This is a genomic window from Streptococcus sp. FSL W7-1342 (genome assembly GCF_037966635.1).
GTDB classification, from domain to species: domain Bacteria; phylum Bacillota; class Bacilli; order Lactobacillales; family Streptococcaceae; genus Streptococcus; species Streptococcus salivarius_D.
The window spans coordinates 402650-460320 of sequence record NZ_CP150200.1; the positions used below are offsets into that span (position 1 = coordinate 402650).

51 protein-coding genes and 2 pseudogenes (1 of these 53 cut by a window edge) are annotated in these 57671 nt (G+C 37.9%); 45 read left to right on the top strand and 8 right to left on the bottom strand.

Annotated elements, in window-relative coordinates:
• The 16 genes from NSQ79_RS02120 to NSQ79_RS02195 form a co-directional block, all read left to right on the top strand.
• A protein-coding gene (locus NSQ79_RS02120; protein ID WP_002886697.1) for a GNAT family N-acetyltransferase crosses the window boundary here: on the top strand, positions 1-222 show its final stretch. Its footprint begins 402 nt before the window's first position; the window shows 222 of its 624 coding nt (coding positions 403-624); its start codon lies off the left edge, out of view; the stop codon is at positions 220-222.
• Between the two features lie 147 nt (positions 223-369).
• Positions 370-993, top strand: coding sequence for a GTP pyrophosphokinase family protein (locus NSQ79_RS02125; protein WP_049529160.1), 624 nt, complete (start codon positions 370-372; stop codon positions 991-993).
• 1 nt (position 994) lies between these two features.
• Positions 995-1672, top strand: coding sequence for a response regulator transcription factor (locus NSQ79_RS02130; protein ID WP_084871162.1), 678 nt, complete (start codon positions 995-997; stop codon positions 1670-1672).
• Positions 1673-1685: 13 nt separating this feature from the next.
• A complete protein-coding gene (locus NSQ79_RS02135) occupies positions 1686-2909 on the top strand; it encodes a HAMP domain-containing sensor histidine kinase (protein WP_049529158.1) in 1224 nt (407 codons plus the stop codon).
• A 237-nt stretch (positions 2910-3146) separates the two neighbouring features.
• Positions 3147-3884 (top strand): UMP kinase, encoded by a 738-nt coding sequence (pyrH, locus tag NSQ79_RS02140; protein ID WP_002885551.1) that lies wholly within the window; start codon positions 3147-3149, stop codon positions 3882-3884.
• Between the two features lie 14 nt (positions 3885-3898).
• Positions 3899-4456 carry a ribosome recycling factor gene (gene frr / locus NSQ79_RS02145; RefSeq protein ID WP_002885567.1) on the top strand — a complete coding sequence of 186 codons (558 nt, stop codon included), beginning with the start codon at positions 3899-3901 and terminating at the stop codon, positions 4454-4456.
• Positions 4457-4545: 89 nt separating this feature from the next.
• Complete coding sequence (gene cvfB, locus NSQ79_RS02150; RefSeq protein WP_339313776.1) at positions 4546-5403, top strand: RNA-binding virulence regulatory protein CvfB; 858 nt, start codon at positions 4546-4548, stop codon at positions 5401-5403.
• A gap of 8 nt (positions 5404-5411) precedes the next feature.
• Positions 5412-5627 carry a YozE family protein gene (locus NSQ79_RS02155; RefSeq protein WP_002885591.1) on the top strand — a complete coding sequence of 72 codons (216 nt, stop codon included), beginning with the start codon at positions 5412-5414 and terminating at the stop codon, positions 5625-5627.
• A gap of 239 nt (positions 5628-5866) precedes the next feature.
• Positions 5867-7126: a LysM domain-containing protein gene (locus tag NSQ79_RS02160; protein ID WP_049529156.1), complete on the top strand. Its 1260-nt coding sequence runs from the start codon at positions 5867-5869 to the stop codon at positions 7124-7126.
• 79 nt (positions 7127-7205) lie between these two features.
• Positions 7206-8270 (top strand): PhoH family protein, encoded by a 1065-nt coding sequence (locus tag NSQ79_RS02165; protein ID WP_002886712.1) that lies wholly within the window; start codon positions 7206-7208, stop codon positions 8268-8270.
• A gap of 124 nt (positions 8271-8394) precedes the next feature.
• Positions 8395-8526: a hypothetical protein gene (locus NSQ79_RS02170; RefSeq protein ID WP_002886713.1), complete on the top strand. Its 132-nt coding sequence runs from the start codon at positions 8395-8397 to the stop codon at positions 8524-8526.
• Positions 8527-8634: 108 nt separating this feature from the next.
• Positions 8635-9093: a hypothetical protein gene (locus tag NSQ79_RS02175; protein WP_014633531.1), complete on the top strand. Its 459-nt coding sequence runs from the start codon at positions 8635-8637 to the stop codon at positions 9091-9093.
• Positions 9094-9245: 152 nt separating this feature from the next.
• Positions 9246-10328, top strand: coding sequence for a hypothetical protein (locus NSQ79_RS02180; RefSeq protein WP_002886715.1), 1083 nt, complete (start codon positions 9246-9248; stop codon positions 10326-10328).
• Between the two features lie 130 nt (positions 10329-10458).
• Entirely contained in the window at positions 10459-11337 is an 879-nt protein-coding gene (locus tag NSQ79_RS02185) for a hypothetical protein (protein WP_014633530.1), read from the top strand.
• A 109-nt stretch (positions 11338-11446) separates the two neighbouring features.
• A complete protein-coding gene (gene metG / locus NSQ79_RS02190; protein ID WP_049529154.1) occupies positions 11447-13450 on the top strand; it encodes a methionine--tRNA ligase in 2004 nt (667 codons plus the stop codon).
• 299 nt (positions 13451-13749) lie between these two features.
• Positions 13750-15237 carry an IS1182 family transposase gene (locus tag NSQ79_RS02195; protein ID WP_339313778.1) on the top strand — a complete coding sequence of 496 codons (1488 nt, stop codon included), beginning with the start codon at positions 13750-13752 and terminating at the stop codon, positions 15235-15237.
• On the opposite strand, the gene NSQ79_RS02200 is transcribed toward NSQ79_RS02195, so the two are convergent.
• The 3 genes from NSQ79_RS02200 to NSQ79_RS02210 all read right to left on the bottom strand — a co-directional run bounded on the left by NSQ79_RS02200 (position 15217) and on the right by NSQ79_RS02210 (position 17949).
• Positions 15217-16062, bottom strand: coding sequence for an aldo/keto reductase (locus NSQ79_RS02200; RefSeq protein WP_002886720.1), 846 nt, complete (start codon positions 16060-16062; stop codon positions 15217-15219). The two genes, NSQ79_RS02195 and NSQ79_RS02200, sit on opposite strands and share 21 nt — an antisense overlap.
• A gap of 10 nt (positions 16063-16072) precedes the next feature.
• Positions 16073-16969, bottom strand: coding sequence for a LysR family transcriptional regulator (locus NSQ79_RS02205; protein ID WP_002885507.1), 897 nt, complete (start codon positions 16967-16969; stop codon positions 16073-16075).
• 239 nt (positions 16970-17208) lie between these two features.
• Positions 17209-17949, bottom strand: coding sequence for a CPBP family intramembrane glutamic endopeptidase (locus tag NSQ79_RS02210; protein WP_002886723.1), 741 nt, complete (start codon positions 17947-17949; stop codon positions 17209-17211).
• Positions 17950-18357: 408 nt separating this feature from the next.
• Between NSQ79_RS02210 and NSQ79_RS02215 the strand changes: the two genes are divergently transcribed.
• Positions 18358-20316, top strand: a complete 1959-nt coding sequence (locus tag NSQ79_RS02215; protein ID WP_049529149.1) for a GbpC/Spa domain-containing protein — start codon at positions 18358-18360, stop codon at positions 20314-20316.
• Between the two features lie 228 nt (positions 20317-20544).
• Positions 20545-21384, top strand: a complete 840-nt coding sequence (locus tag NSQ79_RS02220) for a CHAP domain-containing protein (protein WP_002886729.1) — start codon at positions 20545-20547, stop codon at positions 21382-21384.
• 326 nt (positions 21385-21710) lie between these two features.
• Here NSQ79_RS02220 and NSQ79_RS02225 read toward each other — a convergent pair.
• Positions 21711-22692, bottom strand: a pseudogene (locus tag NSQ79_RS02225) (IS3 family transposase); the annotation flags it as partial.
• A gap of 1323 nt (positions 22693-24015) precedes the next feature.
• On the opposite strand from NSQ79_RS02225, the gene NSQ79_RS02230 reads away from it, so the two are divergent.
• The 8 genes from NSQ79_RS02230 to NSQ79_RS02265 all read left to right on the top strand — a co-directional run bounded on the left by NSQ79_RS02230 (position 24016) and on the right by NSQ79_RS02265 (position 35901).
• Positions 24016-24975 (top strand): competence protein CoiA family protein, encoded by a 960-nt coding sequence (locus NSQ79_RS02230; protein WP_049529144.1) that lies wholly within the window; start codon positions 24016-24018, stop codon positions 24973-24975.
• 10 nt (positions 24976-24985) lie between these two features.
• The gene (gene pepF / locus NSQ79_RS02235; protein WP_014633523.1) at positions 24986-26791 is read left to right on the top strand and encodes an oligoendopeptidase F; all 1806 of its coding nucleotides are present in this window, start codon (positions 24986-24988) and stop codon (positions 26789-26791) included.
• A 212-nt stretch (positions 26792-27003) separates the two neighbouring features.
• The gene (locus tag NSQ79_RS02240; RefSeq protein WP_049529141.1) at positions 27004-28224 is read left to right on the top strand and encodes an OFA family MFS transporter; all 1221 of its coding nucleotides are present in this window, start codon (positions 27004-27006) and stop codon (positions 28222-28224) included.
• Positions 28225-28295: 71 nt separating this feature from the next.
• Positions 28296-29003, top strand: a complete 708-nt coding sequence (locus tag NSQ79_RS02245) for an O-methyltransferase (RefSeq protein WP_014633986.1) — start codon at positions 28296-28298, stop codon at positions 29001-29003.
• 61 nt (positions 29004-29064) lie between these two features.
• Positions 29065-30207: a peptidyl-prolyl cis-trans isomerase gene (locus tag NSQ79_RS02250; protein ID WP_002886735.1), complete on the top strand. Its 1143-nt coding sequence runs from the start codon at positions 29065-29067 to the stop codon at positions 30205-30207.
• 379 nt (positions 30208-30586) lie between these two features.
• Positions 30587-33205 carry an alanine--tRNA ligase gene (gene alaS / locus NSQ79_RS02255; protein WP_049529139.1) on the top strand — a complete coding sequence of 873 codons (2619 nt, stop codon included), beginning with the start codon at positions 30587-30589 and terminating at the stop codon, positions 33203-33205.
• Between the two features lie 81 nt (positions 33206-33286).
• Positions 33287-34966 (top strand): hypothetical protein, encoded by a 1680-nt coding sequence (locus tag NSQ79_RS02260; RefSeq protein WP_164332257.1) that lies wholly within the window; start codon positions 33287-33289, stop codon positions 34964-34966.
• Positions 34967-35178: 212 nt separating this feature from the next.
• Positions 35179-35901: a hypothetical protein gene (locus NSQ79_RS02265; RefSeq protein ID WP_241003672.1), complete on the top strand. Its 723-nt coding sequence runs from the start codon at positions 35179-35181 to the stop codon at positions 35899-35901.
• A 38-nt stretch (positions 35902-35939) separates the two neighbouring features.
• Here the strand turns inward: NSQ79_RS02265 and NSQ79_RS02270 are convergent, their stop codons facing one another.
• The gene (locus NSQ79_RS02270) at positions 35940-36227 is read right to left on the bottom strand and encodes a hypothetical protein (RefSeq protein WP_164332258.1); all 288 of its coding nucleotides are present in this window, start codon (positions 36225-36227) and stop codon (positions 35940-35942) included.
• Positions 36228-36767: 540 nt separating this feature from the next.
• Between NSQ79_RS02270 and NSQ79_RS02275 the strand changes: the two genes are divergently transcribed.
• From NSQ79_RS02275 to NSQ79_RS02305, 7 genes are all read left to right on the top strand, one after another.
• On the top strand, positions 36768-38027 hold the full coding sequence (locus tag NSQ79_RS02275) for a replication-relaxation family protein (protein WP_225901276.1): 1260 nt from the start codon (positions 36768-36770) through the stop codon (positions 38025-38027).
• 17 nt (positions 38028-38044) lie between these two features.
• Positions 38045-38407: a hypothetical protein gene (locus tag NSQ79_RS02280; RefSeq protein ID WP_049529136.1), complete on the top strand. Its 363-nt coding sequence runs from the start codon at positions 38045-38047 to the stop codon at positions 38405-38407.
• A gap of 245 nt (positions 38408-38652) precedes the next feature.
• Entirely contained in the window at positions 38653-39345 is a 693-nt protein-coding gene (locus NSQ79_RS02285; protein ID WP_339313784.1) for a thioredoxin family protein, read from the top strand.
• Positions 39345-39878 (top strand): hypothetical protein, encoded by a 534-nt coding sequence (locus tag NSQ79_RS02290; RefSeq protein ID WP_014633515.1) that lies wholly within the window; start codon positions 39345-39347, stop codon positions 39876-39878. Before NSQ79_RS02285 ends, NSQ79_RS02290 begins: the two co-directional genes overlap by 1 nt.
• Positions 39879-39970: 92 nt before the next feature.
• Entirely contained in the window at positions 39971-40663 is a 693-nt protein-coding gene (locus NSQ79_RS02295) for a hypothetical protein (RefSeq protein WP_002886745.1), read from the top strand.
• A gap of 318 nt (positions 40664-40981) precedes the next feature.
• Positions 40982-41641 carry an ABC transporter ATP-binding protein gene (locus NSQ79_RS02300; RefSeq protein WP_002886746.1) on the top strand — a complete coding sequence of 220 codons (660 nt, stop codon included), beginning with the start codon at positions 40982-40984 and terminating at the stop codon, positions 41639-41641.
• A 14-nt stretch (positions 41642-41655) separates the two neighbouring features.
• Positions 41656-42372 (top strand): hypothetical protein, encoded by a 717-nt coding sequence (locus tag NSQ79_RS02305; RefSeq protein ID WP_049529172.1) that lies wholly within the window; start codon positions 41656-41658, stop codon positions 42370-42372.
• Between the two features lie 584 nt (positions 42373-42956).
• Here NSQ79_RS02305 and NSQ79_RS02310 read toward each other — a convergent pair.
• On the bottom strand, positions 42957-44264 hold the full coding sequence (locus NSQ79_RS02310; protein ID WP_339313787.1) for a GHKL domain-containing protein: 1308 nt from the start codon (positions 44262-44264) through the stop codon (positions 42957-42959).
• Between the two features lie 9 nt (positions 44265-44273).
• The gene (locus NSQ79_RS02315; protein ID WP_339313789.1) at positions 44274-45017 is read right to left on the bottom strand and encodes a response regulator transcription factor; all 744 of its coding nucleotides are present in this window, start codon (positions 45015-45017) and stop codon (positions 44274-44276) included.
• Positions 45018-45518: 501 nt separating this feature from the next.
• Between NSQ79_RS02315 and NSQ79_RS02320 the strand changes: the two genes are divergently transcribed.
• From NSQ79_RS02320 to NSQ79_RS02350, 7 genes are all read left to right on the top strand, one after another.
• A complete protein-coding gene (locus tag NSQ79_RS02320; RefSeq protein WP_049529128.1) occupies positions 45519-45872 on the top strand; it encodes a hypothetical protein in 354 nt (117 codons plus the stop codon).
• Positions 45873-46053: 181 nt separating this feature from the next.
• The gene (tnpA, locus tag NSQ79_RS02325; protein ID WP_013990678.1) at positions 46054-46527 is read left to right on the top strand and encodes an IS200/IS605 family transposase; all 474 of its coding nucleotides are present in this window, start codon (positions 46054-46056) and stop codon (positions 46525-46527) included.
• A gap of 260 nt (positions 46528-46787) precedes the next feature.
• On the top strand, positions 46788-47174 hold the full coding sequence (locus NSQ79_RS02330; RefSeq protein WP_002886754.1) for a helix-turn-helix transcriptional regulator: 387 nt from the start codon (positions 46788-46790) through the stop codon (positions 47172-47174).
• A gap of 133 nt (positions 47175-47307) precedes the next feature.
• The gene (locus NSQ79_RS02335) at positions 47308-48000 is read left to right on the top strand and encodes a DUF6287 domain-containing protein (RefSeq protein ID WP_002886755.1); all 693 of its coding nucleotides are present in this window, start codon (positions 47308-47310) and stop codon (positions 47998-48000) included.
• Between the two features lie 64 nt (positions 48001-48064).
• Positions 48065-48355, top strand: a complete 291-nt coding sequence (locus tag NSQ79_RS02340) for a hypothetical protein (protein WP_002885564.1) — start codon at positions 48065-48067, stop codon at positions 48353-48355.
• Positions 48356-48641: 286 nt separating this feature from the next.
• Positions 48642-51758, top strand: coding sequence for an SH3 domain-containing protein (locus tag NSQ79_RS02345; protein ID WP_002886757.1), 3117 nt, complete (start codon positions 48642-48644; stop codon positions 51756-51758).
• 202 nt (positions 51759-51960) lie between these two features.
• Positions 51961-52320: a hypothetical protein gene (locus NSQ79_RS02350; protein ID WP_225901310.1), complete on the top strand. Its 360-nt coding sequence runs from the start codon at positions 51961-51963 to the stop codon at positions 52318-52320.
• A gap of 50 nt (positions 52321-52370) precedes the next feature.
• On the opposite strand, the gene NSQ79_RS02355 is transcribed toward NSQ79_RS02350, so the two are convergent.
• Positions 52371-53390: an IS30-like element IS1139 family transposase gene (locus NSQ79_RS02355; protein ID WP_171021848.1), complete on the bottom strand. Its 1020-nt coding sequence runs from the start codon at positions 53388-53390 to the stop codon at positions 52371-52373.
• Between the two features lie 87 nt (positions 53391-53477).
• Here NSQ79_RS02355 and NSQ79_RS02360 point away from each other — a divergent pair.
• The 5 genes and pseudogenes from NSQ79_RS02360 to NSQ79_RS02380 all read left to right on the top strand — a co-directional run.
• Positions 53478-53888, top strand: a pseudogene (locus NSQ79_RS02360) (LytTR family DNA-binding domain-containing protein); the annotation flags it as partial.
• A 134-nt stretch (positions 53889-54022) separates the two neighbouring features.
• The gene (locus NSQ79_RS02365) at positions 54023-54688 is read left to right on the top strand and encodes a DUF6287 domain-containing protein (RefSeq protein WP_002886760.1); all 666 of its coding nucleotides are present in this window, start codon (positions 54023-54025) and stop codon (positions 54686-54688) included.
• Between the two features lie 247 nt (positions 54689-54935).
• Positions 54936-55670 carry a response regulator transcription factor gene (locus NSQ79_RS02370; RefSeq protein ID WP_002886762.1) on the top strand — a complete coding sequence of 245 codons (735 nt, stop codon included), beginning with the start codon at positions 54936-54938 and terminating at the stop codon, positions 55668-55670.
• Positions 55667-56986 (top strand): GHKL domain-containing protein, encoded by a 1320-nt coding sequence (locus tag NSQ79_RS02375; RefSeq protein WP_049528314.1) that lies wholly within the window; start codon positions 55667-55669, stop codon positions 56984-56986. Before NSQ79_RS02370 ends, NSQ79_RS02375 begins: the two co-directional genes overlap by 4 nt.
• Positions 56987-57083: 97 nt before the next feature.
• A complete protein-coding gene (locus NSQ79_RS02380) occupies positions 57084-57650 on the top strand; it encodes a transcriptional regulator (protein ID WP_002886764.1) in 567 nt (188 codons plus the stop codon).
• Positions 57651-57671 lie beyond the last annotated feature (21 nt).

The following is a 57671-nucleotide window of genomic DNA, read 5'->3' on the forward strand; positions in this document are numbered from 1 at the left end:
CCAGATTATCAAAGAAAAGGGATAGGAAGTCTCTTTTTGCTTGAAGGGGTTGAACCCTTTGTACGTAGTACAGGAGGTCACAGCCTTGGCTTGATTACCAATCGTGATTACAATGTACCTTTCTACGAAAAAAATGGCTACAAACAATGTGGTTATAAGGTTTTGACCTACGAAACACACAAACTAGGCAACTGGCCTTTTGTCAAATCACTTGATGCATAGCCTTGTGCTATTTAACTTAGATAAGCAAAATGAATCTGGCTTCGGCTGGATTTTTTTCTTAGCTTTAGAGTCCTTCTTGTCTGGCTCATTCCTTATTTTTAAGTCTAACTATGCTATAATTAGGAAACGCTATTAGAGGAGGTTTATATGTCAACTCCAAGTATTTATGGGGAATATGCTCAGTATCTCCCCAAGATTTTACAAGAAATAACAGACCCGATTATTGCGGCTAATATTACTAGCAAAAAAGAAACAGGCTTTAAACTCTATGAACATTTTATTTCACGAATCAAAGAAAGCGATTCTATGCGTGAAAAGTGTCTTAGGAAAAATTTGCCTGAAACCAGCCAATCTGCTCTCAAAGAAATTCGTGACAGTATTGGAATTCGAATCGTTTGTGGCTTTGTTGATGATATTTATAAAACTATCGATGTCATCAAGACTATCCCTGGCGTTTCTATCTATAACGAGAAAGATTACATTTTAAATGCTAAGCCCAATGGCTATCGTTCTTACCACCTCATTTTGGAAATCGAAACCGAGTTTCCAGATGTCTTAGGAAATGAGAAAGGAACCTATTTTGTTGAGGTTCAGCTTCGAACCATCGCTCAGGATTCTTGGGCCAGTTTGGAGCATCAGATGAAGTACAAGCACGACATCAAAAATCCAGAAATGATTACCCGTGAGCTTAAGCGCTGTGCGGATGAATTAGCTTCATGCGATTTGACCATGCAGACCATCCGTAACTTAATTCAAGAAGGAGGGGACTAGAATGGCTTTGAAAATTCTACTAGCTGAGGATGAAGAGGCTCTTTCTCGAGTTTACAAGGCAGCCCTAGAGCATCAGGGTTATGAGGTGGATCAAGCATTCAATGGGCAAGAGGCTGTTGATTTAGCTGCACAAAATGCCTATCAAGTGATGATCATGGATATTATGATGCCCATTAAAACAGGTATCGAGGCCCTGAAAGAGATTCGCTCTTCTGGGGACAGGACACATGTCATTATGTTGACAGCTATGGCTGAAATTGATGATCGCGTGACCGGGCTTGATGCTGGGGCAGACGATTACTTGACCAAGCCAATCTCCCTTAAGGAACTTTTGGCTCGTCTGCGCTCATTAGAACGTCGTGTGAGTGAGAGCTTCACTGCCAAAATTTTGACTCTTGGTTCTGTTCGTTTGGACCAAGAAGAGCAGGAGTTGGTAGCTGGGAACGCTATTCGACTTTCAAGCAGAGAGACAAAGTTAATGGCCCACTTCATGCTTAATCCTGCTAAGAAATTAACGACTGAGCACCTTTTTAAGACCATCTGGGAGGATGAGGGAGATGTGGACGAGTCGATTGTCTGGGTCTATATTTCCTATCTGCGTCAGAAATTGCAAGCCATCCAGGCTGACATCAGCATTCTTGGTGAAAAAGGTGGCGACTTTTGCCTTCTCGCCAATTAGAGAGGAGTAGCTCATGTTTAGACGTTTACGACTTCAATTTATTACGATTGCTTCCTTGGCTATCCTCTTTATCTTGGTCTTTACGGTGGGAATCATCAATACTGTGAGGTCCTTTCAGACGGAGCAGGAAATTAGTAAGGTTCTCAATACACTCACAGAAAATAATGGTAGTTTTGGAAAAACGAAAAAAATTGAGATCAATCAAGGGCGTGAAATTCCATCAGATAGTTTTCGTTTTTTCAGCGCGACCTTGTCTGGTGATGAAGTGGTCAGTCAGGATACCAGTCATACTTCCTTGATAAATGATGAAGAGGCCGCTACTTATGCCCGTGCAGCTAGCCGAATGACGAGTACTCTTGGAACCATTAGAGAAAAAAATATTAATCTCAGTTATCAGGTTAGTAAAGTCAGCAAAAATAAGATCCTTGTGGTCTTTCTGGACACAACCTCTTATTATAATTCTTCCCAAGCCTTGTTAAGTCTTTCTATCCTTTTATCAATGTTTGGCTTTATCTTTTTTGTCATCATTGTCAGTGCCCTATCAGGAATTGTCATTCGTCCCTTCATTCGAAACTACGAAAAGCAGCGACGTTTTATTACCAATGCTGGTCATGAATTAAAGACACCATTGGCCATTATTTCTGCTAATACGGAGCTACAAGAACTCATGACTGGAGAGAATGAGTGGACCAAGTCGACGAATGACCAGGTGGCACGTTTGACCACTTTAATCAATTCTCTGGTAGCCCTATCTCGTCTGGAGGAGCAGCCGGATATCGTTCTTCAAGATGTAGATTTTTCCTATATTACTGAGGATGCAGCAGAGGACTTTAAGGGGCCTGTCGTTCGAGATGGTAAATCTTTCGTTATGGACATCACACCGGATATTCATGTGAAAGCAGAGGAGAAGTCTCTCTTTGAACTTGTAACCCTCCTTGTGGATAATGCTAACAAGTATTGTGATCCAGAAGGGACTGTAACCGTAAGGCTCCGTCAGATTGGAAGGACACGAAAACGGGCTCGTCTAGAAGTGTCAAACACCTATAAAGATGGTAAGGATGTTGACTATAGTAAGTTTTTTGAGCGTTTTTATCGTATCGAAGAATCCCATAATAACAGAGAACACAAGGGGTTTGGTATTGGCCTCTCCATGGCTCAAAGCATGGTCAAATTATTTAAGGGGCGTATCTTTGCCTCTTATAAAAATGACACCATCACCTTTACGGTTATCTTGTAAGGATATTTTTTAAATATTTGACTAGGTGAAAACCCTAATTTATGATAAAATAGTAAGGATGAAGATTTAGTGTTTTCTTTGCAAAAAAGAAACCATTTTCCTATCCTAATCATAAAAAGGAGATGCTCGAATGGGTCCCCCTTAACCACCTTAAAAGGCTGGTAATGGACGACTTAGGAAAGATAAATCTCAGCTAAGAATCAAATCATAAAACAAAATAGTTAATAGGGAGAAATCATGGCAGAACCAAAATACAAACGTGTCCTCATTAAGCTTTCAGGTGAAGCTCTAGCTGGTGAACGAGGTGTTGGGATTGATCTTCCAACTGTCCAAGCTATGGCTAAAGAAATTGCTGAGGTAGCGGATTCAGGTATTCAAATTGCTCTAGTTATCGGTGGTGGTAACCTTTGGCGTGGAGAACCTGCAGCTGAAGCAGGAATGGATCGTGTTCAAGCGGACTATACTGGAATGCTTGGAACAACTATGAATGCCCTTGTTATGGCAGATAGTTTGAAACAACTTGGTGTTGATACGCGTGTTCAAACAGCGATTGATATGAAATCTGTGGCAGAGCCTTATATTCGTGGTCGTGCCCTTCGTCACCTTGAAAAAGGTCGTATTGTTATCTTTGCAGCAGGTATTGGTTCACCATACTTCTCAACAGATACAACAGCGGCTCTTCGTGCAGCTGAAATCGAAGCTGATGCTATTCTTATGGCTAAAAACGGCGTTGATGGTGTCTACAATGACGACCCTCGTAAAAACGCTGATGCTGTTAAATTTGACGAGTTGACACATGTGGAAGTTATCAAACGTGGTTTGAAAATTATGGATGCCACAGCTTCTACCCTTTCAATGGATAATGACATTGACCTTGTTGTCTTCAATATGAACGAACCAGGAAACATCAAACGTGTTATCTTTGGTGAACAAATTGGAACAACTGTATCTAACAAAGCAGAATCACACAAATAAGAAAGAGAGAATTTATGACAAACGCAATTATTGAAAAAGCAAAAGAACGTTTCGCCCACTCACACGAGTCATTGGCCCGTGAATTTGGATCTATCCGTGCAGGTCGTGCCAATGCATCACTTCTTGACCGTATCACTGTAGAATACTATGGTGCCCCAACACCACTTAACCAATTGGCTTCAATCACTGTTCCTGAAGCACGTGTCCTTTTGATTTCACCATTTGATAAAGGCTCAATCGCTGATATTGAACGTGCAATCAACGAATCTGATCTTGGTATTAACCCAGCTAACGATGGTTCTGTTGTGCGCTTGGTTATCCCAGCACTTACAGAAGAAACACGTAAAGAGTTGGCTAAAGAAGTGAAAAAAGTCGGTGAAAATGCTAAGATTGCTATCCGTAACATCCGCCGTGATGCTATGGATGAAGCTAAGAAGCAAGAAAAAGACAAAGAAATCACAGAAGATCAATTGAAAGCTTTGGAAAAAGATATCCAAAAAGCAACTGATGACGCTGTTAAGAAGATTGACAGCATGACAGCAGAAAAGGAAAAAGAACTCCTTACTGTTTAATCAATAGAAAAATAAGGAGAGTGGGACAGAAGCAAAAGAGCATGGACTATGTTAGCTTCCTTGTCCGACTCTCTTTTTAGAGGAAAAAGATGAATACATTACTTGGAACAATTATTACTGCCCTAGTAACAGATGAAAATGACAAATTTTATTTTGTTCAAAAGGACGGTGTGACCTTTGCCTTGTTTAAAGAAGAAGGGGAACACGCCATTGGTGACATGGTGACAGGTTTCGCCTATACAGATAGCAAGCAAAAATCACGTCTGACTCAAAAGGAAATCAAAGCAACTCGTGATTCTTATGATTGGGGAGAGGTCACTGAAGTTCGTAAGGATTTGGGTGTCTTTGTAGATGTGGGAATTCCAGATAAGGAGATTGTTGTCTCTCTTGATGTTTTACCGGAACTCAAAGAGCTTTGGCCTAAGAAAGGTGACAAGCTCTATATCAAACTCGATGTGGATAAAAAAGACCGTATTTGGGGGCTTCCTGCTGAACCTGAGGTCTTTCAACGTATGGCTGGTCCCGCTTACGATAATATGCAAAACCAAAAATGGCCAGCCATTGCCTACCGTCTCAAACTCTCAGGAACCTTTGTTTATCTACCAGAGAATAACATGCTTGGTTTCATCCATCCCTCAGAACGTTATGCTGAGCCACGCTTAGGTCAGATCCTTGAAGCGCGTGTGATTGGGTTCAGAGAAGTTGACCGTACCCTCAATCTTTCTCTTAAACCACGTTCTTTTGAAATGCTTGAAAATGATGCTCAGATGATTTTGACTTATTTAGAGAGCAATGGTGGCTTTATGACGCTTAATGACAAGTCATCACCAGCAGATATCAAGGCAACCTTCGGTATTTCTAAGGGACAATTTAAGAAAGCCCTAGGTGGTCTGATGAAGGCTAAAAAAATCAAACAAGATCAGTTTGGAACAGAGTTAATCGGTTAGGAGAAAGTATGAGAAAATCCTTTTATACTTGGTTGATGGCCCAGCGTAATCCAAAGTCCAATGAACCAGTAGCAATCTTGGCTGACTTGGCTTTTGAAGATTCAACCTTCCCGAAGCATACTGATGACTTCGAAGAAGTTAGTCGTTACTTGGAAGATCAAGCTAGTTTTTCCTTTAATTTGGGGCAGTTTGACCAGATTTGGGAAGATTATCTGGCTCATTAATAGCGACTAAGTCTACGATAAGCATAATGGCTTTTAGCATTTTCTTTAAAAAGTAATTACCATTTGAATTGGTATGAATTGTTACAATTTTTTACAAATATCTCAGCTTTTTTTCAATAAATTAGGCTTGTTACAACTAGTTAGTAATTGCTTTAAAGTGCAGTAAATCACCCCTCTTTTGACAAAAAGTGTGGTATTATTGTATATGTTAAAATTGTTAAAAAAGGAATGAATTATACATGTTATCAAAATCTAAAACAACAAAGGCACTTCTTTACTCAACCGCAGCACTTTCACTTTTTGCTGCAAGTCATGTACATGCCGATGAAACTTCAAACTGGGTGGCACGTTCAGTAGATCAAATCAAAGCAGATATCGCTGTAAGTGATAACCAACAAACTTATACAGTTCAATACGGTGATACTTTGGGAAGTATCGCTGAAGCAATGGGTATCGATGTGAATGTTTTGGCTAACATCAATCAAATCACAAACATTGATTTGATTTACCCTGGGACAGTCTTGACAGCAACATACAATGCTGATAATCAAGCTGTCTCTGTTAAAGTTGAAACTCCAGCTTCAGAAACATCAACTACACCTGTAGTTGCAGAAGCTAATTTGACAACTAACGAAGTGACTGTCAATGGTCAATCTGTAGTTGCAGCGGACTTGACAGCTCCAGTTGAAACAGTAAGCACAACAGCTACTCAAGCACCTGCTACAGAAGAGTCAACTCAAGCTGTTTCAGAAGTAACAGAAGCTATCGCATCAGCATCAGAAGCACCAGCATACGCAGAAACTGAACAACCAGTTGCTGATGCTATTGATCATGTCACTGCGTCAGCAGAGGCTACACCTGAAGCAGAAACTACTCCAGCTGATGAAACACCAGCACAACCTGAAGTAAAAGAAGAAGCTCCAGCGGTAGAACCAGCAGCAACATCAGAAGCGACTTCAGAAGCACCAGCAGAACAGCCAGCGGCAGAACCAGCAGCAACATCAGAAGCTTCTTCAGAGGCACCAGCGACTTCAGAAGCACCAGCAGAACAGCCAGCGGTAGAACCAGCAGCAACATCAGAAGTAGCATCAGAAGCACCAGTAGCTTCAGAGGCACCAGCAGTACAACCTGCATCAACGAATACACTTCCAACGGATCCACACCTTCAACCACAAGCTGAAGCTTTCCGTCAAGATGTAGCAGCACAATTCGGTCTTACTGATATCGGTGGTTACCGTGAAGGTGATCCACAAGACCATGGTCAAGGACTTGCCGTTGACGTTATGGTTCCAGTTGGTTCAGAAGTTGGTAATCAAGTCGCTCAATATGCAGTAGACAATATCTCAAATGCAGGTATCTCATATATCATCTACAGACAACAATTCTACGCACCAGTAGATAATATCTACGGACCAGCAAACACTTGGAACCAAATGCCTGACCGTGGTAGCATTACTGAAAACCACTATGACCACGTTCACGTGTCATTTAACGCATAATTAAGAATTACAAAAAGTCACGCTTGGCGTGATTTTTTTGATATAATGGAGAAAAAGACGAAAGAAAGAGGAACTCTATTTGCAAGAGTATTCTGTTGAAATTACCCTAAATCACCCAGATGATGTCTTGTCACTTTTTGGGACCAATGAGCGCCATCTAAAACTTATTGAAGAAAACCTAAATGTTATCATTCATGCTCGAACAGAGCGTGTGCAGATCCTTGGAGATGACGAGGAAAGTGTTGAATTGGCTCGCTTGACCATTCAAGCTCTCCTTGTTTTGGTGGAGCGTGGAATGCTAGTCAACACTTCAGATGTTGTCGCAGCCTTAACCATGGCTCAAGATGGTTCGATTGACAAGTTTGTTGCTTTATATGAAGAAGAGATTATCAAGGACAACAGTGGTAAGCCTATCCGAGTAAAGACTTTAGGACAAAAGGTTTATGTTGATAGCATTAAAAACCATGATGTGGTCTTTGGAATTGGTCCAGCTGGTACAGGGAAGACCTTTTTAGCGGTTACCCTTGCGGTTACAGCCCTTAAACGTGGTCAAGTTAAACGTATTGTTCTGACACGTCCGGCGGTTGAGGCGGGTGAGAGCCTTGGTTTCTTGCCTGGTGATCTCAAGGAAAAGGTGGATCCGTACCTTCGCCCTGTTTATGATGCCCTTTATCAAATTCTCGGTAAGGAGCAGACGACCCGCCTTATGGAACGTGAAATTATTGAGATTGCCCCCCTCGCTTATATGCGTGGTCGTACCCTTGAGGATGCCTTTGTTATCCTTGATGAGGCACAAAATACAACCATCATGCAAATGAAGATGTTCTTGACCCGTCTTGGTTTTAATTCTAAGATGATTGTCAATGGGGACATGAGTCAGATTGATTTGCCACGTCGTGTTAAATCAGGCCTTGTCGATGCTATGGAGAAATTGAAGGGAATCAAGGCTATTGATTTTGTTCACTTCTCTGCTAGCGATGTCGTACGTCACCCAGTTGTAGCTGATATCATTAATGCCTATGAAAAAGATGCACCTAAGCTTGACTTTGAGGAAAAAACAGAAGAAGCAAACAAGGTTGAAGAAGAAGCAGCGTCAGGATTGACCGAATACCCAGTTATTGGTGCTGAGGATCTTAAAAAATAAATAGCTAAAAAGAGGTTTGAGAGTGGTATTCTCAGCCTCTTTTTCCTTTACAGTCATGTCATTAGCTTTTCCCCTAGTTTTGGTAAAATAGTATTGAATAACAGGCCAGTAAGGGGGGAGAGGTATGACTAAAGCAAAAAAATGGAAGATTGCTATCATTGTATTGCTTGGATTTGTTGCGACAGTCTTGATAGCCATAGGAGAGGGAAGATTTTGGAAGTATCAAGAGAACTATATTCCAGACGGTACTTATTAGATGATAAAATACGAGACTAAATCGGCATATTCCAATGAATTGATAAATCGGACTAAGCGGGGAGAGAATAATGATAGCTTATATGAGGATTTTATAGTAGTTGAGAATATGAAATCTCAATTTTATTATGTTTTTTATGGGGATGGGGAACCTTCTGTCTCATCATTTGAGCACGATGAAAAGCTCCCACAGACTTTTGACCCACGTACAGGGACTTTAAAACAGGATTTAACAGTCTCTGAATATAAAGCTCTAGTGATGTCTCATATTGATAAGATTTCTAAAAAGGGAGAGGAGTATTCAAGAGTAAAAGAAGTATCTGTCCAAAGGTGTATAGACGATTATAAAAAAATGTTGAAGCAAAAAAGAACTTATGAAAAGCTCCCTAATGGTCTCGTTCTGACTGTTTATGCTAATGATGGACATATTGAGTCGCGTAGAACTTTTAAACGATTGAGCTCAGAGGAAGCCAAAGAGGTCAAAAGTGGTTATGATTGGGATTATGAGTATGCCTTGAAGCATTATAAATACAGGGAGCATTATGGGGATTATGCCATCTGGCGTTGAACCACTTACCGATCAAGCACCTCTTTACTATCGGGAATCATAACCTAATGTTTTATTAAAAAACCTTACAGTCTTTATGATAATTGTCAAATACTATTTCACCATTTATTTTGGTACAATAGAACGGTAGACCAATAAAAAAGGAGATTATTATGAACCAGCAAGAGTGGATTGAGTACTTTGAATTAGTCAACGGTCGCAAACCAACTCCCGCAGAGTTAGCTCAAGCTCAGGCAGCAGGCGAGTTTATCCTTGAACGACCTAATGTCTTTGGCTCAAATGGACAGGTGACGGAGCAAAGACCGATTAAGCCAGCTGAACCTGTGATAACGATGACGCAGCAGCCTCAGTTTGCCCAAACAACAGCAACCTTCCAACAAGTCGTACCTGCTAAAAAAGGTATGTCTAAGAAAACTAAGATTATTTTGGCATCAGTCTTTGGTTCCTTAGCAGCGATTTTACTTATTGTTGGGGGCTACTCACTATGGCGCTACCAATCAGGTAAGATTGCGGATGGAACATATGAGGTAGTAAGTTTTTCTTATTACAATGAAGATAAGAATAGAATGGTCGACGGCATTAAAGAATACAAGGATGAAGACACAAAATTGTTAGATTTTTTAGTTGTAAAGAAAAATCAATCTAATCATTACAATTATTTAGAAAGCGATGGGAAATCTTCAATTAGTCTAATTCAAAATGAGAAATCGATTCCTCAGAAATTTGATCCTTGGAACAGAACTCAAAGTCAAGTACTTAGTGCAGATGATGTTAAAGATATTGTCACTGATTATATGAAAAAAATGTCTAAAGAGTATTCTTTCTACTCAAAAGATGATGTTAAGAAAACTGTAAAAACAGCAGTTAGTGAATATAAAGATACTCTTAAAGAAACACGCACTTACGTAAAACATGGCGATGAATTTACGCTTAATATTTATGATAAAAAGGGTAAGTTAAAAATGACTACTACCTATAAGCTAATGAGCCGGGAAGATGGTGAAGAACGTAAGGATGATTATGATGATGCCGTTAAGGATTACAAGAAAGACCTAAAAGAGATTAGTGACAAGTATGACGAATATAGTGACTACGGTTATGGTTATGGCTACGATTACGGCTATGGTTATGGTAATGACTATGGTGACACCTATGGCGGATATAATGACGGTAAGAATAGTGGATCAAAATCAGATTCAAGTGATAGTAGTAAAAAATCTAGTGATAAAATTTAATCAGCCAATGATGTAAATGAGTAAAGTGGTACAAGAAGAAGAGCTAAAACTCCATTCTGGTATCGCTTTTCTTTATATGAAAATAGTCAAATAGCTTTGGAGTCTTTTTTCTGGTAGAATGGAAATATCAATGAAAAAGGGGACTTTTATGAACGAAAAAGAGTGGTTAGATTATTTCGAAACGATCAATAATCGTAAGCCGACAGAGGAAGAAATCCAACAAGCAAAAGCTAATGGGGAATTTATTTTTCAAGAGTCTAGGGACGAGGATGTTAATCCACAGCAAGCTCAGTTGAGTGACCAAGTAACACAACCCGTTTCACAAGTTGCTCCTGCTAAGACAGGCTTGTCTAAGAAAGCTAAAATTATTATTGCTTCTGTACTGGGGGCGATTGTCCTAGTGGCGCTTTCATTTGGTGGCTATGCGTTTATGCACCTGCAAGGTGGTAAAATACCTGAAGGAACCTATCTGCTTGAAACTTATCGCTTTTACCATAAAGATAAGAAGAAAATGGTTGATGGTATGGAATCTTTCAAGAAAAGTGGTCTAGAGGCTCATGATTTTGTTAAAGTCAAAGGTAATAATGTTAAATTTTATTTTTATACCTTAGCTGGCGGGAACAATCTGGTTGACTTTACAGACTATGATACTGACGAATCATACCGTCCAGATGCTTGGTCTGGAACGCTTAAACCAACCATGTCACTATCTGAATACACTAAAGTCATTGACCAAGCGGTAGATAATCAATACAAAATAAGTGAATACCGAACTAAGGCTGATAACGATGAAAGTAAAAAGATTTACGTTAAATCCTACAAAGAGTCTCTTGAAGAAACCGTTCGATACAAGGTTAAGGGTGATAAATTGATCGTCACAACTTATAATAAGAAAGGCAAACTTACAGAAGAAAGAAGCTTTAAACGTCTTTCAAAGGATGACGTGAAAAAATTAGACTATGACTATGAACGTGATGTCAGAGCTGATAAAAAGCGCTTCCAAAACTAGTAATGTTTAAAACCAGCTTAGCTGGTTTTTTTAGTGTCCAAAACGTGCTATAATAAGATGTTATATCATCAGTGTTAGCCCATTTGTTAACACATGAAAGGAAATTAAAATGACAAAAACATTCTACATCACAACACCTATCTACTACCCATCTGGTAAATTGCATATTGGTTCTGCCTATACAACCATTGCTTGTGACGTCTTGGCACGTTACAAACGTATGATGAACTATGATGTCTTCTACCTTACTGGGCTTGATGAACACGGCCAAAAGATTCAACAAAAGGCTGAAGAAGCAGGAATCACACCACAAGAGTATGTGGACGGTATGGCTGTTGGTGTTAAGGACCTCTGGCAACTTTTGGATATCTCATACGATAAATTCATCCGTACGACTGATGATTACCATGAAAAAGTTGTTGCTCAAGTTTTCGAGCGTCTTTTGGAACAAGGAGATATCTATCTTGGTGAATACTCAGGTTGGTATTCAGTTTCAGACGAAGAATTCTTCACTGAAAGTCAGTTGGCAGAAGTTTACCGTGATGAGCAAGGGAATGTCATTGGTGGGGTAGCTCCATCAGGACATGAAGTAGAGCTTGTTTCTGAAGAATCATATTTCTTTAAGCTCAGTAACTACGCAGACCGTTTGACTGCCTTCTTTAAAGAACACCCAGAATTTATCCAACCTGATGGTCGTATGAATGAAATGCTTAAAAACTTCATCGAGCCAGGTTTGGAAGACTTGGCCGTGTCACGTACAACCTTCACTTGGGGAGTAAAAGTACCATCAGATCCAAAACACGTGGTTTATGTGTGGATTGATGCTCTTATCAACTATATCACTGCCCTTGGTTATGGTCAGGATGAGCATGGTAACTTTGATTTATTCTGGCAAAATGATGAAAACCACGAAATCATCCACATGATTGGTAAGGATATCCTTCGTTTCCACTCAATCTACTGGCCAATCATCCTTATGGCTCTTGATTTGCCATTGCCTACACGTCTTGTTGCCCACGGTTGGTTCGTCATGAAAGACGGTAAGATGTCTAAGTCTAAAGGAAACGTGATCTATCCAGAAATGTTGGTAGAACGTTTTGGTCTTGATCCACTCCGTTACTACCTCATGCGTAGTCTTCCTGTCGGTTCAGATGGTACCTTCACACCAGAAGACTATGTGGCTCGTATTAACTATGAATTGGCTAACGACCTTGGAAACCTCCTCAACCGTACAGTTGCCATGATCAACAAGTATTTCGGTGGTCAAGTACCTGCCTATGTTGAAAACGTTACAAACTTTGATGCTGATTTGGCCAAGGTTGTGGCTGAAAATATCGAAGAGTTCCACAAACAAATGAACGCTGTAGATTTCCCACGTGCCTTGGACGCCGTTTGGAACATCATTTCACGTACCAATAAGTATATTGATGAAACAGCTCCATGGGTTCTCGCCAAAGAAGATGGTGACAAGGAACAATTGGCAGCAGTTATGGCTCACTTGGCTGCTAGTCTTCGTGTCGTTGCCCACCTCATTCAACCATTCATGATGACCACTTCAAATGCCATTATGGAACAGCTCGGATTGTCAGGAGCGTTTGACCTTGAAAATCTTGAACTTTCAGGATTCCCAGAAAATGTGACAGTCATTTCAAAAGGAACTCCAATCTTCCCACGTCTGGATATGGACGAGGAAATTGCCTACATCCAATCTCAAATGAACGCAGGCAAACCTCAAGAGAAGGAATGGAACCCAGAAGAGGTTGAACTTAAGTCTGAAAAAGACCAAATCAAATTTGATGACTTTGACAAGGTTGAAATCCGTGTCGCTGAAGTTAAAGAAGTAGAAAAAGTCGAAGGTTCAGACAAATTGCTTCGCTTCCGTCTTGACGCTGGTGACGGTGAAGATCGTCAAATCCTCTCAGGTATTGCTAAATTCTATCCAAACGAACAAGAATTGGTCGGCAAGAAACTTCAAGTCGTGGCTAATCTCAAACCACGTAAGATGATGAAGAAATATGTCAGCCAAGGTATGATTCTTTCCGCAGAACATGACGGCAAACTCACTGTCTTGACAGTAGATTCATCGGTTCCAAACGGAAGTGTGATTGGGTAAAATATCATAAAAAATAGTTTATCAATTTTTTGAATTGGGAAACTGTTTTTTACTAATCTTCGGTTGTGAGTAAAGCGCTTGAAACACATCTTTGTTGAGTGCTTGGAAGTTTTGCTTCCTTAAAACCGGAAATCATCTACTCTTAAGGGAAGTCTTAAGAGGACCTAGTGTATAAGAAAACGAGTTCAGTCGAACTCGTTTCAGATTGAAGACAAAGTCCTCAGAAGTTATACTTCTGGGGATTTTTCTTGCTTTGAAGGAGTATAATAAAAGAAAAAGGTATTTGATGAGGTGTTCCTATGTTTCACAAAGAAAATCCTGAATACAATCGACGTCAAGTAGGATTCTATACGCTTGATGAACTTGTGCCTAAAGACCATTTTCTAAGAAAAGTCGAGGAAACGATTGATTTCTCTTTTATTTATGATCTTGTCGAAGATAGTTATTCCTCGGATAATGGTCGCCCTAGTCTAGACCCTGTTTTATTAGTTAAAATTCCGTTGATTCAATGTTTTTATGGCATTCGTTCTATGCGCCAAACCATTAAAGATATTGAGGTGAATACGGCTTACCGTTGGTTTCTTGGCTTATCTCTGGACGATAAGGTGCCTCATTTTACAACTTACGGTAAGAACTATAGCCGACGCTTTGAAAACAAGGAAGTGTTAGCACACATTTTTAGTCATGTGCTTCATCATGTTTTGGAAGCAGGGCTCATTGATCCCTCAGAAATCTTCATTGATGGGACCCATATCAAGGCAGCTGCTAATAATCATAAGTACAAAACTGTTGTTATTGATCAAAAAGCTAAATTCATGAGTGAACAACTGGAGATTGAGATTAATTTAGATAGGAAAAAACACGCAAAAAAGTTCTTAAAGCCCGCCAAAAAAGGCGAGGCTAAACCTAAGAAACAATCAACGACAGACCCAGACAGTGGTTGGTTTCATAAGGGGGAACATAAGGAAGTCTTCGCTTACAATGCTCAAGTAGCTTGTGATAAACACGGCTGGGCCTTAGCTTATACGGTTGAAGCAGGAAACATCCATGATAGTCAGGCTTTCTCTGCTCTTTTTGTCAAACTAGAACCATTCTCACCTGAATTCATTATTGCGGATTCAGGCTATAAAACACCTAGTATTGCCAAGTTTCTTCTAGAAAAAGGGATTACACCAGTTTTCCCTTACACTAGACCAAGAGGTAAGAAAGATTTTTTACGTCCAAAAGACTTTGTCTATGACGAGCATTTTGATTGTTATCTTTGTCCAGAGAACCATGTATTAACTTATCGTACAACCACACGTGAAGGTTATCGAGAGTATAAAAGTAATCCTAAAATTTGTAAGACCTGTCCCTTGTTAGCGATTTGTACTGAAAGTCGCCAGCACCAAAAAGTTGTTGTGCGTCATATTTGGAAAGATGCCCTAGAAGTCTGTGAAGATATTCGCCATCAAAGTGGTATGAAAGAACGGTATCAACACCGGAAAGAAACGATAGAACGGTTATTCGGAACAGCTAAAGAATATCATAACTTACGTTATACCAGAGAAAAAGGAAAGTCCAAAATGGAAGCTAAGGTTGGGCTTACTTTAGCGTGTCTAAATATCAAAAAATTGGTAAAAATGATGACAGGAAAGACCTATAATTTTACCCAAATATCTCAATATTATTGGATTATAGGAGAATTAGGTAAGAATATAAAAAAGACAAACATCAAAAACGATGTTTGTCTTCATTCTGAAACGAGTTCAGTCGAACTCGTTTTTTTATACACTATATTTCAATAAATGCTTAATGCGTTCCACACTTTCATCAGGACCATAGGCATCAGGGTATCGGTCTAGTTTACTGATAGCGTCAAGGTCTGCTTGGTCTAGGTGGAAGTCGAAGCTATTAAAGTTTTCTTTCATCCGTTCGATATGGGTACTTTTAGGAATGGTCAAAATCCCTTGTTGGGTTTGCCATCTGAGGATGACCTGGGCAACTGTCTTGCCATGTTTTTCAGCAATAGCAGTCAGAGTTGGGTCCTGAAAAATACCATCCTCTCCTCTATGAAAAGGAGCCCAGGCTTGCGTTAGGGTGCCGAATTCCTTATCAGCTTTCTGAATCAGTTTGTGTTGTTTATAGGGATGCAACTCGATTTGATTGACTGCTGGAATGACCGGTGTCTGCAAGGCAAAATCCGTCAAACGCCCTGTTGAGAAGTTAGAAACACCAATGGCTCTAATAAGTTCTTCATGCTTAAGCTCAATCATAGCACGCCAGGCACCATGTAAGTCGCCAAAAGGTTGATGAATCAAATATAAATCAAGATAGTCAGTATCTAGTTTGCGAAGTGTTTCTTTTAGGGCTAATTTGGTATCTTCGTAGCCAAGCTGGCTAATCCAGGCTTTACTAGTCAGGAAAATATCCTCGCGAGGGATACCAGATGCCTTAATAGCACGTCCCACGGCTTCCTCATTTCGATAAAGACTAGCAGTATCAATCAATCGAAAGCCTACAGAAAGAGCATCTTCAACGGCTTTTTGACATTCTTTTTGATCGAAAATTTGCCAGACACCAAAACCAAGCACAGGTATTTTGATGCCATTATTAAGTGTTTGAAATTCCATTTTCTTCTCCTTAGTGGTGGGGTAGTAAGCTATCCTGAATTTCCTCGATAAATGCTTGAATAATTGCGGATTGTTTCTGTTTATTATTGGTCACAAAACCCAAGGTGTGCTTTGGACTGTTCTTCAGTGGAAGTAAAACAATTTGGTCCTTAATGAAACTATTAACAATACCGAGGCCAGAAGCGTAACTATCTGAGGCACAGAGTAAATTCATGACACTGCCTCGGTCATTACTGTAAATCACTTGTTGGTCAGGCAGAACCTCGAGAGGATCTTCGTCAAAATGGATTCCAGAGCTTTCTTGACGAAAGCGGACCTGTGGGTATCCCTCTAAATCTTTGAGGTTGAGGGATTTTTTGTGAGCTAGGGGATGTTGGCGACCTAAGAAAATCTTAGTTTCAAACTCTCCGAGTGGGGTGAAAGTCAGATCCATGTGTTGGAAACTGCGTTCTAGGATATGGTCGTTGTCTTCATCTAGATAAATAATCCCCAGGTCACTTTCGAAGCTTTCAACGCTTTTGAGAATCTTCCTAGTCGTTGTTTCAATCAGTTGAAATTCTTGATAATCACTACGAAAACGTTGGGCAATGTGAGCCATAGGAAGTGATAAGAAATCGTAGTGGTGACTGGCAACAGTGAATGATTTCTTGAATGATTTACGGTAGCGTCCCTCTAGGAGATCTAACTCTCCAAGAATACGTTTGGCGTATTTGAGAAAATCATGACCGTCATCAGTTAGTTTGGCTCCTGTATTGGAACGCTCAAAGAGTTGGACGCCAAGTTCTTCCTCTAAGTCACGGATGGATGCTGAGAGATTAGGCTGAGTCAAAAAGAGTTTTTTAGCAGCCTTACTAAAAGACCCTGTTTCAGCGATAGTCTGAACATAGCGACATTGTTGAAAATTCATAAGCATCCCCTTTGAAAAGATATGATTGTAGGTCATATTATAACAAAATGAGAAGTCTAAAATCAGCAAAATTCTGATAGGAATAGATGAAGACCTGATATGAAATTTCTATGATTAAATCGTTTTAGGAGTAATTATGGAAATTGAGATAAGTCGTAAGAAAGCAGTTCTGATAAATGAAAAACTGCATCCACAGGTTAGACACTGAAAATCTAACTTATGGGATGCAGTTTGAAATATTAATCATTAAGATATCTAATGGCTTTCAATTTTTTAGGACGAATAAGGAAGAGTCCTAGGGCAATTAAAGGTAGCCAGAAAATGAAATTCCAGATACTTGTAGCTGGTGCAGCCTGTGTTGATTGCGAGAGAAGAACACTGGCAAAATCAACCAAACAGTGCAGAATAATAGTCCACCAGAGGCTACCAGTACGTAGGTAAATAGCAGCAAAGAATATTCCTATAGCTGTCGCATAATAAACTTGGAACAGGGTAGCATTCAAGGGTTGATGAGTGAGATTCCCGAGATGGGCCAAACCAAAAGATAAGGCAGACAAGAGAACGACTCCTAAAACCTGTTTTGAAGATCTAATACCATCTTGGAAGGCGAGTTTAAGGAAAAGTCCACGAAAAAAATATTCCTCAAAAAACCCGGCTCCTAAGGCAATAACCAAGGCAGTTCCTATCATATGAGGTGCTTTACTGATCCCCAAAGCAACCGCAGAAACATAGAAGAAATCTGCCAAAAGAAGAAACCAACAAACCCCTAAGGTTTCAGACCAACGTATCTTTTTAGTCGATTTGATCTTTAATCCAAGGCGTCTCTGTACGAGGAAATAGTATAGACACATAAGGCCAAGCGTTTTAATGAGATAACCAATATTCTCAGGCAGAGGCCTAAGAATCAAACGCAGTACAAGGTTCGCTAAAATAATACTAATCCCAAGAAGGATCAGCAATCTCATTTCTTTTTTTGTCATTGAAAAGTCCCCCAACTTTCTTAACATTTTTTTCAAGCATACGACGAAAAACATTTAAAGTCAAGGTCTTGAAGGTGTTTTTTTATGTGTTTTTAGTTATGAAGAGGCCAGTTCTTGATGACCTGTTTCTAATAGGAAGCCTATTCTATCGTTGAAACGGTTTATTATGAGAAATAAATGAACAGCTATAAGAAAGTATTAAGTAAAAACTCTTTAAAAGCCTTACGAATTACACTAAATTGTAAAGAAATGATTAAAATATAACAAAAGTGTGTCAAATTTTAAAAACGTGTAGCAAATATATAATATTTTTTTCAGAAAACTATTGCTAAATTTAAAAAATCACGGTAGTATATTAGGCGGTGAAGAATTAGGTTAAAAATGTTAACCAAGAAGGAGAAAGTGTAAATGAAAGTCAATCCATTTAAAACAACATTGTATTCAAGCGTATTGCTTGCAGGACTCGCGGCTACAAGTGTAGCAGCTGCAGATGAAGCTAAAGATGTAACAGCAACTACTGATGCTGATGCAACCGTATCAAATACGGCTGCAGAATCAAGTGCTAATCTTGTTAAGACAACAGGTGATGCAGCAGTTGTTACTACAGTACCTGGAACAGAAGAAAAAACTACTACTGAAACAGATACTACTGTAAAAACAACAACTAAAGCTATTGCTGAAGTTTCAAATCCTGACTTCGATAACGCTGTTAAAGCTGCAACAATGACTGCAGCAGCATCAAAAGATTCTGCTGATGTTAAAGCTGTCCAAGATCAAGCAGCTAGAGATGCTCAAGAAGCTTCAAATACAGTTGTTTCTGAAAATAAATTGACTCGTGAAGAAGCTGATGCAGCTCTTACATCTGCTAAAGCAAATGTTGTTGCAACAGGGGGATTCACAGCTACAGAAGAAGCAGGTGTTAAACACACTAGCGTTGAAGCTGCTAACAATGACAACAAAGTTCAAACAACAGCTTTGACAACTGCGGTTTCAGAATATAAACAAAAACTTGCAGATTACAAGACACAATTGGATAAATACTACCAAGACGTTCTTGCTTATGCTGCTTGGGAAAAATCATACAAAGAGTACACTGGTGGAACAACAGCTCGTCTTTTGACAAAAGGCTTGGCTGAAAATGCTACTGGCTTGATTTATAAAACAGAATCTGATGCTACTATGACTGTTGAAAACTCAGCAGGTTCTGTTGACTACTTGGATAAAACAATCCAATCAGGTCATTCAGTAGATGAAATCCTTGAACAATTCAACACATCTCGTTACATTCCAAGTGACTTCAGTGCAGCTAACGGTACACAATACACTATCAATGCTGACGGTGAATACACTGAAGATGTATGGTTGAAGATGGCTACGGGTCAAACATTGACTGTAACATACAACAACATAAACGGAACATCATTCAATGGTACTCCAGTTAAGAAAATTGTTGCAACTTACACTTTGGTAGAAACACCAAGTACAGATGGTTCAGCCATTGTTAAGTTGTACCACGATCCAACTAAGACACTTTTCATTGGTTCACAAACTGACGACACTAATAAAAAACTTCACGTTAAGATGAACTTGAACTTCTTTGATTCTGAGTCATCTGTGACACCACTTGATTTGTCTAAGAACGGTTCAGTTTTGAGTATCTCTTCACTTAACCACTGGAACACTGAGCTTGGAAACCACATTGAAAAAGTTGGTTTGAATGGTAATGAATACGTTCAAATTCCTGGTTCATCTATCACTTTGCATGAGGATGGTTATGCTTATGCAACAAACGATAACGAATTTGTTGCTAACGGTTCACGCTTTAACAGTGATCCAACAGTGGATCCAACAACTGGTGAAGTCACAGATGAAGGTTGGGATGCGATTAACTCAGACGGAACGCCTCGTACGAAGAATGCCTACTACGGTGCTGCTACAACAATCTTCAAGGGTGAACCAATGGACTTTATCGCAGGTGGAAATAACCTTAATGTTCCAATCGCTTATTGGTTTGCGACAGATTCATCTGTAATTGTTCCTGAATTGCCAGAAGAACCAAACAAACCAGTTCTTCCAAATACTGTTTCAGCAAAAGTTACTTACCACAAAAACTTTGTATCTGTTGAAGAAACAACTGAGAAACCAAAACCTCAAGTACCAACAACTCCAGCAGAACCAACTCCAGGTAAACCTGTAACATCAACATCAGTACCTGTAATACCAACATCAGTACCTGTAAAAGAAGAAGCTCCAACTCTTCCAGCTACTGGTGAAAAATCAACAGCAGCTTCTGTAGCAGCAGGTGCAGCTATGGTGACATCAGCTTTGGCTTTGTTCGGTATCTCAACTTACAAACGTAAACACTAAGATAATACCTCAAAAGCTAGGAAATTTTCCTGGCTTTTTTGTGCACTTATATTGTATATTCAAGGCATATAAAAGGCGGCCACTTGGATCGCTTCTTGGGAGATTATGAAAATGAAAAAAGTTATTTAGGATTGATGATAGTATAGCCTGAACAGCTTAAGAGGAGCTTAAACGCAAAAATTACCTCCATTTTCCAGAAAAACTGCGAATAGATAGGTGGAGGTAAAAATGAAGAAAAAATTACTAAATTGTCTTTTACCGCTAGCCTGTCTAGCGACTGTTTCGGTTTCGTGTGGCAGCTCTGCTCAGGCGGCTGTTCTCGGAGATGACTATCCATCCTCTTGGAAATATGGGGGCTTTGGTGTTGACCCTTGGACCATGTACTGGCGTCAGTGTACGTCCTTTGCAGCCTATCGCCTCAGTAACACTAATGGTTTCAACCTACCTGTAGGCTATGGGAATGCCATTACATGGGGAAGCATTGCACGTGCCAATGGTTACCGTGTCGACATGAATCCAGCCGTAGGGAGTATCGCCTGGTTCTCAGCTGGTGTCAATGGAGCAGGTCACATGGGACATGTCGCTTGGGTTGCGGAAGTTCGTGGTGATCAGGTGACCATTGAGGAGTACAACTACGATGCAGGTCAAGGGCCTGAGAAATATCACAAACGTAGTTTCCACAAGAGTCAAGTGTCTGGTTATATCCATTTTAAAGACCTCGAACCAGGGGCTCAAAATGGAAATCCTACTAACTCTTCTATCAAAGTTGGTGATACGGTTCGCTTCACAGGAACTTTCCGTGTAACATCTATAGTAGGAAATAACATCACTAGTCAAGATTTAGCTGGAGGCACACCAACCAAACACAATATCGTTGATCCTGGACCTGTTCTTGAAGTTGATGGACAAGGCAATCCTACTTCAGACCAGTACCTCAATCCTGGTGAGACCTTTACTATTCCAGGTAACTTCAAAGTGTTAGCCATTGACCCACCAAGTGATGGTGTCCTTGTCCAAATCGGAAATCGCAAAACTTGGGTAATCCAGTCTGTCCTTGAAAAGGTTTAAATCTATTGAACAATCGTGAGAATGGTTGCTATTTTGAGGGTATTAAATCATAATGTACTGACCCCAAAAGTTAGACAATTAATTTAAGCAAAGGATTTAGTTCTGTATCGCACAGGACTAAGTCCTTTTCTATCATTTGTCAAGTATATCAAGGTATTTGCCGAAAAATAGTTTGACTTTCATAGTCAAACTAAGGAAATTGTCTTTTTTTGAACTAAAGTTTAGTGTAAAAAGTGTACACTAAACCAACACCTTATCTGGTGATTTTTTTGATAAGGCGTTACAATAATATGGCATAAACAATTTTACTGATTTTGGGTAGCAGTATAACCATAAAACATCTCAGACTTCAGAATGCCAAAGAAGGATTCCATCATGCCGTTATCTGGACTATTGCCTTTACGTGACATGGACGGTTGGATTCTCTTGTCCTCTAAAAAATGATGATAGAAATCATGTTGATATTGCCATCCTAATCACTATGCAGAATAGTGTTCTCATAGCACTTCTCTGTGAAGGCTTGTTCCAACATCATTTTTACTTGTGCTAAGTTCGGTGACGTTGAAAGATTATAAGCAATAATTTCACTGTTGAAACCATCTAAAACTGGTGATAAATAAAGCTTTTGAGTGCTTGCTGGAATGGCAAACCCTGTCACATCTGTGTAGCACTTTTCCATTGGCTTTGATGCTTCAAACTGGCGTTGAATGAGATTCTCTGCTTTCATACCAACCTCTCCTTGGTATGAATAATACTTACGTTTACGACGAATTCGAGCACTTAAACCAAGAGCCTTCATCAGACGTTGCACTTTCTTATGATTTACCATAAAGCCACGTTTTCTCAATGCGAGAGTGATGTGACGATAGCCATAATTCCCTTGTATTCAGTAAAAATAGCTTGAATTTCAGCTTTGATAGTTTGGCTCTTATCCGTTTGATCCAGCTGTTTTAAGTGGTAATAATAGGTCGAATGAGCAAGCTTAATAATCTTTAGAAGAATCTCTAAAGTAAACTCTGTTACCAATCCTCGAACAATTTCCGTTTTTCTCTTTGCTCTTTTTCGTCCCTCAATCGGAGTTCTCTCATTTTTTAGAACCGCATTTTCTGCTTGAAGACGTTCTAGTTCCGTCATTTCTTCTAGCTTTTTCTTGTATTGTGCGAGCCAGTTAGGAAGCATCCCTTGATTTGGGAGAGAACATTCGAGAGAAACTCTATCTTGAGAACAGTATTCATGTAGGATTTTATCAATCATTTCTTCCTTTCTAAGTTCATAGATAAGGACTTTATCCTCATAAGTCAATTTCATAATAAAAACACCCTAGAAGTTAGATTTTTTCTGTCTAACTTTTGGGGTGTAGGTCATTTCACGGTTGGTTTTGACTAGTTAAGTAAAATCAAGTTAGTCGAAAATAATAAAAATAAAATTTTCTGATAGCTAACATATTCTATTGATCGTGACTAAAAAGCAAAGGATGTTTTCTAATTTTTCAATGGCAGCACAAATGCCTATATTATAGTGTTTTTGAACTGTTTCAACTATCTAAAAAGAGTATTTAAAAATATTTTCAAAAAATATGAAATAAATTAATTGACAAAAAATTATAATAAAGTATAATAGATTGTGTTAGGAAGAGTTTGTTTTTTGGAAGGGTGACTCCCTGATCAAAAAAGACTAGCTTAGAATCTGGAATTCTAAGTTATCAAATTCCAATGTTTCATTGTGATGATTTAAAAAGAGAAGATTTAAACAGCAAAAAAATTAGATTAATCGATTTAAAACATCAGCATCATCGTAGCGGGAGCTAGCGGTATTTTTAATCCGTGTAGAGCTAACGACAGATTCAAAAACAGCAGAATCGGTAGAGACTAATCTTCAAAAGCGAAGAGGGAGAGAAAATAAAGCAGTAACTGCTAATATACCTATCAGAAGGTGGACTAAACCTAATGACTGATAGGTGGTATGTTTTGAGAGTGGCGTTTTTAGCAATACTCTTCTAGGAAATAGTATCTTGTAAGCAGTATGACGTTCTGTGTAAAGAAGCTAGAGGGAAAGCTTCTCAGATTGACTGACTATCAATCACAAGATACTCTTGACCAGAAACCATTTTGAGCCAACACAATTTTGAGTTTGTTGGTACTGAACTGCACCTAGGAAATTGGTGGTTCAATGTTAGTAAATAGAGACTTTAACTTGTAAAAGTCTAAAAATTGTTTTATCTCATTATCAACTCAAGGATTAAGTTTTTAGTGGGATTGAGGAATAAAAGGGTGAAAAGCATATTGGGATGATGCTTCAGTGACGGAATTTGATCAGATGTTTGTGAGAGCATCTGTCTATGCTACATTGACTATTTTTAATGGTTATGTTGGATAGAAACTGTTTTCAAGATCCTGATACCAAGGAAAGTTGGGGGATTTTCCTTTAGGTATCGAGATTGTTGAAAAGAGATCGAATGGACTGAGTGGCACTTGTATCCTAGGTTAAGCTATACACCTATAAACCTAAGTTTCCATACAGCAGGGAGCAAGTTTCAGTTTGAATGGGGGATGCATCTAGAGTAATCTAGATGTTTTTTTATTTTGTGAATTCTTTTACGAATAAGTAAGAGAGTGCACGAAGGAGAGAGTCATGTTAATTGCAAAAAATCAGGAGGGAAACCTCGTTTTAGCTCTAGAAACCTGTTTGAAACGTAAGGAATCCTATAGCTGTCCTGGATGCCAGGGAGTTGTCCTATTGAGGCATGGCCAGGTAATGTGCCCACATTTTGCTCATAAATCTTTGCAAGATTGTCAGTTCTTCTCGGAGAATGAATCGGCTCAACATTTATCGCTTAAGGCAGCCTTATATAAATCTTTGGTTAATCATGGTGAAAAAGTAAGTATTGAAAAGGTTTTGTCCGAGTTGGGGCAAATTGCAGATTTATTTGTTGGCGATTCCCTGGCTCTAGAAGTTCAGTGTTCTCGTTTATCCCAGCAACGTTTGAGAGAGAGGACATGTGCCTATCACCAAGCAGGTTACGAAGTGCGTTGGCTTTTGGGTGAGGAACTCTGGTTGAATGGACGTTTAACAGACCTACAGCGGGACTTTCTCTATTTTACGGCTAAGATAGGATTTCACCTATGGGAGCTTGATTGGAAGCGAGAGGAAATTAGACTTAAGTATCTCATCTATGAGGATATTTTTGGGAAAGTCTATTATTTAACTAAGGCCTGGTCGTTAACCGAAAATCTCATGACAGTTTTACGTTTTCCTTATCAAGCAGAGCAGGTTGAGACTTATCAAGTAACTCAGCGAAAGAAGGTCTCACATGTGATTCAACGAGAATTAATGGGGAAAAATCCAAGGTGGATGAGAAGGCAGGAAGAAGCCTATCTTAAGGGAATGAATTTGTTATGCCTGTCTGATCAGGATTTTTTTCCACAAGTGAGATTTCCAGAATCTAAGCAGGGTTTTGTACAAATTAGACAGTCACTTGAAGGATTTGAAAAGTTTTTTATGCAATATTATCGAAAAAGGCGTTTTTCTTATCGACAAACTCTCTACCCTCCCACCTTTTATGCTAAAATAGTAAAGAATAGATACAATTAAGGAGAATATTATGTCAGACAATCGTGCTCATTTAGAAGAGAAATACACATGGGATTTGACGACCATTTTTGCGACAGATGCAGATTGGGAGACTGAATATGAAAGCACTGTTCAGGATTTGAAGAAGGCTAGTGCTTATGCAGGTCATCTCTTAGATTCTGCTAAGAACTTGCTTGAGGCAACAGAACTTTATATGAGCCTTATGCGTCGCTTGGAGAAAATCTATGTGTATGCGTCAATGAAAAATGACCAAGACACAACAGTAGGGCTTTACCAAGAGTATCAAGCTAAGGCCTCAAACCTTTACTCACAGTTGAGTGAAGCCTTTGCTTACTTTGAGCCTGAATTTATGGCCTTGGATGATAAGAAATTAGCTGAATTTAAAGAACAAGAGCCAGGTCTTGGACTTTATGACCACTATTTCGAACGCCTTTTGGCAAACAAGGACCATGTTCTTTCTCAAGAAGCTGAGGAGCTCTTGGCAGCAGCTGGTGATATTTTCAACGGTCCAACGGATACCTTCAATGTCTTAGATAATGCTGATATCCTCTTCCCATGGGTATCAGATGGTCAAGGGGATGTGGTTGAGTTGACGCATGGTAACTTTATCACTCTCATGGAATCTAAGGACCGTGACATTCGTAAGGGAGCTTATGAAGCGATGTATGGGACTTATGAGCAGTTCCAACATACTTATGCACAAACACTCCAAGGCGTTGTCAAGGTTCACAATTACCAAGCCAAAGTTCGTCACTATAATTCAGCACGTCATGCAGCACTTGCGGCTAACTTTATTCCAGAGAGTGTTTATGACTCACTCTTGGAATCAGTGAACAAGCATTTGCCACTTTTACACCGTTACCTAGATTTGCGTAAGAAGGTCTTGGGACTTGATGAGCTTAAGATGTATGACGTCTATACACCACTTTCTGAGACTGAAACTGCTCTTACTTATGAAGAATCTCTCAAGAAAGCAGAAGAAGTCTTGGCAATCTTTGGTGAAGAGTATAGTAAAGGGGTCCATGCAGCCTTTACGGAACGTTGGATTGACGTTCACCCTAACAAAGGAAAACGTTCAGGGGCTTACTCAGGTGGTGCCTACGATACCAATGCCTTCATGCTTTTGAACTGGCAAGACACTTTGGACAATCTCTTTACCTTGGTTCACGAAACTGGCCATAGTTTGCATTCAACGTTCACACGTCAGACTCAACCATATGTTTACGGAGATTACCCAATCTTCTTGGCAGAAATTGCGTCTACAACCAATGAAAATATCTTGACAGAAACGCTTCTTAAAGAGGTTAAAGATGACAAGACACGTTTTGCTATTCTTAACCACTATTTGGATGGCTTCAAGGGAACTGTCTTCCGTCAAACCCAATTTGCTGAGTTTGAACATGCTATCCATGAGGCAGATGCATCTGGTCAAATCTTGACAGCGGACTTCATGAATAAGCTTTACGCAGACCTCAATGAGAAATACTATAACCTTAAAGCTGAGGATAACTACGAAATTCAGTTTGAGTGGGAACGTATTCCGCATTTCTACATGAATTACTATGTCTACCAATACGCTACAGGATTTGCTGCGGCAAGCTACTTGGCTGAAAAAATTGTTCACGGTACTGAAGAAGATAAAGAAGCTTACCTTACTTACCTTAAGGCGGGAAGCTCAGACTATCCTTTGGAAGTCATCAAGAAAGCTGGTGTTGATATGACCAATACCGACTACTTAGATGCTGCCTTCAAAGTTTTTGAAGACCGTCTCGTTGAATTGGAAGTCTTGGTTGAAAAAGGTGTTCACCTTTCGTAAAAAGAAGTTACCATATGAGAGAATCATTCTGAATCAGGATGATTCTTTTTATGTCTAAAAAACGAACGTTTACTAAAATAAAAGCTCTAATTGATTTGGAAATGAGTTAATGAGCATATTTATAGCCCCTAGTTTATATTCATGATAGACTAAAAACCTAACGTTTTGTATTTTATAAGTGAACAATGTTCAGAAATAGAAAGTAGGTTTTTGTGAAAACAACCAATCGTTATCTTGTAGCAACGTGTGGTGTCTTACTCCATCTCATGTTGGGGTCTACCTATGCTTGGAGTATCTATCGTAATCCTATTATGGCCCAGACTGGCTGGGATCAATCTTCAGTTTCTTTTGCCTTTTCGTTGGCTATCTTTTGTCTAGGGCTTTCTGCAGCTTTCATGGGGCGTCTGGTTGAAAAATTTGGTCCTAGAGTGACTGGGAGTATGTCGGCTGTTCTCTATGCTGGGGGTAACATTCTGACAGGAGTTGCCATTGCTCATGGAGAGCTGTGGATGCTTTATCTTGGTTATGGTATTCTTGGTGGTCTAGGACTGGGTGTGGGTTATATTACGCCTGTTTCAACTATTATTAAGTGGTTTCCTGATAAGCGTGGACTTGCGACTGGCCTTGCCATTATGGGCTTTGGCTTTGCCTCATTGTTAACCAGTCCCATTGCTCAATATCTGATTCAGGCACGTGGTGTTGAGCAGACCTTTTATACCTTGGGAGTCGTTTATTTTGTTGTTATGCTTTTTGTCTCACAATTCATTAAACGACCAAGTGTAGAGGAAGCACAACTGTTGGCTGACAAGAGTCCGAACCGTCAGGCTGCTGATTTGAGCAAGGGAGTTACGGCTAATGAGGCTCTGAAATCATCAACTTTCTACTGGTTATGGCTTATTCTGTTTATCAATATTTCATGTGGCTTAGCCCTTGTTTCTGCTATTTCTCCAATGGCTCAAGATATGGTTGGGATGTCAGCTGAATCAGCGGCAGTTGTTGTAGGTGTTATGGGAATCTTTAATGGTTTTGGTCGCCTTCTGTGGGCAGGCTTGTCGGATTATATTGGGCGTCCGAAGACCTTTGTTCTCCTCTTTGTGGTTAATATTGTTATGGCTGTCCTCCTAATTGTCCTGCAAGTTCCACTTGTCTTTGTGGTTGCGATGGCTGTTCTGATGACTTGCTACGGGGCAGGTTTCTCATTAATTCCTCCCTATCTTAGCGATATCTTTGGGGCAAAGGAGTTGGCTACCCTTCATGGTTATATTTTGACTGCCTGGGCGATGGCGGCCTTAGTGGGGCCAATGCTTTTATCCGTAACCTACGAATTGATAAAATCATACCAGATGACCTTGCTTGTTTTCATCGCTCTTTACGTGGTGGCTTTGGTCGTTTCCTACCTCTTGAAAAAGAGGGGGTTACGTCAAGTAGCTTAATGATGACGATTTGAGTTATAGATAAGAAAAATCTCTAGCACTCGCTAGGGATTTTTTATATAATAAAACACATGGTTAAATCATATAGTAAAAACGCAAATCACAACATGCGTCGTCCAGTAGTCAACAAGGATATCGTGGACTACATGCGAACGCATCTTCAGGAAAATAAAGGGCATTTGGCTGAACTGGAGGCCTTTGCTCGTAAGGAAAATATTCCAATTATCCAGCACGAAGTAGTTGCTTATTTCCGATTTTTGTTGCAGACCTTGCAGCCTAAGAAAATCCTTGAGGTAGGAACAGCTATTGGTTTTTCAGCCCTTCTTATGGCTGAGTATGCGCCTGATGCTCAGATTACAACGGTTGATCGTAATGAAGAAATGATTGGCTTTGCCAAGGAAAATCTAGCCAAGTATGACAGCCGCAAACAAATTACCTTGGTCGAAGGAGATGCAGCAGAAGTTTTGCAAGATTTGGACACTGACTATGATTTTGTCTTTATGGACTCAGCCAAGTCTAAATATATCGTCTTTCTGCCTGAAATCCTAAAACGTCTCAAGGTAGGTGGTGTCATCGTCTTTGATGATATCTTCCAAGGGGGCGATATTGCCAAAGATATCATGGAGGTTCGTCGTGGTCAGCGTACGATTTACCGTGGCTTGCATCGTCTTTTTGATGCGACCTTAGATAACCCTGGATTGACTGCTAGTTTGGTCCCTATGAGTGACGGACTTCTTATGCTTCGGAAAAATTCTGAAAATATTATCTTGCCAGATTAAGCATTATTTAAGTAAGTGTGGTATAATAACAAAGATATTGACAATTTAAGGAGTAGATAAAATGGCTAAAGAAAATGAAAACCTTGAGTCAACAGAAGAAACTGTTGAAGAGGTTGTAGCAGACAAAGACGCAGAACAAGAGCATCTTGATCGCCAAAAAGAAGAAGAGGAAAGCATCGCCCTCGCCAGTGAAAAAGCGAAAGAAAAAGCTAAACGTGCTAAAACTAAAAAGACACGTGATGCTGGTAAACCAAGCTCAGGTGGTCGCTTCCTTGGAGGTCTTGCCCTTGTAGCTGTTTCAGCTCTCGTTGGTGCAGGTGCTATGTATGTTTCTCTAGGTAACAAAACAACTGAAGAAACAACTTTGGTATCTATGAAAGGTGATACTGTTACTGTTGGTGATGTTTTTGATTCACTTAAAGGTAGTAGCCAAACACAACAAAGTGTTTTGAGTGCAACTTTGCAAAAGGCTCTTGAAAAAGAATATGGTAGCAAAGTCAGCAAAGAAGACGTTGACAAAGCTTATAAGCAAGCTTCAGAACAATACGGAGATCAATTCTCACAAGTACTTGCAGCCTATGGTCAAACAGAAGAGTCATACCGCACTCAAATCCGTACACAAAAATTGGTTGAGTACGCTGTTAACCAAGCCGCACAAAAAGATTTGACGGAAGCAAATTACAAGGCTGCCTATGATAACTACACACCAAATACAGAGGTGCAAGTGGTTTCAACTACTGATAAAGCAGTGGCAGATAAGGTGGACTCTGAAGCTAAGGCAGAAGGAGCAGATTTCTCACAAGTAGCTAAAGATAACAGCTTGGAAGTGACTTCTAAGACGGTTAACTCAGCTTCTCAAGACTTCCCAGCAGATGTTTTGACAGCAGCCTTCAAACAAGATGCTAATGCCGTCTCTGACGTAGTGACTGTTTCAAACAGCTCAACTGGTGCTGCGACTTACTACATCGTCAAAACTGTTTCAAAATCTGAGAAAAATGCAGATTGGAAAAACTATAAGGATGATTTGACTAAGGTTATCATCAATGGTAAGAAATCTGATACTAACTTCACTAACTCAGTGATTGCTAAGGTCCTTAAGAAATATAATGTTAAAGTTGTAGACAAGGCCTTTAGCGCAATTCTTGACCAGTATGTGACTGGTTCTGGGGCTTCATCAAGTTCATCATCAAGCTCTAGCAAATAAATCACAAGATAGAGTTGATAATGCTATTATCAGCTTGACCTAAGACCTAAAACACGTTAAAATGGAGAGTGGCTGAAAGTTCTAATATCATGACATTTTTAGCCTTCCCTTTGAGATTGGTAATCATCGCTTCTGATACAGAAAAATGGCGGTCGCTGCGAGCCATGGACGAATCTGGTTACTTGCTACTCAAAGTTCACAATTAAAGACAAATAAGAATGACAAGTTCATTGAATGAAGGTGGTACCGCGGTTCACGTCGCCCTTCGTTTAGTGGACTTGTCTTTTATTCTTTGGGTATTTCGCTGTGTGTCGCTATCGACTATGTGGAAATGCTCGAGAATAACTCAAAATAAAAAACAATTAATTAAGGAGAAACAATGAAACAACTTACTTCAGCACAAATTCGTCAAATGTGGCTTGATTTCTGGAAATCAAAAGGTCACGCTGTTGAACCATCAGCTAACTTGGTTCCAGTTAACGATCCAACCCTTCTTTGGATTAACTCAGGGGTTGCCACTTTGAAAAAATACTTTGATGGCTCTGTGATTCCTGAAAATCCACGTATCACTAACTCACAAAAGGCTATTCGTACCAACGATATCGAAAATGTTGGTAAGACAGCTCGTCACCACACAATGTTTGAAATGCTTGGTAACTTCTCAGTTGGTGACTACTTCCGTGATGAAGCCATCGAATGGGGTTATGAGCTTTTGACAAGCCCAGAGTGGTTTGATTTTCCAAAAGACAAACTTTACATGACTTACTATCCAGATGATAAAGATTCATACAACCGTTGGATTGCTTGCGGTGTTGAACCTAGTCATTTGATTCCAATTGAAGATAACTTCTGGGAAATCGGTGCTGGCCCTTCAGGACCAGACACTGAGATTTTCTTTGACCGTGGCGAAGACTTTGACCCTGACAATATTGGTATCCGTTTGCTTGAAGAAGATATTGAAAACGACCGTTACATTGAAATTTGGAACATCGTTTTGTCACAATTCAACGCAGATCCAGCTGTTCCACGTTCAGAATATAAGGAACTTCCTAATAAAAACATTGATACGGGCGCAGGTCTTGAACGTCTTGTAGCCGTAATGCAAGGGGCTAAAACAAACTTTGAAACAGACCTCTTCATGCCTATCATTCGTGAAATCGAAAAAATGTCTGGTAAAACTTATGATCCAGATGGTGACACAATGAGCTTCAAGGTCATCGCTGACCACATCCGTTCATTGGCATTTGCCATTGGTGATGGTGCCCTTCCAGGTAATGAAGGTCGTGGTTATGTCCTTCGTCGTCTTCTCCGTCGTGCCGTAATGCACGGCCGTCGTCTCGGCATTTCTGATGCTTTCTTGTACAAACTTGTTCCAACTGTTGGTCAAATCATGGAAAGCTATTACCCAGAAGTTCTTGAGAAGAAAGACTTTATCGAAAAAATCGTTAAACGTGAAGAAGAAACCTTTGCACGTACCATCGATGCAGGTTCAAGCATGCTTGACGAGCTTCTTGCTAACCTTAAGAAATCTGGTAAAGATACGCTTGAAGGTAAAGATATCTTTAAACTTTACGATACTTATGGATTCCCAGTGGAATTGACAGAAGAGTTGGCTGAAGATGAAGGCTTCAAGATTGACCATGAAGGTTTCAAAGCTGCCATGAAAGAACAACAAGAACGTGCGCGTGCTAGCGTGGTTAAAGGTGGTTCTATGGGTATGCAAAATGAAACCCTCGCCAACATCACTGAACCATCTGAGTTCTTGTATGAAGCGGAAACTGCTGAAAGCCGTTTGAGCGTTATCGTTGCTGATGATGCTCGTCATGATAGTGTTAACTCTGGTCAAGCACTCCTTGTCTTTGAAAAAACACCATTCTACGCTGAAATGGGTGGACAAGTAGCAGACCACGGTACGATCTCAGATGCAGCTGGTACTGTTGTTGCGCGTGTGGTTGATGTTCAACGTGCACCAAATGGACAAGCCCTTCACACTGTTGAGGTTGAAGGTGAACTTGTTGTAGGTGCTAACTATAAACTTGAAATTGACCACACACGTCGTCACCGTGTTATGAAGAACCACACAGCAACTCACCTCTTGCATGCTGCTCTTCATAATATTGTTGGTGATCATGCTGTTCAAGCGGGTTCTCTTAATGAACAAGAATTCTTGCGTTTCGACTTCACTCACTTTGAGGCTGTAACTCCAGAAGAATTGCGTGCTATCGAAGAACAAGTCAACGAAGAAATCTGGAAAGCAACTCCAGTAACAACTATTGAAACAGACATTGACACTGCTAAATCAATGGGAGCTATGGCCCTCTTTGGCGAAAAATATGGTAAGAATGTTCGCGTCGTTTCAATCGGTGATTACTCTGTTGAGCTTTGTGGTGGTACGCACGTTGCCAACACTGCTGAAATCGGTATGTTCAAGATTGTCAAAGAAGAAGGTATCGGTTCAGGAACACGTCGTATCTTGGCAGTGACATCACGTGAAGCTTACCTTGCTTACCGTGAAGAAGAAGATGCCCTTAAAGCAATCGCAGCAACACTTAAGGCACCACAATTGAAAGAAGTACCTAACAAGGTTGCTAGCCTTCAAGAGCAGTTGCATGCCCTTCAAAAAGAAAATGCTGCTCTTAAAGAAAAAGCAGCAGCAGCAGCAGCTGGTGATGTCTTCAAAGACGTTAAAGAAGCTAACGGTGTTCGTTACATCGCTAGCCAAGTGGAAGTATCTGACGCAGGTGCCCTTCGTACATTTGCTGACCAATGGAAACAAGCAGACTACTCTGACATCCTTGTCCTTGCAGCTCACATTGGCGAAAAAGTTAATGTCCTTGTAGCAAGCAAGTCTAAGGATGTTCACGCAGGTAATGTCATCAAGGTTCTTGCACCAATCGTATCAGGTCGTGGTGGTGGTAAACCAGATATGGCCATGGCCGGTGGTAGCGATGCCAATGGTATCCAAGATCTTCTTTCAGCAGTAGCAGAACAGCTTTAAGATGTGATACAATAAAAGAAACTTGAAAAGGTAGGATGAAAATCCTATCTTTTTTAATAGATTCACATTCTTGGGGGGATTATGGAAGATAAAAATGTTAGGGATTTTAACGATGTGCTTATATTCATAATTACAGTCTTTTTCTCGTTTTGTTTTTCACTGATGTATATTGAGTGGCAAAATTCTTATAATCAACAAACTGACCGCTATTTAAATGGTTATGCTTATGTGACAGGTTTCAGTTCGGTTGATGCCTATGTGAAATTAACAGATCCTGATGTTCTAGCTGTCCAATCAACTGGCAATATCCAATATTCCGATAACTATATGATGTCTCAAAACTATCGTTATCATGATTCTTTTAAAAACACAGAGAAAACATCTCAAAAGGATAATCAATATTATCGTCTATCTATATATGATGTTAATGACACTAGTAATCAACCGATTGAGGTAGACCTTTTTAAGTTTGTACCAGAGTTAAAGAAAGGTAAAGAGATTAGCAATCTTAAAGCAAAGCTTTATGAAGAGAATCAGAAAGCCTATGTTCTTGTTACTTTTGAAGGCACAAAGGTCGGGAAAAATCGTGAGCCTGCTTATACTTTTGAGGTTTCAAAAGATGATAAAACATTAAAGTTAATAAGCAATTTCTCAAACGCTAGCCTTTATGATATCAATACTATCCCAAAACAGGAACAAAGTGTAAAAGGCTATTTACCTCAGACTATTGGGATTATCAATAATCTTGGTAATAATCTTTTATCTAATGTTCATACTTTAGATTCGGGACGTGTTGCTATTAGTGTTGGGGCTTTTGATGGTACATCGAGAACGATTTATGACCAAAATTCTAAACTTCTAGAGATGGCTAAAAATGATAGTTATCAATTGGTAGTTACAGATAGTTTTTGTAATGATCAGGCAAAGACCCAAAGTCTTTTGGATTTATACAAAGAAGATGGTAAGACTAGTTTTATAGACAGCTTGGTAGCTAAAGCAGATACAACAATTGATGGACAAGAACACCTCTTGTCAAATTTTCAGGATTTTGACAGATGGATATATCGAAACGTCAGCTTGACAAGAAAAGAGTTTAAATCTCGAGAGGATGTTCAAGCCATTTTATATGATCCGAATTCAACCTTGCTTCCGATTGGTGTTAACGCCTTAGATAATAGTCTCGTAACTTACGATTTAGCTTCAGGGCCTTTATATAGTTTTTATACTTATAGTATAGGTTCTGAAACAAGTAAACTAAAGAAAAGTATCGAACTGATTCAAAATTGGAGAGCTGGTTTTAAGGACAATGAGGTCGTTAAGGAATTGTATTATGAGAAATACTATAGGAGTGACTACAGTCCCTATATAAAACGTATTGATACTGCAAATGCGAACCAAGAACTCAAACAAATCTTATTTATGCAAGAGAGTATTTTTAAATTGCTTCAATCAAATCCCTTTGAAAATGCGATGAAAGAGGGTAAAGATGCTTTCAACCGTATTATTAATGAAGGAACACCTGTTGGTTTGTATTCCATTCTTGATGCACCTAGGGATGCTATTTATAATGGTTCATTTAACATTAGTCCAGATATGGTACAGAGAGGTTATCTTTTAGGTACAACTCCAAGTAATCAAGCGAAAGAAAAATATGGCATTAGCGAATTTGAAGGTCCGAGAACACAGGCAGTGTATAATAGTATGTCTTTTGTTCAAAATGGTAAGGCCATAACAGTAATAATCCCAAGGGAGGAAGAGTAGATGGCTTTAATTAAAGAACTTTTCAAAGATAAAGTGAGAATCGTGATTATTCTTCTAGGAGCATTACTTGGCTTCTATCTTGCTTATAGGCACAAACCCATAGAGTCTTATTCACATAAAATGAAACCATTAAGAGATCCACTCCTCTTCGAGATATTCGAACGGTTCAGGACAATGTACTGTATCTTCCTGAAAATCAAAATTATGTCGCCTTGACTAAAGATTATCTGATACTATTTGATGAATACTACCATAGGGGTGAAGATATTAGGGATAACTATGACATCACTGATAAGGATTACTACAAGGTGATGATTTATAACCCTTTTAACCCCAAGAAGATTTACAAAAAATGGGATGTCTTGAAAATCTTACGAAAGGATTTTCCTGAAGAATATGTTAGTGATCTGGATCTTGACAAGGATATCAGTGGGAAAAGTTATCTTATCGTAACTACTTTGATTACTAATTCTGGTGGAGAACGTGATAGAATTGGCCGACGAAGGGTCTTTGATTTTGAGACTGGCAAGTTCGTGACGGGAGTTGCTATTCAAGGTGGAGTAGATAAAGATGATAAACAGATTTACAAACGAGACTATTTTAGTAAATCGCTAAATGAAAGATTAGATTATTATGGACTTCGTATTCGGAATAGATCTAATGCAGTATTTCTAGAGTTGTCTGACCCAAATACTTTTAGAATTAGGGAATTAAACATCAGTTCCAATAAAGCACTTATGACAATTTTGAATAAGGAAGTTTCTGGAGAGTTGGTCTTCTTTGGAGATGATGCTCTAGAGCAAGTTTCTCATTTGTTGGCTAAGCCAGATAAGGCGGATATGCTTAGTGGAACAAAACTTTCCGCTTCTGAGTCAAAGGATGGACAAGAGCATGATATTGGTTCGCTTCAAGACTACAATACCTGGGCAAGGTAAAAATATTATTGAAGAGCTGAACTTTCAGCTCTTTTTTTCTATTTTTGAGAGTCATTATACGTTTCTTTATTAGTCTTCTCAGCATCCTTTCTTTGCTTAATTTCTTTCTTTACTTCTTTAACCTTATTTTGTGTTTCAACAACTAACTCATCAATAGATAAATCTGGATTTTCTAGTTTTTTCAATTCAAAATAGATTTGGCCTAGTTTATCTGTTTGTGATTTTAGATAGGCTTTAAGTTGCTCTGTAGCTTCTTTCTTTTGTTGTTCTAAAGCTTCAAGTTCCTTAATAAAATCTGATTCAGTTTTTTTGTTTTTTCCTGCCATAATTTGCCCCTTAATTATTAATTATATCTAATAGTATAGAGTAAGAATATTAAAAGTCAACCCATGTCACTCCCTTGAAAATAATCTATTCTAGGGTATACTGAACACTATAGCGACCTATTATAAATGAATCCTAATAGTAGTTATTAAGTGCTTAAAGTCCCATAAAATCAGTTGTTACGAGTGTTATGTGATAACCAGATTTTATGAATGAAAGTATAGAGAGAACAAAAGTCTAAGAGTTTACTGTATTTATAGGGTTGATTACTAATATTAGAAACTCGTAAATTATAAATGAGTAAATAGTGATTACTATTTAGCTAGAATAACCCATGTTTTTTAGGGATTATCGTTATAAAAATAAACTACGACGTTATGAATGAGAGGAGATGAAAGTATCAATCAGTATTTTACGGGTACAAAGGAATGCTTGAGCAGGTCTATATCAAAGGCTAAGCATAACTTTAAAAATAATATCTATACTCTTCGAAAAAAGACCAGACTATATACCCTATTGATTGACTATTTTAGGACTACAAAATGCAAGATATAAAAAATAGAGATTTTACCTCACTTATTTCAAATAAAATTCATTACACTCAGAGAAATAAAATAGCTTCTTATTTTGTTTCAAAAAAGCAAAATATCTCACTGTCGTTTTCAGAAGAGGAACTTATCATCTTTTATCATTTACTAAGGTTTGGTTATTTTGATAAGGAAATAGTAGACCTCATTTATACTGCAGTAACTCGAAAATCCAAAACCCCTAATTCATGGTTTTATCGTCTTGTTGGAAAGGTGAATCATCCTATTTTAGCATGTTCGGATGCTAGAAGCGGTAAGAGAAAGATATATTATCTGAACAAAGGTTTTAGTACCTGGTTGCTTACTATGATTAAGGGGATTGATAAAATACGGTTGCTAACAACAACGACAGAATATGATAGGTCAGTATATAGCATTGTCAGTAATAATCTTCTAGGAGGAAAACCTCAAACCGTAAATATTCATGATCTAGAGACCAGACGATTAGTTGCTAAAATCTTAAACAAGCTTTTCTTTAAAAACCAAGACAAGTCTGTTTATGACCTAAACATACAAGTCGTATTTCCTATTAGTCGGGTTAATCTTTTAATGGTTCCTGATGCTGTTGTATTTGTGAACGATAGCCCTTTTTTTATTGAGTATGACCGAGCAACAGAACGTCAAACAATTCTACTTTCTAAAATATTTGGTTACGCAGAAGAACCAGCATTCGAAAATTCTAGTTTATTTTTCGTTTTCGAGAATAGTCGTAAAGATAATACGCAGGTATCTCAACGTTTAATGAACTTTTTGGAATATGTAAATGAGGTTGAGGTTGAAGGTGTGACTGGACATGACATGTTAAAGCGTAAAAATATTTCTTTATTCAGTCAAACAACAACAAATGCATCTGACGTTATTGTCGAAATCATTCAAGAAAGGATGTTTTCAAATCATAAAGATTGGTGTGATTGCGAGGCTTATGATTTTTCTGAATTTCAGAAAATAGATTATCTTGTAAAGGAGATATCAGAACCTTTAGATGATGATAAATTCCAGTTATCAGCTGTTGTTGAAACTGACTCATGGGAATTGAAAGAGTATCCTATGGTGACTATGACGTATATCAAAAGTGACTTGATTCCACACTTAACTAGTCTCTATGAAGAATTCTCAATAGAGTATGAACATATGATTATTGTATTCCCAAAAGAAGTTCTACCAGAAAAAATAAAACTTCCTTTTGATGATTATTTTTTGATTGTTTATAGATAGAGTAAAGGTATTTGTAAATGGATTATTTGGAATACTTAGGAAGAAGACTTGTATGGCTAGTTGTTTCGCTTGTAGTTGTAATCGTAGTAAAAAGACCAAGAATTTTGAAAAGGCTAGCTATAGTTAGTGATGTAGCTATTGGAAAAATCCACTACTTTATTTTTCTAACGATTGCTTGGCTAGTTCTTGTCACATATTTTATTTTGTACTTGTTTACGGTAGTTTCTTTTTTCCTATCATGGCATTCGCTAACCCTGAATAATGTGCTGGAAGTGATTTTGCAAACCGTATTAATCATACCAACACTCTATACGTTATTTGTTTCACATAACGAGGTCATCAAGAAGGTTGATGAATTCTTATCAGCGAAAAAAGAATAAGTCACGCGCAGCAACTGTAACATATAATCATTCTCTCAACTATTTAAAAAGATGTAAGAAAGTCAAATGATAGTTTGAATTTGTTGTAAGTATCAGGTGTCGTTTTAAAGATAAAAAAGATTGAAAGGTAACGGTAATTAATGAAAATAAAAATTGAATCTGCTTGGAAAACCCTTTGTGATGCATTCCCCAAGCTAAAGGATAATCCTCTTTACAAGGGTTGGTATATTAGCTATGCGATCCTTGTGACGTTATCTATTTTAACGGTAGTTGTAGTGAACCATAGGATTGTCTATTCATTTCCGTTTGATTGGTTTGGTTTGCTTTTGGGAATTATCTTACCTTGGGTTCTTACGACCTTTTATATCGTATATCAAGGTGTGGACCATGCCCACCAGTTTACATCGACTAAAGTTGTTCTTGGGTTATTTATGTTACCTGTAATTCTGATTGGTTTTACCTCTAGTTATAAGAATGAATACAATTATAGTAATCGTATGGTTACGACGGTTTTTGATCAGGAACTCACGCAACAAAGTTTCCACGCAACAAAGATTACATCAAACCAGCTTGATTATTTTAAAGAAGATAATGTCATTTATCCTTATAAGAAAAATACAGCTTCAGAGATATATGTGTTCTTTAGACCTGATTGTCCTTACTGTCAAAAATCAATTCCAGTACTCAATAAGAGCTTAACTGAAAAAGAACGAAACAAGATTATCTATGTTAATGTTCTTGATGAAAGTGGTAAGAATTTAGCTAAAGCTATGGGAGTAGAGAAAGCAGCAACAGCAGTTATCTATCATAAGGATAAGAACTCTGGTGGATGGTCTAAACGTATTGAACGAATGGCAGGTGGAAAACATGCTGCACCTCGTCTTGATGAGGATGCTATCCATGATATTGTGTCAGTTGCAAAGGAGGAAACAAAATAATGTATTTATCAAAAAAAGATATTTCAGAATGGATCGCTAGCCTAAAAGCAGGTGACGAGGTTGCTGTCCAAATAACACGGATGGATGGTGTCATAGTTTCTAGTGAGCGTGGCATTGTCGACAAGTGGTTGGGAAAGAGACTTATAGTTGTTAACGGTAAGCGTTTTGTTCCTAGTACTGGTTTAAGACAAAGTAACGCTTTTGTCCCTGGTCAAAAGACAATCGTGGAACAACTTTTTCCCTTGGATGCTTTGCTTTTGGATGAGGAAGAACTTTTCAAAAGAGACACTATTATTCAAAAGTTGAAAGAGTCTGCTGAAGGTCTAGAGCACGCGCAGACTTCTTCTTCATTAGTCGTTTCTAGGGTTCTTCGTAAGCTATCAGTCTTAGACGTTGGTGATGTATATGATCTAAATGAACTACGTTCCTCTAGTAACACAGAAGACTTAGAAGATAGTGCTTTATTGGACAGACGGAAACTCTCAGAGAAGAAACGTTGTCTAAAGACTCTGGACCGTATGCTTACCAATTAAAGTCAAGATAATACCTTGGGTGCTTTTAAGTTAATCTCTATTTTGGGAGAAGTAGCTTCTCAATTTACTGATGCTGAAAATGAGGTAAGTGAATGTTAGGCTATGTCATTATGTTTGTAGTTATGTTTGCCATCAAGTGTGTAACTCTTACTTTTGTGAAGAATAAAGAGTCTACAGTAGTCAGTACTTTTCTGAGTGGCACGAATCAGATTTTTCTTAATACGATTGTCTGGTTTCTACGACTAACAGCCATGTTCCAGTTTTATCTTTTGGTGGTGGACAATAATCTAACTGTTATCCCTATAATTGTTGGTTTTATTCTACCTAATGTCTTGTTGTGGTTTAAGGGAATCAAAGCTTCTTTATCGAATTTGCTAGTCCATTGGTTAAAATCAGTTATTGGTCATAAGTATAGAACATGCCCATTTTGTCATGAATCACATTTATTCTTTCGATACACAGAAGACCGCACAGCTACATATTACTATCTCTTGACTGAAGATGATAGTCTTGTGGCCATTGGAGATTTTGATAATAGTGACCATCCTGCACGTTTCTTTTTAAGTAACGACGAATCACATTTTGATGAGCTGGTTGATGCCATGCTACCTTATATGTTGCTTGGAATGGAAGAGGTGGTCTATGTAGGTGGGCGACAACAGCGATTGGCTAGAGAATTGTATTGTGTCGATTGTCAGGAACGAGTCAGTGAAGATAGTGGAGTACAATTTGGTGAAGTACTTTTAAGTGAGCATAGGCATGAAGATCATAAAGCTCTTGTTTAGTTTTCGGTATTGAAGTTATTCTTGGATGTAGGAAAAGCAAACGCACTATTTTTAATTGGTGCTTTTTTGTTGGTAATAAACTTTTAAAAGAAATAATTGGAATAATATAAATATAGTGATACTTAATATATCCATAAAGATATGTCATAATTCATTTTTTTCAAATTAATTTAGTAGCCCTTAGATCGGAATTTTTTGAAGTAGAGTCAGAAAATACTGTTAATGATAAATTAAGTACCGTTTCTGACAAGAACTCCTATTGTGTAGCAGTCTGACATATAATGAGTTCGTAAACAAAATTAATAAATGGAGGCCCATATGTTTAAAGTAGAAGAGGTTAAGAAGTCCTTTAAAAATAAAGAAGTTTTAAAAGGTGTTTCTTTTTCTATCGGTGAGGGTGATAAAGTCGCCTTACTTGGAAATAATGGTGCAGGAAAGAGCACATTATTGAAAATTATTGCAGGACAGTTGGCTGCGAACTCAGGTAAAATCAGTACTTCTCTAAATTACCAAACGGAAATCGGTATGATGCCGCAAGGTGATATCTTAATAGATGATTTGACGGTTTCTGATTTAGTTTATCTAAAAAGTAAGATGAACCAAATTGATAGTATTAATGTTGATGAATTCTTGGATATGGTGGAATTACGAGATTTTAAAAACCATTATGTTTCAGGACTATCAGGTGGTCAAAAGAGACGACTTTCGTTATTGCTAACTATCTTAAATTCTCCTAAGCTGATTTTTTTAGATGAACCGACAACGGGAATGGATTTAGAATCTGTTGATAATTTTTGGAAACTTTTGGAGAAACAAAATTTTACTTCAGTTGTTGTAACACATGATTTTAATCAGATTGACCACTTTTTTACAAAAGTGTTGATTTTGAAAAATGGTCGTATTGCTGCTCATGAATCAGTTGAAGAAATTCATAAAGCTGGTAAGACAATCGAACAGTTTTATCGCGAGAAAGTATAAATGGAGAAATAATGATGATTAATATGATTCAACTTAAACAAGTATTGAGAAATAAACGATTCTTGTTATTTACGATTTTTATCCCTGTAACATGGTACATTTTCTTATACAACATTCAACAGGGAATTGTTCCTAATATTATGCTCGGCATCGCAGTATTTATCGGTATTATTGGTAATAGTCTAGCAACGTTTAGTAAACGAATTTCCTCAAATATTGGTTTTTACTCTTTTGAATCAAAGTTCACAAAATATAGTGTAAAAAAGTACCTCTTAGATCAGACATTTGTTCAAATCATTCTTAATAGTCTTATTTTTATAGTTGTGCTTGGTATAGCAGTAGCATTTTTTAAATTTCCTATCACCGGAAATCTAGCTATTCAGTTTTTGTTGCTAACTATGATGGGAATTTATTTTAGTATCATTGGCTTTGTCTTAGGTGTAAGATTAGATTCACAAATCCTTGATACTGTGAGCTTTCCGATTATTATTTTAGCATCAATGACAATTATTCCTTTTGCTACCCTAGGAGCAAAAGAAGGATTTATGGGACTTGTAAGTAAACTACAAATGATTTTTCCGGGATATTATTATACAAATATTATCAATTCAATTTCATCAGGAAAGGAAATCAATCTAACAGATTTTATTTTATTTGTAACAGTATTTATTTTGAATATTCTTCCATTATATTTCTTAGTTCCAAAGGTAAAATTTGTAAAAGCAAAATAATTATTGATGAACTAATATAAGATTATTCTCAGGCTTAAGATAAAGTCCCTTGAAGTACAACTTCAAGGGACTTTTCCTGTTAAAAGACATATCAATGGGTTTATCCACTGTGGATGTGGGAGAGCAGTACTTTTCTCTTCTATAGCTTGATTAATAGTTAACATTCACATTGTGGATTTAAAACTCATTACAACCATAAGAAGCCTTAAGAAGTTCTTCGTGAACGTTCAAAGTTCTTGCATAAGAGAATTAACCAATATTTAGAAGAGATTTCAGGCAACACCATATTTTTAAGAAAAGACATTGCTACAAGCTATATACCAAAAAAGTATAATTTAAATACAGACATGAAGGCATAAGGTTATTACCATATGGAGTTATAAGCAGTAACGACTAAATTCGTAGTTAATATGAAGAAGATTATAACACTAATAAAACCAAATAAGTAAACAAAAGGAGGAATCTACCCAAATGTGAGATAGATTCCTCTTTTTATATTTTTTAAACTATAGAGATTATTTTTTCAGTGGACTCCTTATTGAGCCTCACTTAATACCTATAAAGATACCTTACAAAATCTATAATTACTTACAAAATCTGATAGTTTGAGAAAAGAGATGATTTGCACTACGAGTGGTAATCGTAGATTTAGGGTATTTTTCTAATATGCTATTTACATTATGTAACCCAAGACCTCTTCCTTCCCCTTTACTAGAGTACCCCCTAGCAAAAATATGACTAACATCCACTTTTTCTGATTTTATACTATTTTCAACGATAAGTACCAATGAATCATCATTATTTATGAAAACAACAGTCATTCTAGGACTTGTGGCTTTAATGGTGGCTTCAATGGCATTATCACAAAGGATAGAAAGAACAGTTATGAAATCTAGTAATTCTATCCTAAAATTACTAACAGGTTCTTCAATCTCAACAGAAATTGAAATTCCCCTATTTTGTGCCTCAAGTAATTTAGCGGAAAGAATACTTTTGATAGCATCATTCTTAATATTACTAAGTTTAGCAATATCAAACTTACTATCATAGAATTGGTTTGCACTATCTCTAAGTACGCCATTGTAAACAGTTTTAATAGCTTCAATATCTTGATTATCAATTCCTAATTTTAGACTGGTCAAAATATTAATGTAGTCATGACGGAAACTTCTAATTTCCTCATAAAGTGATTCAACATGATGGCTGTAACTAGATAGTTCATTTAGTTGAGTATCTTTTTGCTCAATTATTTCCTTTTCTAGTTTTTCTTTTGAAATTGCATTGAGATAGAGTAGCATTACAAAAAACAGAACAATATAAAAGTTATTAATATGTCCTCTCCAGTTATCTGCATCAGCTAATTTGTCTCTATAAATAACCAATATAGAAACTAAGAGCATATATACAAACATGGAGATGTTGATCAGTAATAATAAATACCTGAAATAGTAACGCTTGAAACCTTCTTTTATTTCGTTAAAATCTAACCTAAGAGATTTTACTATGAGTAAATGAAGAGGGAAAACCAGTAATTCAATTAAGATATCAAACCAACTTAGTTTGACTTCATTGAAGACTGAGACTCCTAGTAGAGGGAAAACGTAGAATCCTAACATTCTACCTAGCAAGCTTTCAACGATAACGGGGTACAAGCCATAAAAAATATCAAGTGTTTTACTACCATACTTATTTTGATATATGTTATAAGCAATAAAGATAAAAAAGAAAGCAAAGTACCCAACAGGAGGACATATGATGAGGAGTAGAACATACAAAAATGGACCAATAATACACCACAAAGGTTTGATTGGTTGGTTACTAACCTGTTGAAACAGTAACAATGCTACTAATATCTTAGAATAGAACAGCAATAAATTTATAACTATATCCATAGAAACACCTTAGCTTTTCAGAGATTTAACTTTTTCTAGGAGGCCCTTATATTTCGTACGGGAAATGGGACATTCATTATTATTTTCAAACATTACCATTTTCTCTTCTTTATTGATCTTAACGATATTTTCAGGATTAACGATAAATGAACGATGGCATCGATATAAGCGTTCGTCAGCTCGTTCAACTTCTGAAATACTGGCGTAGAACTCCATTCGTTCTTCTTTAGTATGCAAAATAACTTTATGTATTGTTGGAGACGTTTCAAAAAATAAGATATTGTTAAAAGGAACTTGAACTTGAGCCGTAGCTGTTTCAAAAGTAAATGAATCTTGGGCAATAGTAGCACCCATTTTATTCATGGTATATTCAATTGCTAAATGAACACGTTCATAAAAATCTTCATCATCCAAAGCTTTATCGATAAAATCTAGTGCAGCAACTCTATATTTAAAAGTGACTGGCATAAATTCTGAATGTGTTGTTACAAAAACAATTGTTGCATTAGGATCTTTTTTTCGAATTTCTTTCGCAATGTCTAGCCCCTTTTTTTCTTCTCCTTTAATTTCAATATCTAAAAAGAAAAGTTGATGAGAACCTCTTTCGGTAATCGCATCAAGTAGCTGGCTAGGTTTTCCAAAAATCTCAGGTCCTTTACATTTTAGAGATTTTTTTGCAATAACATCCTTAATAACTGTTTCTATTCGTGATTGTTGTAAGAAATCATCTTCTAAAATAAAAATATTTAACAATTAGTTTACTCCCCATTCAATAAAATATTTAGTAACTGTGTTTCCTTTTTCCTAGAGCAAAAGCATTGAAGTATTTTTCAGTATTAAAAATTATATGATTTGTTGTTTTAGATAAGAATGATACTCTTTTTAAGGTTAATTAATTCATTTCTATGACGTCTAAACAAAAATCCATATTTCTCTGCAAATACAGTTATTTTTCCCCTAACATGCAATATACATAATAAGTATGGAAATTTTTAAGTAAAGATTTTTTTCTTATCTATAACTATGCGATATAAGTCGTCATAATTTGATTCCATAACTGAATCTTTTGTATTAAAACATACACTCACAATAGGTGACTCCAATCCAAGATAATATTTGTACATCGTAACAAGTCTATAAACTATTACATCGGTATATTTTTTCAGTAGATGACAATAAATGAACCGTTTATGATATATGACTAATCAAACGGTATAACCAAGCTATAATAAAAATAGTAATTGGAGGTGAATTATGTTCAATATTGTGAAGCACTTTTGGCTTTTGATAACTATTAAAAAGTATATAAAAAAATACAAGTTAAAAGTTAAAGTTAGAAATTATTTCAATTCTATAAGAATTACTACAAACACTAACAGTCTAAATTTTATCACACTTACAGAGAAAAGTAACTATGAAAAAAAAGTTAAAGAGATTAGGAGGAGTAACGTAAGTGCACAAATTATTTTATTGATCCCAAATGTTGATTATAGAAAAATATTCAATGAGCATCTCGAACTATTGGGAGTCATTGATGTCAAAAATTCATTAGCGAATATTGCTAGTGAAATTAGTGATTATCTAGATTATTTTTTTAATATCGAATAGACGTACTAATATCCCTATACATGTAATCTGTACCGAAGGTTATTATTTCGTTTTTCGAAAACTAGTAGCAGTGTTAGTGGTTCCGAAAAGCTTTTAGCGATGTATCAAAAAAGTCCCCCTAAAGTGTTATATTAGATAAGGTTTCCCGACCACTAACTAATATACAAAAGGAGGACCCCTGATGAGACAGGATAATAATAGTTTAGCACATACTACATGGAATTGTAAGTATCATATTGTTTTCGCCCCAAAATATAGACGTCAGATAATCTATGGGAAATACAAAGCAAGTATTGGTCAAATCTTACGGTTATTATGTGAAAGAAAAGGCGTTGAAATTCATGAAGCAGAAGCTTGCCCAGATCATATTCACATGTTAGTGAGTATACCACCGAAACTAAGTATTTCTTCATTTATGGGATATTTAAAGGGTAAAAGTAGCTTAATGATATTCGACCGACACGCAAATTTAAAGTATAAATATGGGAATCGCAAATTTTGGTGTCGAGGGTTTTATGTTGATACGGTTGGGCGAAATCAGAAGCGAATTGAAGAATATATTCGTAATCAATTACAAGAAGACGTGGTAGCAGATCAGCTTAGTCTGTTTGAGGAGTATGATCCGTTTACAGGTGAGAAGAATAAAAGAAAGTAATCTTAAAGAGACCCGCTAGACGGGTCAGCTAGCAAAGGTGGTGCTGAAGGGGAACCATTCGGTAGGCCTTTAGGCCTCGGCCGGTAGCAGAGGCTTTCAGCCGAAGAGCAAGCCACCTGTTCTCACGGGTGGTTTTGACTTGTAAGCGGTATTGAAAGTAATAATTATTTTTCATTTCACAATTGAAATAGTGAATATTGGGTGGTATACTATTACAAATCATAAAAATTATAATAGTTTCAAGTAATAGGGAGCTAGCGATGTTTGGACAAGACTTTGGTCATCGGTTAAGAGAGTTGAGATTAGCACAAGGACTCACTAAAGAAAAATTTTGTGAAGGGGATGAGGTTTTATCAGTACGACAATTGACACGTATAGAGACAGGGAAGTCTCAACCTAAACTAGAAACCTTAGAGCACTTGGCAAGACGTCTGAATATATCTTTATCGGAATTGCTTGGAGAGAGAGCTATAGGCTCAAAGTTGCCGGTAGAATACCTCAATCTCAAATATCAATTGATGCATGCGACTAGTTTAGATAAGCCAAATAACCTAATGAAACTAGACGAAAAGCTGGCTAGATTATTAGGAGATACCTCTTTAGCTGACATCATGTCAGAGAAAATGAGAGATGCTATGAAAGAATAGAGCAGGACATACGTGTCCTTTTTTTTAAAATATGCAGTATATTAGATTCATAAGAAGAACTAAAGAATATAACTTATTCATCAAGATTTTTGAAAATGACACAGTCTAAAATAGAGTATTAAGGAGAATTATTATGAAACCTGCTACAAAACGTTTCACAACTTTAACCGCACTCGCTTTAACTTCCGTTCTATTACTTGGTGCATGTGGTAATAACAAGAAGGAAGCCACATTAACATCGAGCTCTAGTAAGGTTAGTCAGAAAGTGAAATCGACAAAACCATCTTCAAAAGAAAAATCGAAGAAGTCTGAGAAAAAGACAAAATCTTCTAGTTCAGAAGAAGTCTCAAAAGAAACCTCTGGAGAAAAGAATTCACAACCATCAGCCGGAAATGTTGCTGGATCTACTCAACAAGAAGTTGCCCCAACAAATCCTAGTGAAGAAACAGCCGGAGTAAATCAAGGAACGACGACAGAACAACCAGCCGCTTCAGCGGAACAAACACCAGCTACCACAGCAGTGGATGTTACAGCAATGGCTAATGGTGATTTCTCTAGTGTTGCTGGTACCTATCAAAATGACTTAGGGGACACAATTACAGTATCCCCATCCGGTAGTGTAACCCGTGTTGGTGCTGAAAGTGGTTATAGTGATACAAGTAGTCAGCTCTTTAATGGTTTTGCTCAAGATGGCGGTTATGTAGCAGGTTTTGCTCATAATGATGGACCAACCAGTGACCCAATTTTCTTTGATAGTAATGGACAGATTCGTTTCGGTTCTGATGCGATATATGGTCGGATGCATGTTTACAATAAATTAGATTAATGGTATTGTCCCTCGGTACTTAAGAAAAGGAAATTACAAGTAGTAGAAGGAGTGCGCTTTAAAAATGTCTCAAAAAGAACATGGAGAAGTGAGAAGTACTAGTGGTACCTTAAAGGGGACCTATCACTATTTGGATTCTCCCAGTCCTCATTTGTTTCCGTTTGTCTTTATTAGTAACGTAACAGATAGCCTTCAGATGTTTCGCGTGTGTAAGAATGGTAAGCCAATTGCCTTTCCATTACTTCTACCAAATCAGTATAAAATTGTTTACATTAAGGACTTTCAAAATGTTAGCTCCTGCGATGAGATTACAGTGACTGAACATTTAGAAGAATACATCTATGATGAATCATAGTTAGACTAGATTGATACCTATAGTCAAATCAACCCAGAATGAATTAATTAATCTATTCAGATTTGCTTAATGTGTCAAGGAATTAGATGTAGCAAAAGCCCTCAGGTAGCCCCTTTGGGCTTTTCTTAATCATAGTTATCTGAAAGAATTAGCTATCAATTTTCTACAAAATAAAGTTTAGTAATAATATTGAAATAATTGTAAAAAATATTTCAAAGAGGTATAATAGAAGTATGAAAACGGTTCCAATCTTTATCAAACAGCCTAGAAAGTGAGAGTGATCAAAATGAGAAAGGCATATGTTTTTAAGGAACGTCAACGTTACTCAATACGTAAATATTCTTTTGGAGCTGCATCAGTCTTAATTGGTGCGAGCTTGATGCTTGGTGGGCATGCTTTGGCTCAGGAACAAGCCAATAGCACAGGTTCTATCACAGACTATGAAGTTACTGTAAATAATTCTGAAGCACCCCAAATTGACCAGGCAACTTCAGAAGCTGTTACCGATGTCCTCAATGAACCTGCGTCAAGATCAGAAGCACCAAGACCTAAGCTTGCTAGCAGTGAAGTTGCTTCTTCTGAAGCTAGTAGTGTAGTGTCCAGCGAGGTTGCTTCTTTGGAAGTACCAGCAGAGGTTGCTCATTCTGCATCTGCTGTCGCTTCTGTTTCTAGATCAGAAGTGGCTACTCCACGTTCTGAAGTGTCATCAGTAGCTAGCTCTGAAGTAGTTAGTGAGATTAACCGTTCAGCAACTTCAGAAGTAGCAGAAGTTAGAGGTACTGACCGTGAAGCTGTCGATACTAGTCTTCGTACTGTCTTAACTAATGCTAGTCAGCCAGGTGTAGATGGTCCTGTGACTGCTGATGGCTCTCTTGACATCCCATCGAACGGTACCTATTATTTCCGTCGCACAACTGAAATTCGTACAGCTCCAATCATGGATATCAAACCTACTTTCGTCTTTAGTGCAGGCGACCATGTTATCTATGATAAGGTCTTGAAGAAAGATAATCACCAATGGATTTCTTACATTGGTTACGATTATGAACGCTACTACGCTGATATCGCAGCTTTGAAGGCCGAAAACACTAGTAGCACTACTGAAGCGACTAGAGATGAAACTATCCCTGAACGTGGTACTTATTACTTCACTAAACCTGCAGATGTGAAGAACCAACCTAGCTTGACTGCCAAGACTGAGTTCAATTTTGATCCAGGCATGTCAGTCAACTACGATAGATCTTTGCTTGCGGACAACCACCGTTGGATTTCTTATACTTCGTACAGTGGTACTCGTCGTTATGTCGACCTAGGTGCTGTTGCAGAGGCTGTAGCTAAACCAAGAGGCGATATCGCTATTGAAAGTCATGACAATGGTGACTTTAGTGTAGTTATCAGTAATGTTTCAGACCAAAACGGTGTCCTCGGGGTATCTGTTCCAATCTGGTCTGAAAAGAATGGCCAAGATGATATCATTTGGTACAATGCAACTCGTCTTAACAATGGCAACTACAAGGTTAACGTCAGTCTAAGTGACCATAAGAATGAACGTGGTCTCTACAATGTTCATCTTTACTATGTTGAAACTAATGGTAAATTAGTTGGTGTGGGTGGCACAGCTTACACAGTTCCTGCCAAGGTTGAAGAAACGCATACAACTACTAGCTATAGCCTTCCTGACTCAGGAACTTACACCTTCAAAGAACGCACTGGCATTAAGGCAGAACCTCGTGTGGCAAGTCCAGAGTTAGCCTACTATGATGCTGGTATGTCAGTCAACTACGACAAGATTGTCAGTGGTGATGGTTACCAATGGCTTTCTTACCTCAGCTACAATGGCAACCGCCGTTATGTAGCTGTGGCAAAACTTGCTCAACAAGAAAGCAAACCAAGTGGCACTATCAGTATTGAAAACCTCTCTAACCTTGGTTTCGACGTTCATATCACTAATGTTTCTGGTGGTGACAAGGCTATCCAAGGTGTGAGTGTTCCAGTTTGGACAGCTAAAGACGGCCAAGATGATCTTGTATGGCACAAAGCTGACAGACAAAGTGATGGTAGCTACAAGGTTCGCATCAATGTTAACGACCATAAGGCCGAAGCAGGCGAATACATTGTTCATCTCTACTATGTTCAAGATGGTAAAATGGTAGGTATCGGTGGCACTAGCACAACTGTTCCAGTTCAAAATGCAACCCGACACAACCTTCCAGCTTCAGGTTCATACACCTTTACCGCTCGTACTGGCATTAAGGCAGAACCTCGTGTGGCAAGCCCAGAGTTGGCCTACTACGATGCTGGTATGTCAGTCAACTATGACAAGATTGTCAGTGGTGATGGTTATGAATGGCTTTCTTACCTCAGCTACAATGGTAACCGACGTTATGTAGCTGTGGCTAAACTTGCTCAACAAGAAAGCAAACCAAGCGGTACTATCAATATTGAAAACCTCTCTAACCTCGGTTTTGACGTTCATATCACTAATGTTTCTGGTGGTGACAAGGCTATTCAAGGCGTAAGTGTTCCAGTTTGGACAGCTAAAGACGGCCAAGACGACCTTGTATGGCACCAAGCTAGCAGACAAAGTGATGGTAGCTACAAGGTTCGTATCAATGTTAGTGACCATAAGGCTGAAGCAGGTGAATACATTGTCCATCTCTACTATGTCCAAGATGGTAAAATGGTAGGTATCGGAGGCACTAGTACAACTGTTCCAGTTCAAAATGCAACTCGCCACAATCTTCCAGCTTCAGGTTCATATACCTTTACCGCTCGTACTGGCATCAAGACTCAACCTTTGGTAGCCAACCCAGATGTTAGCTACTACGATGCTGGTATGTCAGTCAACTATGACAAGGTTGTCAATAATGATGGCTATACATGGCTTTCTTATCTCAGCTATTCAGGACATCGTTTCTATGTGGCTATCGCACCAACGAGTGTGACTAAACCTGTAGAACAACCTGTTCAACCAAGTACACCATCATCTGGTACCTATACTTTCAAAGAACGCTCTAGCATTAAAGCAGAACCAAGTGTAGCGAGTCCAGAGTTGGCTTACTATGATACTGGTATGTCCGTTAACTATGACAGATTGGTGACTGCAGATGGTCACACATGGCTCTCTTATGTTAGCCATGGAGGCAACCGTCGTTACATTGCTATTGATGGTAAGGCAACAGCAGTTGCTCAACCAGCAAGTCCAAGCCTAGCTGCAACTGGTACTTATACCTTTACCAAACCTAGCTCTATCAAGGCTCAACCAAGTGTTGCTAGTCCAGAGTTAGCCTACTATGATAAAGGCATGTCCGTTCGCTATGACAAGGTCCTTACAGCCGATGGACACACATGGTTATCTTATACGACTTATAGTGGTGCAAGACGCTATGTGGATATTTCTTAAGAGTTGTAACATCACTCTCTTTTGAGGGTGGTGTTTTTTTAGTTTCAAGAGTTGAATCAATATATTGTTCAATATGCTTTAGAAACATTTGCTGTAAATTAGCGAAAGTTATAAAATCAAGGTGAAAGTATAGGATTCGTTCTATGAGTAACTAGCATCTTAAGTTATAGAATAAGGATGTTGTAATTAGAGGTGTTCAATTATGTTAGATATTTTTGTTTTAGAAGAAGATTATTTTCAACAAGCTCGTCTTGAGGATGCTATCCACAAGTCTAAACAAATATATATTTTAAGAATTGGGAAGGTTGATTTATACGATAAACCCAATCAATTATTAGAGCGTATTACGGAAAGGGGCTCGCATTTACTGTTTTTTCTAGATATTGGATCTGACAGTGATGTCGAAGGGGGAATATTGGTTGCTCAACAGATTCGTGAGCGAGATCCGTATGCAAGTATTGTTTTCATCACAGCACATCCCGAACTCCTACCTTCAACCTTTCAGTATCGCTTAGCTGCACTTGATTTTATTGACAAGAATTTGCCTGATATTGAACCCTAATTGTCAAGTCAAGTGCAACAAAGATGTTCCTCTGATTAAGTGAGTATCTTTCAAGCTGTTTGAGTTAGCTCAAACAGCTTTTTTGCGGACTGATAGCCATGAATTCGTCTAGGTCTTTCATTGATAGCCTTTGTATAGTCCTCTAAAAGATTCTGATTTAGTTCTTTTAACGAACACCCCTTCGGAATGAACTCTCTTAGTAGTCCATTGAAATTCTCATTTGTACCTCGTTCATAAGATGAATAGGCATGTGCAAAATAAACATCTAATCCCTCTATCTTACTCAATGATGAAAATTCGTTTCCATTATCTGCAGTTATGGACTTAATGGGATAAAGTTTCATACACTCTAAGACTGCTTGATTGACATACTCTGCTTTCTTTTCCACGAGTTTCTTTGTGACAGCATAGCGTGTTTGTCGTTCTACCAAGGTTAGAATAGAAGGTTCTCCTATTGTCTTTCCACCCAGAACAGAATCGATTTCCCAATCTCCAAAACGGGAACGATTATTGATTTCTTCTGGCCTTTCTTCAATTGACTTTCCTAGATGTTTCTTGGTAGAGGGGCGCTTGGTAAATTTCTTACGGATCCGCACTGCTCTTGGCAAATCAATGACCTTAATCTCTAACAATCCTTGATGGATATAGTTATAGAGCGTCTTGGTTGAAGGAACAACTGCATCTACATGTTGGAGTCTATAGGTATGAACAAAGGTATCCACGCTATGCACCCTTGGTTTCTCTCTCATTGCTTCTGTAAATGCTCTCAGAAAGTCATCCGATACGGAATCCAGTTTCAAATAATAGCTGGCTTCTCTAGCATGACGATAACGGTTATGAGCAGCATCTGCATAATAGTGTTGGTAATAGACCTTTTGCCCATTTACTTTTTTCACTTGTGTTATGGAACCACGATTAATTTCACGAGTAATAGTAGAGCGATTTCTCCCTAGTCTACGAGCAATCTCAGCAGGTTTGAGTCCTACGCTTAAATAAGCTTCAATTTCCCCTCGCTCAGCTTCAGATAAGTGCTTGTATGATTGATTTGTGGTAGAATAATTAGTGGACATGTTCATCTTCCTTTATACTGTTTTTCGCAACTCTAGTATATCAGATGAACATGTCTTTTGTGTTGCACTTCATTTTACAATAGGGCGCCTGATATTGAATATGAAGATAGGATTATTTCTGATATTGGATTAGCACTTTCTAAAAATGGTCTGAGCCAAATAGAGTGTGCTTTTACTATAGATACAAAGAATGCAACTATACAAGTTCCTTTTCATAAGATTCTCTATTTTGAAACATCTCCAACGGTTCATAAGGTAATTCTTCATACAACAGAAGAGCAAATTGAGTTCTATGGTCAATTATCAAAAGTTGTAAAACAAGATTGCAGACTATATAAATGCCATAAATCATTTGTTGTAAATCCCGAAAACATTGTGAGATTGGACAAAGAATTAGGTGTTATTTATTTTGAAAACGGAGAGTCATGCTTGGTTTCGAAAGCTAAACAAAAAGAGATTGTTGCTAAGATGCTTGTTCCAAAATCCATGGCAGTTTGATGTATATAGTATTTTTATTTTAAATGTTATTTTCTGATTATGACGAAAAAACGACTGTTTATGACTTCAATGAAAAATTTAGCTTTCTATATATTATAATAATCTCGTAAATTATCAGAAAAGGAATCTCACTCATGAAAAATACAAGTAAACTTATTGGTATCCTATCAGCTCTAATTGTAGTTATCCTTGCTGTCTTCTTGGTGACTAAGTTTAATAGTCATGAGTCAGCGCGTGTTAGCACAAGTAGTAGCCCAGCTAAAACGGTTAAGAAATCATCTTCAAGCTCAAGCAAAGCTGTTAAGAAGGATAAGAAATCAGCTCAATCATCAACTTCAGCAGTTTCAAATGAAGAAAATGACAATCAGGCTTCAGCAGTAGCACCTAAAGCTTCTTCTCAAGAACAAGCTCAAGCAGGAACTGCAGATGGCGGACAAGTGGCTGAAGCAGCAGCTGGATCAGACAAGGTTAAATCTGAAAAGAATACAAATAATAGTCAATCATCGCTTGACTTTGGTGCCCTTGATAATGGTGATATTAGCTCTCTTGTGGGAACTTGGACTAATGCGAATGGTGAATCAGTTACAATTAACGCTGATGGTACAATTATTAAAAACTCAACAGGTTATACTGCTCAATTGAAGCCTCAAAGAGTTTCAGATAATATTTTTTATGCAGGAGTATTCTCAGATACAAGCTCAGCTGCATTGAGAGCGATTTCTGGAGGTAGTAACGGCTCTGATTACCTTGTTATTGGTCAAGACCAAACTGCTGAAGGTTTCCCTTATTATCGTAACTAGTACGAAAAAAGATTGCTATTTATGAACTGCACCCCAAAAGTTAGACAGATAAAATCTAACTTTGTGGGGTGTTTTTTAATTGATTGAAGTGAAAAATGTTACAAACTATTGTCTTTTTTGTAACAAAAATGTAAAATAAGTAAAGAGAACAATAAATCTCATTTTGAATAAATAAGAGAGGTTCATTTATTAAAGAAATGCTCTAACTTAGAATTTCTCTTAAGATTATGCCAAAGGAAGTTATGCCATGCTTAACATCTATGTTTTAGAGGATCATTTTATCCAACAAAATCGTATTGAAGAGGTTATTCATACGATTCTTAAGAAAAATAACATTAAAGTGGGCGACTTTGAGGTTTTTGACAAACCCAATCAACTGTTAGACTTTATTACCGAGCGAGGGTCTCATCAGCTCTTTTTCCTAGACATTCAGATTAAAGACGATACTAAAAAAGGCTTGGAAGTTGCAAAGCAGATTCGCAAGAGTGACCCCTATGCCAATATTGTTTTCTTCACGACTCATTCAGAGTATCTTCCCTTAACTTTTCAATACCAATTGGCAGCTCTAGACTTTATTGATAAGTCTTTGGAGGGTGAGGACTTTCAAAAGCGTCTGGAAAGTATTATCTTATTAACCTGCAAAAAGATACAGAGTCAGAATCCAGAAGACGCTTTTCGGATTGAGAATGTTAAGACCGTTATTCAGGTTCCCTTTCATGATATCTTGTACTTTGAGACCTCGGATATCGTCCACAAGGTTATCCTTTATACTAAAGAGGAGCAGATTGAGTTTTATGGCAGTCTCTCTCAAATTGAAAAGAGTGACCCTAGACTGTTTAAATGTCATAAGTCCTTCCTAGTTAATCCAGAAAATATCATCAAATTAGATAAAAGTACGGGGACGGTCTATTTTGAAAATGGTGGCGTTTGCTATGTTTCAAAGTTGAAACTAAAGAAATTACTTGAGAGAATTAGCCTATGACAGCGATTAATTTTGTGTTGGATAATCTAGACTTTTTAGCGGAGATTATCCTCTTTATTCTCATTTATCAATACATTACCTCCGAGAAGATAAAGCTAAGATGGTATATCATCATCCCCTTGATTATCCGATTTTTGTTTGTGCTTTCTCCAGTCCTATCCTATGTTTTAGGGCATGCCTTCTTGGTTGTTTATTCCCTCTACAGAAATCGTTATGGTAATAGGTTATTAGATATTTTCTATAGCTTGTTTCCAATCGTCATAGAAAGTCTTGTTCACAATCTTATTATTTATGGGATTGCCTTAGTCATCAATCGACATTATCTGATTGTGCTGAATCATTTTCATTTAAACCTTGTCACTGAGTTGCTAGTCTTTCCTGTGTTTTGGTTAATCATTAAGACCTTAAAAGTAGATTTCAAAGCGCTGAACTATGGTTTTAGAAAGTCATTTTCAAAGTACTTTTTATTGCTTATAGATATATCAATGTTATCTTATGCCCTCCTTCTCCAATATATTACCTTTTTTGTGCAACAGATCCTTGGAGGAAGAGATTGGCATGTTTATCTCGTGGTGACCTATGCTTTACTCTTTCTTGCGACCCTTGTTTACATTAATGCGACTTTCAGCGAAAGACTAAAAGAAGAAGTCCTACTCCAAAAAGATAGGCAAATGAGTGATTTGGCTCATTATAGTCAACAAATCGAGCAACTCTATACTGATCTTCGTCGATTTAGGCATGATTACTTAAATATCTTGTCTAGTATCAAATATGGCATTGACTCCAAAGATATAGCTATCATTTCCGATATCTACGATAACATCCTTGAAAAAACAAAGACTCGGATTGAGGGGAAACAGTACGAAATTGCCAACTTGATTAATATTAAAGATGAAGCCGTTAAAGGTGTCTTGGCTAGTAAAATCTTGGAAGCACAAGACCAGTCTATTACCGTTCACCTTGAGGTCAGCGACGTCTTTGAAGTATCGAGGATGGAATTGTTGGATTTCATAACAGTGCTATCCATTTTTTTGGATAATGCTATTGAGGCTAGTTTGGATAGCATTACTAAAGAAGTAACCATTGCTCTTATCAGTAGCGATACAAAGGTAGTAATAGTAGAGAATACCATTGCTCAAGAATCTATCAATACAGTCGGCATCTTTAAACTTGGTCGCTCAAGTAAAGGAGAAGGACGTGGTATAGGTTTGTCCACTGTTCGAGAGATTTTAGGGAAGTATCCTAATTGTTCTTTGTCAACACAATCTAAAGACTATCGTTTTAAACAGACACTAAAAATAGAAGATGTGGTCTGATTATGACGGAAAAAACACCGTTTATGACTTCAATGAAAAATTTAACTGTCTATATATTATAATAACCTAGTAAATTATCAGAAAAGGAATATCACTCATGAAAAATACAAGTAAACTCATTGGTATCCTATCAGCTCTAATTGTAGTTATCCTTGCTGTCTTCTTAGTGACTATGTTTAATAGTCATGAGTCGGCGCGTGTTAACACAAGTAGTAGCCCAGCCAAGACGGTCAAGAAATCATCTTCAAGCTCAAGTAAAGCTGTTAAGAAGGATAAGAAAACAGCTAAATCATCATCTTCAGCAGTTTCAAATGAAGAAAATGACAATCAGGCTTCAGCAGTAGCACCTAAAGCTTCTTCTCAAAAACAAGCCCAAGCAGGAACTACAGATGGTGGACAAGTGGTTGAATCTACAACACCAGCTTCTCAAGTTGGAGGAGTTGAAGGTGGTCGAGGTGCATGGACAGCAACTTCTGGAACATTGACACTTGATGAGGAAACACCTGTTTATGCTGCTCCAGATAAAGATAGCGGAGCAGTTTCTACACTTCCTGCCGGAGATGTTGACTGGGATAAATATGAAATTTTACCTGATGGAAACTGGTATAGTTTTGTTAAGAATGGCCAACGTTATTATATTTCATATTCAGATGTAGGACATTGATAAATGATTTAAAAAGCAAAC

What these genes read in the sequence shown, in the direction of transcription:
- NSQ79_RS02215 (WP_049529149.1), top strand. Translation starts at nt 18,358, where the DNA reads ATGAAAGTCAATCCATTTAAAACAACATTGTATTCAAGCGTATTGCTT.
- pepF (WP_014633523.1), top strand. Translation starts at nt 24,986, where the DNA reads ATGTCAGACAATCGTGCTCATTTAGAAGAGAAATACACATGGGATTTG.
- NSQ79_RS02130 (WP_084871162.1), top strand. Translation starts at nt 995, where the DNA reads ATGGCTTTGAAAATTCTACTAGCTGAGGATGAAGAGGCTCTTTCTCGA.
- alaS (WP_049529139.1), top strand. Translation starts at nt 30,587, where the DNA reads ATGAAACAACTTACTTCAGCACAAATTCGTCAAATGTGGCTTGATTTC.
- NSQ79_RS02280 (WP_049529136.1), top strand. Translation starts at nt 38,045, where the DNA reads ATGGATTATTTGGAATACTTAGGAAGAAGACTTGTATGGCTAGTTGTT.
- NSQ79_RS02260 (WP_164332257.1), top strand. Translation starts at nt 33,287, where the DNA reads ATGGAAGATAAAAATGTTAGGGATTTTAACGATGTGCTTATATTCATA.
- NSQ79_RS02375 (WP_049528314.1), top strand. Translation starts at nt 55,667, where the DNA reads ATGACAGCGATTAATTTTGTGTTGGATAATCTAGACTTTTTAGCGGAG.
- NSQ79_RS02350 (WP_225901310.1), top strand. Translation starts at nt 51,961, where the DNA reads ATGTTAGATATTTTTGTTTTAGAAGAAGATTATTTTCAACAAGCTCGT.
- NSQ79_RS02205 (WP_002885507.1), bottom strand. Translation starts at nt 16,969, where the DNA reads ATGAATTTTCAACAATGTCGCTATGTTCAGACTATCGCTGAAACAGGG.
- NSQ79_RS02245 (WP_014633986.1), top strand. Translation starts at nt 28,296, where the DNA reads ATGGTTAAATCATATAGTAAAAACGCAAATCACAACATGCGTCGTCCA.
- NSQ79_RS02250 (WP_002886735.1), top strand. Translation starts at nt 29,065, where the DNA reads ATGGCTAAAGAAAATGAAAACCTTGAGTCAACAGAAGAAACTGTTGAA.
- NSQ79_RS02320 (WP_049529128.1), top strand. Translation starts at nt 45,519, where the DNA reads ATGTTCAATATTGTGAAGCACTTTTGGCTTTTGATAACTATTAAAAAG.
- NSQ79_RS02380 (WP_002886764.1), top strand. Translation starts at nt 57,084, where the DNA reads ATGAAAAATACAAGTAAACTCATTGGTATCCTATCAGCTCTAATTGTA.
- metG (WP_049529154.1), top strand. Translation starts at nt 11,447, where the DNA reads ATGACAAAAACATTCTACATCACAACACCTATCTACTACCCATCTGGT.
- NSQ79_RS02345 (WP_002886757.1), top strand. Translation starts at nt 48,642, where the DNA reads ATGAGAAAGGCATATGTTTTTAAGGAACGTCAACGTTACTCAATACGT.
- NSQ79_RS02330 (WP_002886754.1), top strand. Translation starts at nt 46,788, where the DNA reads ATGTTTGGACAAGACTTTGGTCATCGGTTAAGAGAGTTGAGATTAGCA.
- tnpA (WP_013990678.1), top strand. Translation starts at nt 46,054, where the DNA reads ATGAGACAGGATAATAATAGTTTAGCACATACTACATGGAATTGTAAG.
- NSQ79_RS02160 (WP_049529156.1), top strand. Translation starts at nt 5,867, where the DNA reads ATGTTATCAAAATCTAAAACAACAAAGGCACTTCTTTACTCAACCGCA.
- NSQ79_RS02230 (WP_049529144.1), top strand. Translation starts at nt 24,016, where the DNA reads ATGTTAATTGCAAAAAATCAGGAGGGAAACCTCGTTTTAGCTCTAGAA.
- NSQ79_RS02210 (WP_002886723.1), bottom strand. Translation starts at nt 17,949, where the DNA reads ATGACAAAAAAAGAAATGAGATTGCTGATCCTTCTTGGGATTAGTATT.
- NSQ79_RS02175 (WP_014633531.1), top strand. Translation starts at nt 8,635, where the DNA reads ATGAAATCTCAATTTTATTATGTTTTTTATGGGGATGGGGAACCTTCT.
- NSQ79_RS02300 (WP_002886746.1), top strand. Translation starts at nt 40,982, where the DNA reads ATGTTTAAAGTAGAAGAGGTTAAGAAGTCCTTTAAAAATAAAGAAGTT.
- NSQ79_RS02195 (WP_339313778.1), top strand. Translation starts at nt 13,750, where the DNA reads ATGTTTCACAAAGAAAATCCTGAATACAATCGACGTCAAGTAGGATTC.
- NSQ79_RS02180 (WP_002886715.1), top strand. Translation starts at nt 9,246, where the DNA reads ATGAACCAGCAAGAGTGGATTGAGTACTTTGAATTAGTCAACGGTCGC.
- NSQ79_RS02185 (WP_014633530.1), top strand. Translation starts at nt 10,459, where the DNA reads ATGAAAAAGGGGACTTTTATGAACGAAAAAGAGTGGTTAGATTATTTC.
- cvfB (WP_339313776.1), top strand. Translation starts at nt 4,546, where the DNA reads ATGAATACATTACTTGGAACAATTATTACTGCCCTAGTAACAGATGAA.
- NSQ79_RS02370 (WP_002886762.1), top strand. Translation starts at nt 54,936, where the DNA reads ATGCTTAACATCTATGTTTTAGAGGATCATTTTATCCAACAAAATCGT.
- NSQ79_RS02340 (WP_002885564.1), top strand. Translation starts at nt 48,065, where the DNA reads ATGTCTCAAAAAGAACATGGAGAAGTGAGAAGTACTAGTGGTACCTTA.
- NSQ79_RS02135 (WP_049529158.1), top strand. Translation starts at nt 1,686, where the DNA reads ATGTTTAGACGTTTACGACTTCAATTTATTACGATTGCTTCCTTGGCT.
- NSQ79_RS02270 (WP_164332258.1), bottom strand. Translation starts at nt 36,227, where the DNA reads ATGGCAGGAAAAAACAAAAAAACTGAATCAGATTTTATTAAGGAACTT.
- NSQ79_RS02170 (WP_002886713.1), top strand. Translation starts at nt 8,395, where the DNA reads ATGACTAAAGCAAAAAAATGGAAGATTGCTATCATTGTATTGCTTGGA.
- NSQ79_RS02125 (WP_049529160.1), top strand. Translation starts at nt 370, where the DNA reads ATGTCAACTCCAAGTATTTATGGGGAATATGCTCAGTATCTCCCCAAG.
- NSQ79_RS02355 (WP_171021848.1), bottom strand. Translation starts at nt 53,390, where the DNA reads ATGTCCACTAATTATTCTACCACAAATCAATCATACAAGCACTTATCT.
- NSQ79_RS02275 (WP_225901276.1), top strand. Translation starts at nt 36,768, where the DNA reads ATGCAAGATATAAAAAATAGAGATTTTACCTCACTTATTTCAAATAAA.
- NSQ79_RS02295 (WP_002886745.1), top strand. Translation starts at nt 39,971, where the DNA reads ATGTTAGGCTATGTCATTATGTTTGTAGTTATGTTTGCCATCAAGTGT.
- NSQ79_RS02200 (WP_002886720.1), bottom strand. Translation starts at nt 16,062, where the DNA reads ATGGAATTTCAAACACTTAATAATGGCATCAAAATACCTGTGCTTGGT.
- NSQ79_RS02220 (WP_002886729.1), top strand. Translation starts at nt 20,545, where the DNA reads ATGAAGAAAAAATTACTAAATTGTCTTTTACCGCTAGCCTGTCTAGCG.
- NSQ79_RS02310 (WP_339313787.1), bottom strand. Translation starts at nt 44,264, where the DNA reads ATGGATATAGTTATAAATTTATTGCTGTTCTATTCTAAGATATTAGTA.
- NSQ79_RS02290 (WP_014633515.1), top strand. Translation starts at nt 39,345, where the DNA reads ATGTATTTATCAAAAAAAGATATTTCAGAATGGATCGCTAGCCTAAAA.
- NSQ79_RS02305 (WP_049529172.1), top strand. Translation starts at nt 41,656, where the DNA reads ATGATTAATATGATTCAACTTAAACAAGTATTGAGAAATAAACGATTC.
- pyrH (WP_002885551.1), top strand. Translation starts at nt 3,147, where the DNA reads ATGGCAGAACCAAAATACAAACGTGTCCTCATTAAGCTTTCAGGTGAA.
- frr (WP_002885567.1), top strand. Translation starts at nt 3,899, where the DNA reads ATGACAAACGCAATTATTGAAAAAGCAAAAGAACGTTTCGCCCACTCA.
- NSQ79_RS02335 (WP_002886755.1), top strand. Translation starts at nt 47,308, where the DNA reads ATGAAACCTGCTACAAAACGTTTCACAACTTTAACCGCACTCGCTTTA.
- NSQ79_RS02365 (WP_002886760.1), top strand. Translation starts at nt 54,023, where the DNA reads ATGAAAAATACAAGTAAACTTATTGGTATCCTATCAGCTCTAATTGTA.
- NSQ79_RS02155 (WP_002885591.1), top strand. Translation starts at nt 5,412, where the DNA reads ATGAGAAAATCCTTTTATACTTGGTTGATGGCCCAGCGTAATCCAAAG.